Annotated in this window: 49 protein-coding genes and 1 riboswitch (2 of these 50 only partly in view); of the genes, 29 read left to right on the top strand and 20 right to left on the bottom strand. The window is 54.7% G+C overall.

The genetic code is table 11. The features are described from left to right. The 3 genes in view from SERS4_RS0113650 to SERS4_RS0113640 are tightly spaced (at most 33 nt apart) and all read right to left on the bottom strand, a layout consistent with a single transcriptional unit that may run on beyond the window. A protein-coding gene (locus SERS4_RS0113650) for an ABC transporter ATP-binding protein (protein WP_017892932.1) crosses the window boundary here: on the bottom strand, positions 1-1,009 show its 5' portion. Its footprint begins 29 nt before the window's first position; 1,009 of the gene's 1,038 nt are visible here — the first part of the coding sequence; its start codon is at positions 1,007-1,009; the stop codon falls past the left edge of the window. After that, on the bottom strand, positions 1,006-2,589 hold the full coding sequence (locus SERS4_RS0113645) for an iron ABC transporter permease (RefSeq protein ID WP_017892931.1): 1,584 nt from the start codon (positions 2,587-2,589) through the stop codon (positions 1,006-1,008). The genes SERS4_RS0113650 and SERS4_RS0113645 overlap by 4 nt, the downstream gene beginning before the upstream one ends. A 33-nt stretch (positions 2,590-2,622) precedes the next feature. Then, positions 2,623-3,639: an iron ABC transporter substrate-binding protein gene (locus SERS4_RS0113640; protein ID WP_012145262.1), complete on the bottom strand. Its 1,017-nt coding sequence runs from the start codon at positions 3,637-3,639 to the stop codon at positions 2,623-2,625. Between the two features lie 298 nt (positions 3,640-3,937). Here SERS4_RS0113640 and SERS4_RS0113635 point away from each other — a divergent pair, with 298 nt between their 5' ends. The 5 genes from SERS4_RS0113635 (at position 3,938) to SERS4_RS0113625 (ending at position 8,936) form a co-directional block, all read left to right on the top strand. Beyond that, positions 3,938-5,602: an ABC transporter substrate-binding protein gene (locus SERS4_RS0113635; RefSeq protein WP_026142390.1), complete on the top strand. Its 1,665-nt coding sequence runs from the start codon at positions 3,938-3,940 to the stop codon at positions 5,600-5,602. A gap of 130 nt (positions 5,603-5,732) precedes the next feature. Beyond that, positions 5,733-5,906: riboswitch (M-box (ykoK) riboswitch) on the top strand. Positions 5,907-5,981: 75 nt separating this feature from the next. Beyond that, a complete protein-coding gene (locus tag SERS4_RS0113630) occupies positions 5,982-7,001 on the top strand; it encodes a magnesium transporter (RefSeq protein ID WP_172641814.1) in 1,020 nt (339 codons plus the stop codon). A gap of 142 nt (positions 7,002-7,143) precedes the next feature. After that, entirely contained in the window at positions 7,144-7,236 is a 93-nt protein-coding gene (gene mgtS, locus SERS4_RS27000; RefSeq protein ID WP_013813036.1) for a protein MgtS, read from the top strand. Positions 7,237-7,346: 110 nt separating this feature from the next. After that, positions 7,347-7,526, top strand: coding sequence for a hypothetical protein (locus tag SERS4_RS27445; RefSeq protein ID WP_071593016.1), 180 nt, complete (start codon positions 7,347-7,349; stop codon positions 7,524-7,526). Positions 7,527-7,553: 27 nt separating this feature from the next. After that, positions 7,554-8,936 carry a cation diffusion facilitator family transporter gene (locus SERS4_RS0113625; protein ID WP_026142388.1) on the top strand — a complete coding sequence of 461 codons (1,383 nt, stop codon included), beginning with the start codon at positions 7,554-7,556 and terminating at the stop codon, positions 8,934-8,936. Between the two features lie 263 nt (positions 8,937-9,199). On the opposite strand, the gene SERS4_RS0113620 is transcribed toward SERS4_RS0113625, so the two are convergent. Then, positions 9,200-10,927, bottom strand: coding sequence for an ABC-F family ATP-binding cassette domain-containing protein (locus SERS4_RS0113620; protein WP_017892927.1), 1,728 nt, complete (start codon positions 10,925-10,927; stop codon positions 9,200-9,202). 643 nt (positions 10,928-11,570) lie between these two features. Here SERS4_RS0113620 and SERS4_RS0113615 point away from each other — a divergent pair. After that, positions 11,571-14,000, top strand: coding sequence for a DUF3772 domain-containing protein (locus tag SERS4_RS0113615; protein WP_026142387.1), 2,430 nt, complete (start codon positions 11,571-11,573; stop codon positions 13,998-14,000). Between the two features lie 132 nt (positions 14,001-14,132). Here SERS4_RS0113615 and SERS4_RS27165 read toward each other — a convergent pair whose 3' ends face one another. Further along, positions 14,133-14,306 (bottom strand): hypothetical protein, encoded by a 174-nt coding sequence (locus SERS4_RS27165; RefSeq protein WP_017892925.1) that lies wholly within the window; start codon positions 14,304-14,306, stop codon positions 14,133-14,135. 90 nt (positions 14,307-14,396) lie between these two features. Further along, entirely contained in the window at positions 14,397-15,329 is a 933-nt protein-coding gene (locus tag SERS4_RS0113605) for a LysR family transcriptional regulator (protein ID WP_017892924.1), read from the bottom strand. Between the two features lie 123 nt (positions 15,330-15,452). On the opposite strand from SERS4_RS0113605, the gene SERS4_RS0113600 reads away from it, so the two are divergent. The 12 genes from SERS4_RS0113600 to SERS4_RS0113540 all read left to right on the top strand — a co-directional run bounded on the left by SERS4_RS0113600 (position 15,453) and on the right by SERS4_RS0113540 (position 30,059). Continuing rightward, positions 15,453-16,718 (top strand): ABC transporter substrate-binding protein, encoded by a 1,266-nt coding sequence (locus tag SERS4_RS0113600; protein ID WP_026142386.1) that lies wholly within the window; start codon positions 15,453-15,455, stop codon positions 16,716-16,718. Between the two features lie 39 nt (positions 16,719-16,757). Beyond that, positions 16,758-17,750, top strand: coding sequence for a carbohydrate ABC transporter permease (locus tag SERS4_RS0113595; RefSeq protein WP_017892922.1), 993 nt, complete (start codon positions 16,758-16,760; stop codon positions 17,748-17,750). Continuing rightward, entirely contained in the window at positions 17,747-18,592 is an 846-nt protein-coding gene (locus SERS4_RS0113590) for a carbohydrate ABC transporter permease (protein WP_012145252.1), read from the top strand. The genes SERS4_RS0113595 and SERS4_RS0113590 overlap by 4 nt, the downstream gene beginning before the upstream one ends. Positions 18,593-18,623: 31 nt before the next feature. Beyond that, positions 18,624-19,985, top strand: coding sequence for an alpha-glucosidase (locus tag SERS4_RS0113585; RefSeq protein WP_012145251.1), 1,362 nt, complete (start codon positions 18,624-18,626; stop codon positions 19,983-19,985). Between the two features lie 65 nt (positions 19,986-20,050). Continuing rightward, positions 20,051-21,166: an ABC transporter ATP-binding protein gene (locus SERS4_RS0113580; protein ID WP_017892921.1), complete on the top strand. Its 1,116-nt coding sequence runs from the start codon at positions 20,051-20,053 to the stop codon at positions 21,164-21,166. Positions 21,167-21,187: 21 nt separating this feature from the next. Continuing rightward, complete coding sequence (locus SERS4_RS0113575) at positions 21,188-22,858, top strand: alpha-glucosidase (protein WP_017892920.1); 1,671 nt, start codon at positions 21,188-21,190, stop codon at positions 22,856-22,858. Positions 22,859-23,547: 689 nt separating this feature from the next. Further along, complete coding sequence (locus SERS4_RS0113570; RefSeq protein ID WP_012145248.1) at positions 23,548-24,825, top strand: lysine N(6)-hydroxylase/L-ornithine N(5)-oxygenase family protein; 1,278 nt, start codon at positions 23,548-23,550, stop codon at positions 24,823-24,825. Positions 24,826-24,903: 78 nt separating this feature from the next. Next, positions 24,904-25,782, top strand: a complete 879-nt coding sequence (locus SERS4_RS0113565) for an ATP-grasp fold amidoligase family protein (protein WP_017892919.1) — start codon at positions 24,904-24,906, stop codon at positions 25,780-25,782. A gap of 337 nt (positions 25,783-26,119) precedes the next feature. Continuing rightward, on the top strand, positions 26,120-27,562 hold the full coding sequence (locus SERS4_RS0113555) for a diguanylate cyclase (protein ID WP_026142385.1): 1,443 nt from the start codon (positions 26,120-26,122) through the stop codon (positions 27,560-27,562). Between the two features lie 113 nt (positions 27,563-27,675). After that, the gene (locus SERS4_RS0113550; RefSeq protein ID WP_017892916.1) at positions 27,676-28,029 is read left to right on the top strand and encodes a DUF1428 domain-containing protein; all 354 of its coding nucleotides are present in this window, start codon (positions 27,676-27,678) and stop codon (positions 28,027-28,029) included. A 12-nt stretch (positions 28,030-28,041) separates the two neighbouring features. Further along, positions 28,042-28,512 (top strand): VOC family protein, encoded by a 471-nt coding sequence (locus tag SERS4_RS0113545; RefSeq protein WP_017892915.1) that lies wholly within the window; start codon positions 28,042-28,044, stop codon positions 28,510-28,512. A 209-nt stretch (positions 28,513-28,721) separates the two neighbouring features. Further along, entirely contained in the window at positions 28,722-30,059 is a 1,338-nt protein-coding gene (locus SERS4_RS0113540) for a D-serine ammonia-lyase (protein ID WP_017892914.1), read from the top strand. Here the strand turns inward: SERS4_RS0113540 and SERS4_RS0113535 are convergent. Continuing rightward, complete coding sequence (locus SERS4_RS0113535; protein ID WP_017892913.1) at positions 30,056-30,889, bottom strand: IclR family transcriptional regulator C-terminal domain-containing protein; 834 nt, start codon at positions 30,887-30,889, stop codon at positions 30,056-30,058. The genes SERS4_RS0113540 and SERS4_RS0113535 overlap by 4 nt on opposite strands. A 23-nt stretch (positions 30,890-30,912) precedes the next feature. After that, positions 30,913-31,557, bottom strand: coding sequence for a TetR family transcriptional regulator (locus SERS4_RS0113530; RefSeq protein ID WP_017892912.1), 645 nt, complete (start codon positions 31,555-31,557; stop codon positions 30,913-30,915). A gap of 426 nt (positions 31,558-31,983) precedes the next feature. Between SERS4_RS0113530 and SERS4_RS0113520 the strand changes: the two genes are divergently transcribed. After that, positions 31,984-33,345, top strand: a complete 1,362-nt coding sequence (locus SERS4_RS0113520; protein ID WP_371257924.1) for an MFS transporter — start codon at positions 31,984-31,986, stop codon at positions 33,343-33,345. A 2-nt stretch (positions 33,346-33,347) separates the two neighbouring features. Here the strand turns inward: SERS4_RS0113520 and SERS4_RS0113515 are convergent, their stop codons facing one another. The 4 genes from SERS4_RS0113515 to SERS4_RS0113500 form a co-directional block, all read right to left on the bottom strand. Continuing rightward, entirely contained in the window at positions 33,348-34,466 is a 1,119-nt protein-coding gene (locus SERS4_RS0113515) for a DUF4056 domain-containing protein (RefSeq protein ID WP_017892909.1), read from the bottom strand. Further along, positions 34,466-35,596 carry a BamA/TamA family outer membrane protein gene (locus SERS4_RS0113510; protein WP_017892908.1) on the bottom strand — a complete coding sequence of 377 codons (1,131 nt, stop codon included), beginning with the start codon at positions 35,594-35,596 and terminating at the stop codon, positions 34,466-34,468. Before SERS4_RS0113510 ends, SERS4_RS0113515 begins: the two co-directional genes overlap by 1 nt. Then, on the bottom strand, positions 35,596-36,534 hold the full coding sequence (locus SERS4_RS0113505) for a hypothetical protein (RefSeq protein ID WP_017892907.1): 939 nt from the start codon (positions 36,532-36,534) through the stop codon (positions 35,596-35,598). The genes SERS4_RS0113510 and SERS4_RS0113505 overlap by 1 nt, the downstream gene beginning before the upstream one ends. 112 nt (positions 36,535-36,646) lie before the next feature. After that, positions 36,647-36,901 (bottom strand): hypothetical protein, encoded by a 255-nt coding sequence (locus tag SERS4_RS0113500; RefSeq protein WP_017892906.1) that lies wholly within the window; start codon positions 36,899-36,901, stop codon positions 36,647-36,649. A gap of 481 nt (positions 36,902-37,382) precedes the next feature. Here SERS4_RS0113500 and SERS4_RS0113495 point away from each other — a divergent pair, with 481 nt between their 5' ends. The 4 genes from SERS4_RS0113495 to pcaC all read left to right on the top strand — a co-directional run bounded on the left by SERS4_RS0113495 (position 37,383) and on the right by pcaC (position 41,807). Further along, positions 37,383-38,738 carry an MFS transporter gene (locus tag SERS4_RS0113495; RefSeq protein ID WP_017892905.1) on the top strand — a complete coding sequence of 452 codons (1,356 nt, stop codon included), beginning with the start codon at positions 37,383-37,385 and terminating at the stop codon, positions 38,736-38,738. Between the two features lie 10 nt (positions 38,739-38,748). Next, positions 38,749-39,927, top strand: coding sequence for a 4-hydroxybenzoate 3-monooxygenase (locus SERS4_RS0113490; protein ID WP_017892904.1), 1,179 nt, complete (start codon positions 38,749-38,751; stop codon positions 39,925-39,927). A 133-nt stretch (positions 39,928-40,060) separates the two neighbouring features. Continuing rightward, positions 40,061-41,425, top strand: coding sequence for a 3-carboxy-cis,cis-muconate cycloisomerase (locus tag SERS4_RS0113485; protein ID WP_017892903.1), 1,365 nt, complete (start codon positions 40,061-40,063; stop codon positions 41,423-41,425). Continuing rightward, a complete protein-coding gene (gene pcaC, locus SERS4_RS0113480; protein WP_012145232.1) occupies positions 41,418-41,807 on the top strand; it encodes a 4-carboxymuconolactone decarboxylase in 390 nt (129 codons plus the stop codon). The genes SERS4_RS0113485 and pcaC overlap by 8 nt, the downstream gene beginning before the upstream one ends. Here pcaC and SERS4_RS0113475 read toward each other — a convergent pair. From SERS4_RS0113475 to SERS4_RS0113440, 8 genes are all read right to left on the bottom strand, one after another. Continuing rightward, positions 41,804-42,739 (bottom strand): LysR substrate-binding domain-containing protein, encoded by a 936-nt coding sequence (locus SERS4_RS0113475; RefSeq protein ID WP_017892902.1) that lies wholly within the window; start codon positions 42,737-42,739, stop codon positions 41,804-41,806. The two genes, pcaC and SERS4_RS0113475, sit on opposite strands and share 4 nt — an antisense overlap. A 96-nt stretch (positions 42,740-42,835) precedes the next feature. Beyond that, complete coding sequence (pcaG, locus tag SERS4_RS0113470; RefSeq protein WP_026142383.1) at positions 42,836-43,459, bottom strand: protocatechuate 3,4-dioxygenase subunit alpha; 624 nt, start codon at positions 43,457-43,459, stop codon at positions 42,836-42,838. After that, positions 43,459-44,187, bottom strand: coding sequence for a protocatechuate 3,4-dioxygenase subunit beta (pcaH, locus tag SERS4_RS0113465; RefSeq protein ID WP_012145229.1), 729 nt, complete (start codon positions 44,185-44,187; stop codon positions 43,459-43,461). The genes pcaG and pcaH overlap by 1 nt, the downstream gene beginning before the upstream one ends. Positions 44,188-44,384: 197 nt before the next feature. Further along, a complete protein-coding gene (locus tag SERS4_RS0113460) occupies positions 44,385-45,281 on the bottom strand; it encodes a PhzF family phenazine biosynthesis protein (RefSeq protein WP_026142382.1) in 897 nt (298 codons plus the stop codon). Between the two features lie 196 nt (positions 45,282-45,477). Then, the gene (locus SERS4_RS0113455) at positions 45,478-46,914 is read right to left on the bottom strand and encodes a 6-phospho-beta-glucosidase (RefSeq protein ID WP_017892899.1); all 1,437 of its coding nucleotides are present in this window, start codon (positions 46,912-46,914) and stop codon (positions 45,478-45,480) included. A 123-nt stretch (positions 46,915-47,037) separates the two neighbouring features. Continuing rightward, on the bottom strand, positions 47,038-47,772 hold the full coding sequence (locus tag SERS4_RS0113450; RefSeq protein WP_012145227.1) for a MurR/RpiR family transcriptional regulator: 735 nt from the start codon (positions 47,770-47,772) through the stop codon (positions 47,038-47,040). 90 nt (positions 47,773-47,862) lie between these two features. Continuing rightward, positions 47,863-49,170, bottom strand: a complete 1,308-nt coding sequence (locus SERS4_RS0113445) for an MFS transporter (protein ID WP_017892898.1) — start codon at positions 49,168-49,170, stop codon at positions 47,863-47,865. A 94-nt stretch (positions 49,171-49,264) separates the two neighbouring features. After that, entirely contained in the window at positions 49,265-50,215 is a 951-nt protein-coding gene (locus tag SERS4_RS0113440) for a 2-hydroxyacid dehydrogenase (RefSeq protein WP_017892897.1), read from the bottom strand. 360 nt (positions 50,216-50,575) lie between these two features. On the opposite strand from SERS4_RS0113440, the gene SERS4_RS0113435 reads away from it, so the two are divergent. The 6 genes from SERS4_RS0113435 to SERS4_RS0113410 all read left to right on the top strand — a co-directional run. Continuing rightward, entirely contained in the window at positions 50,576-51,040 is a 465-nt protein-coding gene (locus SERS4_RS0113435; protein ID WP_012145224.1) for a rhodanese-like domain-containing protein, read from the top strand. 55 nt (positions 51,041-51,095) lie between these two features. Next, complete coding sequence (epsC, locus tag SERS4_RS0113430) at positions 51,096-52,055, top strand: serine O-acetyltransferase EpsC (protein WP_017892896.1); 960 nt, start codon at positions 51,096-51,098, stop codon at positions 52,053-52,055. 164 nt (positions 52,056-52,219) lie between these two features. Next, positions 52,220-53,152, top strand: coding sequence for a family 2A encapsulin nanocompartment shell protein (locus tag SERS4_RS0113425; protein WP_017892895.1), 933 nt, complete (start codon positions 52,220-52,222; stop codon positions 53,150-53,152). Further along, positions 53,127-54,944, top strand: a complete 1,818-nt coding sequence (locus SERS4_RS0113420; RefSeq protein ID WP_026142381.1) for a family 2A encapsulin nanocompartment cargo protein cysteine desulfurase — start codon at positions 53,127-53,129, stop codon at positions 54,942-54,944. The genes SERS4_RS0113425 and SERS4_RS0113420 overlap by 26 nt, the downstream gene beginning before the upstream one ends. Positions 54,945-55,277: 333 nt before the next feature. Next, the gene (locus SERS4_RS0113415; protein ID WP_017892893.1) at positions 55,278-55,751 is read left to right on the top strand and encodes a (2Fe-2S)-binding protein; all 474 of its coding nucleotides are present in this window, start codon (positions 55,278-55,280) and stop codon (positions 55,749-55,751) included. Continuing rightward, positions 55,748-57,671 carry the 5' portion of a molybdopterin cofactor-binding domain-containing protein gene (locus tag SERS4_RS0113410; RefSeq protein WP_017892892.1) on the top strand. 362 nt of this gene lie beyond the right edge of the window, so the window shows 1,924 of its 2,286 coding nt (coding positions 1-1,924); its start codon is at positions 55,748-55,750; the stop codon falls past the right edge of the window. Before SERS4_RS0113415 ends, SERS4_RS0113410 begins: the two co-directional genes overlap by 4 nt.

The following is a 57,671-nucleotide window of genomic DNA, read 5'->3' as shown; positions in this document are numbered from 1 at the left end:
TGATGTTCAGATTGACGTGAGAACCGGCACGGAGACCTTCGCGGCTGATGGTTTTAATCTCGATCGCGATATTACTGCCGGTCATGTGCAGGTTTAAGGTCGAGACAAAACCGGCAAAATCAATACCGGTGACCACCGCCTGGCTCTGTTGCTGTGGCTCGGACTGGCTAATCTGAACCTGCTCAGGACGGAGCATGATGCGAGCGGGGCCGCGGCGCTGACGATCGTCAACGGCAATCCGCCCTAACGCGCAATCCGCCCAGCCCTGGTCAAGCTCAGCGGAAAGCACCAGCGTTTCGCCTAAAAAAGTGGCGGTCGGTTCGTCCACCGGCCTTAAGTAAAGATCTTGCGGCGGCCCGACCTGCGCCAATCGACCATTGCGCATTACCGCCACCTGATCGGCAAACGACAAGGCTTCAGTTTGATCGTGGGTCACCAGAATCGACGCGACGTTGGCTTCGGCCAGCAGTTCCGCCACCGCTTTGCGGGTCGCGGCGCGCAGGCCGGTATCCAGCGCGGAGAAAGGTTCGTCCAACAACATCAACCTGGGTTGCTGAGACAGCGCACGGGCCAGCGCCACCCGTTGTTGCTGACCACCGGAAAGCTCATGCGGCCAAAGCGCCCCCAGCCGACGATCCAGCGCCACCATCTCCATCAGTGCATCAATACGCAGTTGCTTGTCACGCTTGCTGCCCTTCAGGCCGAAACCAATGTTGCCGGCAACGGTAAAGTGCGGAAATAACGCGCCGTCCTGGGGGACAAAACCAATGCCACGCAGGTGTGCCGGCACCCAGCCGCTGCCGTTGGCCATCGCTTGCCCTTGCAGCATCACCTGGCCGCTGTCCGGTATTTCAAAACCGGCGATAATACGCAACAGGGTGGTTTTCCCCGAGCCGGAAGGGCCGACAATCGCCGTACGGCTGCCCTGTGCCACGTTTAAATCAACATGCTCGAGCACCTTGACCGATTTATAGGATTTACCGATGCCTTGCAGTTCAAGCGTGCTCATAATCCCGCCGTACGTTTGGATTGAGAATAAAGAAGCCAGGTCAGTGGCAATGACAACACCACCATAATCAGGGCGTAGGGTGCGGCCGCCACATAGTCTATCTCGCTGGTCAGCGCCCAGAAGCCGGTGGCCAGCGTGCGGGTACCGTTGGGGGCCAGCAGCAGCGTGGCGGTCAGCTCATTGGTGATAGCCAAAAACACCAATGCGGCTCCGGCGGCGGCTCCGGGGGCCGCCAGACGCAGCGTGGTGCTCCATAACGCGGCCGCTGGCGAACGGCCGAGACTACGGGCCACGTTTTCCAGCTCGACCGGTGCCTGGGCAATCCCCGCGCGCAGGTTGATCAGCGCCCGTGGCATAAACATCAGCAGGTAGGCCAGCAGCAGGGTGATTTCAGTCTGATAAATCGGTCGAAAACTGTGAATGGTGATGGTCACCAGCGCCAGTGCCACCACAATGCCGGGCAGTGAACTGGTGATGTAATTACAGCCTTCCAATACCCGATACAGCCGTGCCGGGTAGCGTACCGACAGCCAGGCCATAGGGATAGCGCACAGCGTGATCAGCAGAGCACCACTGGCGGCCAGTGACAGTGTTTGCAGCAAGGCTGGCAGCAATTCGCTGTTGCGCCACACCTCAACGCCTCCCAAGGTCAACCAACGGGCCAAGGTGATAAAAGGCACGCCAAGCGCCAGCGCGGTGAGGCTCAGGGGCAGCAGCAGGCAGAACAGGGTGGTGATGGGCCCAAGGCGATAAGCCGTTTGACTGCGCGCACTGCCGGAACCGACGCGGGCATAACGCGCTCGCCCACGGCTGACGGCTTCCAGCATTAATAATCCCAGGCAGCACAGCACCAGCACCCCGGCCAGCATATTGGCTGCCGGGCCGTTAAAGGTCGACTGGAACTGATCGAAAATAGCGGTAGTGAAGGTGTCAAAGCGGATCATCGCATACAGGCCGTACTCGGCCAGCAGATGCAGCGCGATCAGCAGCGAACCACCCCAAACTGCCAGTTTTAGCTGTGGCAGCACCACGCGGAAAAACACCGCCAGCGGGCGCGTACCGAGCGAAGTGGCGACGTCTTCAATTCCGGGATCCAAGCGGCGTAATACCGCAGCGGTTGGCAGATAAATAAAGGGGAAGTAGGCGATGACCGAAATAAATACCCCGGCTCCCAACCCATGCATCGAAGGCACCAGGCTGATCCAGGCGTAGCTCTGTACGAATGCCGGCACCGCCAGCGGAGCGGTGGCCAATAACGACCAAATGCGACGGCCCGGCAGCGTAGTGCGTTCGGTTAGCCAGGCCAGCGCTACCCCCAGAATGGCGCAAATCGGCAGCGTGAACACCACCAACAGCAGCGTGTTGAGCAGCAGTTCGGCCACCCGGGGGCGCAATACCAGAGCTTTTACCGTTGGCCAACCGGTTTCAAACGCCACGCTAATGACAAACCCCAGCGGCAATAGCGCCAGCAGGGAGAGTAAAATGGCGACAGCCACGATAAACAACCCGGGCCGTTGATGGCGGCGGGCGGAAGTATACCGTGGCTTTGAGTCAGCGGCGTTGAAACCTGTATTCGACATAGGGCTAAAAACTCTCTGTACTAATCAACTGGCTTACATCAGCCCGGCTTGAGTCATCAGTTCGACCACTTTTTTACCGTTCAATGCAGAGGCGTCAACTTTTGGCGCATCCAGTTCTTTCAGCGGTACCAGTTTCGGATTAGAAGCCGCGTTGACGCCAACGGCATATTCGAAGGCGTTATTGGTACGCAGGATCTCCTGGCCGTTTTTACCAGTGATCCACTTAACGAATTCTTGCGCCTGTTTTTGGTGTTTGCTGGAAGCCAGCACGCCACCACCGGAGATGCTGACGAAAGCGCCCGGATCCTGATGTTTGAAGTAATACAGTTTGATATTTTTACTGTTCTCGCCGGTTTTGGCGCCGTCGACGAACGGATAATAATGGTAGATCACGCCGCTGTCGATTTGGCCGGCATTGACCGCTTTCATGACGGTACTGTTGCCTTTATAAGCGGTGAAGTTGGTTTTCATCGCCTTCAGCCATTCCAGCGTGGCTTTTTCGCCTTTCAGCTCCAGCAGTGCGCTGACAATGGCCTGGAAATCAGCCCCTGAAGGCGAGGCGGCCCAGCGGCCTTTCCATTCTGGCTTGGCCAGATCCAGCAGTGACTTGGGCAACTGTGCCTCGGTCAGTTTCGCCGGGTTATAGACGAACACCGTTGAGCGGGCGGCAATGCCAATCCAACGGCCGTGTTGCGGACGGTATTGAGGTTCAACCTGGGCCAGCGTCGCGGCATCCAGCGGGGCGAACAGCTTGGCGTTATCCACCAGTACCATCGACGGGGAATTTTCCGTTAAAAACACGTCGGCAGGGGATGCGCTGCCTTCTTGCACCAGTTGGTTGCCCAACTCGCTGTCGCCGCCGTTACGCAGGGTCACTTTAATGCCGGTGTCTTTGGTAAAACCGTCCACCCAGGACTTCACCAGGTTTTCGTGTTGGGCGTTATAAACAACAATGCCTTCATCCTGGGATGCCGCATTAGCCGAGAAGGCCAGCATCATGGACGATGCCAACAGGGCAATCGGGCCGAGAGAAGTGAAACGCAGCTTCATACAGTCATCCTTATTTAGAGAGTGCAGAGAGGAAATGCTAATTATGCCAAACGGACGTTGGGAGCCCTGATTGTATATAAGAACATTAATAATGATAGTGAAAACGATTCGTATTAATTTATTTTTAGTTTTAGCTCAATAATTATCTCGTCTTAAGGAAAAATTAAGCTTTTAGAATGTTATCCAGGCATGGTGGACGGCTATTTTATTGAATATGAAAGAAATTCACGTTGTTTGACGAGTGCTGTTTTGGTTATGAGTCATAGCGTTTAATCATTTAAGTTATTCAACTGCTTCAATGTATATATACGTCGACAAAACACCAACAAGGGATATCGACGTGAAGTATTCATTCAAACTTAAAGGATTGGCTGGTCTAATCATCTTGTCTTTTCAGGCGGGAGTAGTGGTTAACGCCGCCGAGGTACCGGCAGGAACGTCACTGGCGGCGACGCAGGAGCTGGTACGGGCCAATGGCTATGAGCCTGCAACGCTGGATCCGAATCTGGCGGAAAGCAACGTAGAGTTTTATATCTTCAATGACCTGTTTGAAGGGTTATTGCGGGTGGGTAAAAATGGCGAAGTAATCCCCGCGTTGGCGACAAAATGGGAGCATCAGGGCAATGTCTGGACCTTCCATCTGCGCCCGGACGCCAGGTGGTCCAACGGCGATCCGGTGACTGCCGGGGACTTTGTCTTTAGCTGGAGACGCCTGACTGACCCAAAAACCGCTTCTCCCTACGGCAGTTATCTGGCATCCGCCTACGTGCTAAATGCGGCGGAAATTAATGCCGGCAGTAAACCACCGACAGAACTGGGCGTGAAAGCGCTGGATGCACATACCCTACAGGTGACCTTGGCCGAGCCTAACTCTTATCTGCTCAAACAGTTGGTCCATTTCCCGGTGCTGCCGGTCAACCCGAAAGTGGTGGAGAAGTACGGTAAAAACTGGACGCAGCCGCAGAACTTTGTCGGTAATGGGCCATTCCGACTGGCGCAGTGGGTGGTCAATGAAAAGGTGGTGGTGGTGCGCAATACCCAGTATTGGGATAACGCCCATACGGTGCTTAACAAAGTGACTTTCCTGCCGCTGCAGGGGTTCCCGGAGGTGGCGCGCTTCCGGGCCGGAGAGATTGAGCTGGGTTACAGTGCGCCACCGGAACTGTACCAACAGTTAAAAAATAGCCTGGGTGATGAGCAATTAATCACTTACCCGCTGTTGTCGACCAGTTACTTTGCCTTTAACAACCGCCAGGCCCCGTTTAACGATGTGCGGGTGCGTCAGGCATTAAATCTGGCGCTGGATAAAACGGTTATTGCCACTAAAGTGCTGGGCTACGGTCAGCAACCGGCCTGGACTTTTACCCCAACCGGTGCCGGTGGCTTTAAACTGCAGGCCGGTGAGGCGGCGGGATGGTCACAAGAACAACGCATCACGCAGGCGAAAAAACTGCTGGCCGAGGCCGGGTTTACGGTGGAACGTCCTTTACGCTTTACCCTGCTGTACAGCAATGACGCGACCATTAAGAAGATTGTGATCGCCGCCAGCGCCATGTGGAAAAAGAACCTGGGTGTGGACGTCAGCCTGCAGAATCAGGAGCGCAAGGTGGTGCTGGACAATATCAATAACGGTCAGTACAGCGTGGCTTTCAGCCGCTGGCTGGCGGACTACAACGATCCCTCGACTTTCCTGAACGTTTTCCGCTCCACCAGCAGTGAGAACTCGGCCAAATACGCCAATCAAAATTACGATCGCTTATTGCATCAGGCCACTGCGGCCCAGACACCGCAGCAGGTACAACAGTATTTCCAACAGGCCGAAGATCTGCTGACGAAAGATACCCCGGTGGCTCCGGTTTATTACGAAGCCAACGCTACGCTGGTCAAACCCTATGTAAAGGGCATCGACTTTACCCGGCAGGGGCCGCTGTACGATAAAAATGTGTATATCATTGCGCATTGACGATTTAATAATGCGGATTGGGATGAATCTGGTCCGCTGTTAATCTTTTTTTCTAAATGTTTCATAAACGGTCAGCGAGATTTTTACCCGAAAATAAAAAACGCGCCTATACTGCCCCCGTAGTTTATATGCAGTATCTCGTTTGGCGAGGCTCCTATACAAACACAGGTTACTGATCTGACGACATCGAGAGATGCCCAAGGTTAAGACAGGCTTTATCGGATTAAGGTTCAGCCCAAGGTAACTTCTGATGAATACATCAGATACGTTGTATAGTGCTAAAACCTGGACGCGGAGATAGGCTTTCTGCACTCCCTCTGTGGTTAACGCCCCTATGCGATTCGCTGTTGAAGTTCAAACAGAAATAGGGACTAACATAATGAAGTCACATCACAACACACTATCCCCGGCGCTGGCCACAACTGAAACTCTTGATGAGTCTTCGGTGGCGGGCTATATGAACGCCGATTTCATTACCATCCCAGGTAATATGACGGTCAATAAGGCAAAGGAATATTTTCTTTCGCAACTTAAAACCGACGAAATTCCGACTCAACTGTTTGTTACCGCCGACGATTATCATTTGCGCGGTACACTTTCGGTTAAAAAATTACTGCAATGTGAAGATAGCGATAAAGCCGTTGGGGTCATGATCAACCACAGCTATTTTCAGGTTTCACCCGATGACGATCGTAATGATGTCGCGCATTTATTGGGTAAGGGCGGACTGGACGTGGTGCCGGTGGTGGTCAATAAAACCCTGGTGGGCGTGTTGGGTGAAAAAGAAATTGCCCGACTGATTGAAGACGAAAACACCGAAGATGCGCAGCGCCAGGGCGCCAGCCTGCCGCTGGATAAACCTTATCTGGAAACCAGCCCCTGGGCGTTATGGCGCAAGCGTTCGGTTTGGTTACTGATGTTGTTTGTCGCGGAAGCCTATACCGGGAATGTGCTCAAGGCATTTGAAGAACAGTTGGAAGCAGCGATTGCGCTGGCGTTCTTCATCCCGTTACTGATTGGTACCGGCGGTAACAGCGGCACCCAAATCACCTCCACTCTGGTTCGTGCCATGGCGCTTGGCGAAGTAAGCTTGCGTAACCTGGGTGCAGTGATCCGCAAAGAGGTGTCTACTTCGCTGCTGATAGCTGCCACCATTGGTATAGCCGCCTGGGCGCGCGCCTGGATCATGGGTGTGGGCATGGACGTAACGATGGTGGTCAGCCTGTCGCTGGTGGCGATCACCGTCTGGAGCGCCATTGTCTCCTCGATTATCCCAATGCTGCTCAAGCGGCTGGGGATTGACCCGGCGGTGGTGTCGGCGCCCTTTATCGCCACCTTTATTGATGGCACCGGCCTGATTATTTACTTCAAAATCGCCCAGTATATTCTGGGGATTTAAACCGACATCCGCTCCGTGTCGTAGCCGGGGCGGGTATTTTATCTCACTGAAAAGGAGGAACGTAAATACTCATGAGTAATGACAATCCCCGATTTTTAATTAAAGGGGCATCTATCGATAATAGTTAACCGAGGACAAGATAATGGGAAATATGACAATTTTTGTAGGATTCCTGAGCATTATCAGCTCACTGGGCCTGTTAGCCGCCTATATGAGCACTAAATGGGATGATTAATGAACGCTAAAGATCCGCCTGGATGCATCCTCCCTGAAGGTTTTATTTACTACGGGGAGGATGCGATTAAACTCTGACCGCCCAATGGGGGCTTTGGGAGTATAACCACCATGATCCTTCTTATTCTTGGCTTACTTTATGCCATTTTGATGATCTCTGTTGGTGTGAATGAGATTTATTTTTATTCAACCGGAAAATCAGAATTCCTGTCTAGTTTAATACTGACATTCTCGGGTACTATGCTGCTGGTTGCCTTTGTCTGGCAATGCTCTACTAAAATAAAAAAATGAATTGCCCATTTGAATGTGAGCCGTAATATGCAAAATGAAAAACAATCCGTTGCCAGAAATTCCATGATAGCCAGTGGGCTATTGGCAACCGGTAAATTTATTGCCGGTATTTTTACCGGCAGTATTGGTCTTATTTCCGAAGGGATCCACTCTTTCACCGATTTTATCGCCACCAGCATTACCTGGCTGGCGGTGCGTATCAGCGACAAACCGGCTGATGATGATCACCATTTTGGTCATGGCAAAGTCGAAAACCTGGCGGCGTTGTTTGAAGTGCTGCTGCTGTTGGGCGCGGCGGGGTGGATTGTTTATGAGGCCGGCAAAAGCCTGTTGGGGGAGGCCCATGAAATTGTCGCGGCTCCGGTGGTGATTGCCGTGCTGTTGATCTCGATTGTGGTCGACTTTTTCCGCGTCAGGGCGCTCAATCGCGTGGCGAAGGCTACCGACAGTGCGGCGCTGGAAGCCGACGCACTGCATTTCTTCTCCGATATGCTTGCCTCCGCCGTGGTGCTGTTAGGTATGGTCTTTGTGATGCTGGGCTTCACCCGCGCAGATGCCATCGCCGCGCTGATCGTCGCTTGTTTTATCGTAGTGGCAGCGGTGAAATTGGGTAAGCGTTCGTTTGATTCGCTGATGGACACGGCACCGGCCGGTGCCAAGGAGGAGATCGGTGCTTTGCTGGAGTCCTTCCCGGCGATACTGGCCACGGAAAATATTCGCATTCGCAACGCCGGCGCCATCTTGTTTATTGAGGTTACCGTCGCTGTCTGTCGCACTTTACCGCTGGAACGCATCAACGCGTTGAAGCAATCAATTGCCGAACGGCTGGAGCAACAATATGCTCATGCCGAAGCCACGGTTATAGCTAATCCACAAACCCGCAGTGATGAAGACATGGCGACGCGCATCCGGGTGATCGCCGCCAACCACGGCGCGGTAGTGCAAAATCTGGCGTTGCAGCAACTGCCGGAACGCATGTCGATCAGCATGGATCTGGCCGTGCCGGCCAGTGCCAACGTGGCGCAGGCGCATGAAATTGCCAGTGAGATTGAAACGCTGTTACGGCAGGCGATTGGTGAAGATACGGAGATCGAAACTCATCTGGAACCCCAGACGAATCACTGGATCGCCAGCGAAGATGTAGCGCCGGAGCAACTGGCGAGCATTCGCCAGATATTGGAAACCGCGGTGGAAAAAGGCGATATGGTGCAGGACGTTCATAACATCCGCGCACGTAAAACCGCTGGCGGCATTATCGTCAATTTCCATTGTCGGGTTTCCCCGGCGGCTTCCATTGCGTCGGCGCATGCGGCGGTAGACAGCATAGAGCGCCAGTTACGTGCGCTTTACCCGAGCATCTCGCGGGCGGTAGGGCATGTGGAACCGATAAAGCCCAAATCGGTCGTCTGAGTCCGGCAGCGGAGCCTTGTGGAAAGGCCGCCCGTGGGCGGCCTGAGAAGTTGTCTTTGAATCCGAGATACCCGGGCCTAGCGCACCGAGGGGCCATTATGGGACACATCCATGTGTCCCACCCTACGGGCCGACTGGAAGTCGTTCCAATTTGCTCCCGGCAAATTGGTCGGCGGGCAAGCCGCTACGACCCCTTCGGCACGCTCTCCCTAATAACGGGCTTTGTCAGTAGTCTGAGGCCGCCCGCGGGCGGCCTGTAAAGGTTACTCCAGATTCAGTCGTGCGGTGAGGGTGGAAATCTCACTGCGCCATTGTTGCTGCAAGTGCGTTTTTTGATGTTTTGGCTTGCGCGCCAAATCCTCCTGTAGTTTGCTTTCCAGTTCAAACAGCGCCGCCAACAACCGTTCCTCGTCATCGTGCTGCAACAGATGATTGACGGCATCCTGGTTTGGGATAGTCATAGTGACGGTGTCACGTTCTTCTGCCAGGCGGGCGTAAACCGGCTCCAGATCCTGCCACTCTTCCAGCCGCTGATGGTCAATCAACCAGAAACGGTTGCAGCTATTTTCGATCAGCATTCGGTCATGAGTGACCAATATGACTGCGCCGTCAAACTGGCGCAAAGTCTCCGCCAGCTCCTCCTTGCCTTCCATATCCAGATGGTTGGTGGGTTCATCGAGCAACAACAGCGAATGGTTGGCCAGCGTCAGGCCGACAAACAGCAGGCGTGAACGCTCGCCACCGCTCAGGGTACTGATGCGTTGTTGATGACGCAGATAGGGGAAACCGGCACCAATCAACGCCATCTTGCGCTGATCTTCGGTCAACGCCGCAAAGTGGGTTAATGCTTCACTCAGCGTGTCATCATCGTGCAGTTGCTGCAGGCTTTGATCGTAATACCCGATGCGAACCCGGGGATGGAAAACCGTTTCCCGCAGGGTCGCATCCTGATACTCACGCCACAGATGATGTAGCAGAGAAGATTTCCCACAGCCATTGCGTCCGACGATGGCGATGCGGTCACCGCTTTTGACCCGCAAAGGGTCGAGGCGAAACAGCACCGGCGCGTCGATTGCCGGGCGAACTTCCATTGGTGGCAGGGCCAGCAGGCGATCGGCATCCAGCGCCTCTCCCTTCAGCCTGAGCCGCCATTGGCTGCCCGCGCTCAGCGTGGTTTGCTCCTCTTTCAGCCGGTCAACGCGTTTCTCCATTTGCTTGGCCTTGCGGGCCAGATCTTCGTTGTCGTAAACCTTGCCCCAAATGGCCAGCCGATGGGCGCTTTTCGCCACCCGGTCGATCTCTTTTTGCTCCGCCTGACGGCGATGGGCATCCGCCGCATCCTGTTCCTCCAGCGCCTTGCGCGCAGCCGTGCAGGGTAAGCGGAAGAATTGCAGGGTCTTGTCGCGCAAAATCCAGGTGCAGTTAGTGACCTGATCCAGCAGATAGCGATCGTGAGACACCAGCACAAAGCTGCCGGACCAGCTTTGCAGGAACCGCTCCAGCCACAGCAAAGTAGGAAGATCCAGATGGTTGCTGGGCTCATCGAGCAGTAGCAAGTCCGGTTGGCGGATTAATGCTCGTGCCAGCAGCAGACGCGTGTGCTGGCCGCCACTCAGGGTACCGGCGGTCAGCGTCCATGACGGTGGCGCAAAACCCAGGCTGGTCAGAAGAACCTCAGCCTGCCAACTTTCACTGATGCGCTGATTTTCAGGCAGCCGGGCCAGTACCGCATCCAGCAGGGTACAGTCGTGCAGGGCTTCAGGCAGATGCTGTTCTACCCGCGCCATCAGACACTGGTGGGAAGGGGTGACGCTGCCGGTACCGGCAGGCAGATCGCCGCTGAGGATTTTAAGCAGGGTGCTTTTGCCACAGCCGTTGTGGCCGATTAAACCGATGCGGTCACCTTTCTTCAGGCTGAAGGAAACCTCAACCAGCAGAGGGCCGAAATTATTGTCGTAACCGACAGATTGTGCAGATAGTAATGTGGTCATTGCTTACTCAAGAGTTACAGGCATGCAGATGCCTATCGTCAAACATCGCTGACGACAACCCGGTAAGCCGGAGGGAAGGAACTTCAGATTTTAATCAGCTTCGCTCAAGCCTGGGTTATCGCAGCACGATACCGGTAATGCTTGAGCAGCAGCGATTACTATAGAAGTGTGAGTAAAAAAACAATTCACACATCGGCATAGTAATCCTCCTTTTATTTCGTTGGTTAATGAGTGAGCTGAGTATAGGGCGCTTTGGCCGCTTACGCCACTGTGAATTACTCTAGTTATCAGTGCCGTAAGCGGAAAAATCTGGCGGGATTATGCAGACAGGGGCGGCGGTGCGGATAATCGTGCTGAATGGGAGTAATACTGATATTTAAGCGCAGATTAAGCAGTTATCATAATCACAGTTTATGATTAGCCAAACGGGTCGGTGAATACTGGCCCGTTAGACGCTGACAAAGTCCTCTATGGTTAAAACCCTCGGACTGAGGGCCAGTAAAAACAAAGGATTATGTCTTCTGAATTTACCCCAAACATCCGAAAACCACGCTTTTCGGGTGTTTGTTACAACCTTGCGGGACGGTAAATACCGGCCCGCTTGTTTCGTCTGTCTATCATGCAAATGCTGAGCACCGAATTTATGTTAAAGCCCCGTCAAATTATTCTTTTCCTGTTCCTGCTGCTTGGCTTGCAGTTGGCGCCGCTGACCAGCGTCGCCGCACAGGATGATGATGTTCCTGTTGTTGAAGCCCCGGTAGACCCTGCGGTTGCGCTGAAGAACTACCAAAAGCAGTTGGACAGTATCAAACAGCAGGTCTCCAAGGCCGACAACGATAACCAACTCAGCAAGCTGAAGCTGGCTACCGACGATCTGGCCGCCGGGTTGGATAAACTGGCAACCGATCTACAACCGGCGCAGGAGAAACTGCAGGGGCAACTTGATGTGTTAGGCCCACAGCCGGCCGCCGGTTCGATGGCCGAAACCGCCGCCGTGGTGCAGCAGCGTAATACATTGAATAACAGTAAAAAACAACTGGATGATGCGGTGAAACGCGCCCAGGCCATGCGGGCCGGTGCGATTGATCTGGGCCAGCAAATCAGTGATTTGCGTCGGGTGGCGTTCAAAACCCAATTGGCATTGAATACCGGTAGCGTGCTGGGCAGCAAGTTTTGGTCGCCGGTGGTGCAACCTGCCGCCAGTGACATGCAGCGCTTGGACGAGTTCAATACGGCCATGAAACAGGCCTGGGACACCAGCTGGCAGGAAGAGTGGCGCTACGGCACCCTCACTTTTTTGGTATTGGCGGTGATTATCTGGTCATGGGGGCGTTATTTTTCCGAGCGTTTTCTGGCCTGGGTGAGTATTCGTTTTCTGCCGGATGGCCGTTTACGCCGCAGCTTTATGGCGATAATGACCGTCACCGTTACGGTTATCACTACCAGTATTGCGCTGAATCTGCTGTATCTCACTTTTACCCGCGTGCAGCCGTTGCCGGGGATGCTGGAAGATTTTGCCGAAGGCTTTTATCGGTTGGGGATCTTCTGCGCACTGATTGCCGGTCTGGGCCGGGCGACGCTGTCTCTTAACCGTCCGTCATGGCGTCTGGGTGCCATGGATGACGCGGTGGCCGCCGGTTTACGCTATTTCTCGCCGCTGCTGGCCGGGTTAGCCTTGGCATTTGGCTCAATTGAGCTTATCAACAATGTGGTGAGTGCCAGTCTGGGCACCACCATTTTCGGCAACGGCCTGGTTGCCGGATTAATCGGTATGGTGCTGTTGGCGATGCCGCTGCGTTCCCAGCGCATTCGCCGCCAACTGGAGCAGCAGGGTGAGCACGTAGAGAAGCGCTCTACTCTCAGTGGCTTGCTGCACATGAGCACCCTGGTGTGTTCGGTGATAATCCTGTTTTCACTGTTGGTGGGGTATATCGCCTTCGCCCGCTTCCTGACCTATCAGGTGATCTGGGTCGCTCTGGTACTGATGGCGTTTTATTTTCTGCTGATGTTCGCCACCGATCTGTGCGGTGCGATATTTTCTTCGCAGACCGCCAGCGGCAAGATGCTTAAAAAGTCCTTCAACTTCAAAGACCGTCATCTGGAGCAAATGGCGATTATCTTCACCGCCATTGCCAAGTGTTCTCTGCTGTTATTAATGATTGTCTCGCTGTTTAACGGCTCGTTCGGCACCACCACGCCCAACTCGTTGCTGGACAAGATCATTGCCATTCTGAGCGGCGAAGGGCTGCAACGGCTGAATATTGTGCCGGGCAACCTGATTAACGCGGTTATTTGTCTGGCGATCGGTATCTATATTCTGCGGGTGACCCAGCGCTGGCTGAGTCAGGAACTGTTGCCGAAAACCATTTCAGACATCGGTATTCGTGCATCACTGGTCACGCTGTTCAGCAATGTGGGTTACGTGCTGCTGATCCTGATCACCCTGGCGGCGCTGGGCATCCAGTGGAACAATCTGGCGTGGATCGTCAGTGCGTTGTCGGTGGGTATCGGTTTTGGTCTGCAGGAGATAGTGAAGAACTTCATTTCCGGCCTGATCCTGCTGACCGAACGGCCGGTAAAAGTGGGCGATATGATCGGTATTGGCGGTGTAGAAGGGGATGTGCGTCGTATTAACGTGCGCGCCACCGAGATCCAACTCAGTGACCGTTCGACCATGATCGTACCCAACTCGCAGCTAATTTCGCAAAACGTGCGTAATGCCACCATGGGCAATGCGCAGGGCGTGGTGACCATCGCGCTGACCTTCCCGACGGATATCGATCCAGAGCAGGTACGTAATATCTTGCTGAGTGCTTACCAGGAGTATGAAGCCATTCAGGAAACGCCCGCGCCTTATGTTCGTTTTAGTCAGCTTGGCCCGGACGGCATTATTCTTAGCGTGACCGGTTATGTAGCCAGCCCACGCATGGTGGGTGCCACCAAAAGTGAACTGCTGTTCAATATCCTCAAACTGCTGCGCGCGGAGCGGGTCAATATGTCCAGCCCGCAGGAAGTGGTGTTTATGAAACAGCAGGCGAAAAACCTGGCCAACGACGAAGAGCAGTCTTCGTAATAATACCCTCTCCCTTGGGAGAGGATTAGGGTGAGGGGGAACATGCATATGCCCTCACCCCGGCCCTCTCCCACAGGAGAGGGGGCGTTCACGGAAGTGCATAAATTAACGACACTGAGGTGCAGAGCAAACTCAGTGCATCGCCGGTACCACGGACTGCGAGCAATCGCTGTTGGCACTGGCGGACGTGTTATTACAGGTTTGTGGATCGTTATGTACGGGCGGTGGCGGGACATCCTGTGGGCCGCCTCTGCCCATACAGCCGGAAAGCATCAGCATCAACAGCACAGGGATCATTGTTTTCATCGCAGTTACCTCCATCCTGAACACTCTGTTAAGTATATGCCCAGAAAGGTACCGGGGCCGCCCAATGATGCGTTATCGACTGGATGACAATTACAACAGAGGGCGGATCGGTTCCAGGTGCTGCTGCATTAACCTTTGCATCTGCACCAGGTGAGGGGCATCCGCTTTTTCGCGCATCAGATAAATGCCGACGGTACAGCGTTGGCCTGGCTGAGTCAGTTGCAGTGGCTCGATCCCGTAATCGGCAAAATAGCCCGCCATGCAGGCAGGATAGGCCAGCAGCACCGCGTCGGAATCGTTGATCATATCCACTGCCGACATCATCGAGTTAGTCGAACAGATCACCCGTTCTGCCAGGTGCAGGCGGTTGCGCGCCAGCTTTTTCGGCTGCATGTCCTCCACCATATGATGATAACGGCTTTCATCCGGCGTCAGTTCGACACAGGGATAGTCCAGTAATGCGTCCGGCGCTACCGGTTGGCCCAGTAATGGATGCCCGCTTCGTACGAACATGGTGTCGCTGGTGCCGAACAGCGGCAGAAAACTGATGCCTGCCTTGGGGTTCAACCCCTGAATTTCATGACCGATAAACAAATCGATATCGCCGCCCAACAGTAAATCCATCAGGCGAAGATGGTTACCCAAATCGATATGGATATTCACCGACGGGTGCAGCTTGCGGTAGGCGTTGAAACTGTCGCGCACAAACATATACCACCAGGCATGACCGGTGCCCATGCGCAAGCTCTGCTCCTGACGCGCCTTGATAAATGCCAGTTTGATCAGTGTATTGTCGTAAATTCGCTGCATCATCTGTGCCTGCTCCAGCAGCAGGTCACCGTATTCGGTGGTTTTCACTCCGGTTGAGGTACGCTCAAGCAGTTGCACCCCCAGATTTTCTTCCAGTTTCTTCATGTTGTGGGTCAGCGTTGGCTGGCTCAGGCAAAGCTTGTTTGCTGCATGACTCACATTTTTGAACATCGCTACTTCGATAAACTGCCGCAGAATTTTGTCCACGATCATATTTTCCACTGGTGGTATAGAAAGTTTCTATATCGTAGCGATGAAAAACGATTTCCGCCAATGACCCGCCTTCGATAGCTTGCTCCCATGCCGGTATTCCCAGCCGCCACCCCAGAGGATGCAATGAGAAGATTGATACCGAGTATGGTTGCTGCCGCACTGGCGTTGTCAGCGGGTCAGGCGCAGGCCGACACGCTGCGCATGCAGTGCGCACCCAGCAAAGAGGGGCGTCAGTACTGCAATGAGATCAAGCAGCGCTTCGAGGCCCAGACTGGCCATAGCCTGGAGTTTATCGATCTGCCTCCTGCTTCTGATGAAAAACTGTCGCTGTTCCAGCAACTGTTTGCGGCCAAAGACGCCAGCGCCATCGATCTGTTCCAGGCCGATACCGTGTGGATCGGCGTACTGAACAAGCACCTGCTGGATTTGACTGACAGCGTGAACGACATCCAACCGGATTTTTTCCCTGCCGCCTGGCAAAACAACGTGGTCAACGGCCGGGTTAAAGCGGTACCGGCCTATCTGGACAGCGGCGCGCTCTACTACCGTAAGGATCTGCTGGAAAAATACGGCGAACAGCCGCCGGTAACCTGGGCCGATCTGACCCGCATCGCCACCCGCATTCAGCAGGGTGAACGTGCCGCCGGTCATAAGAACTTCTGGGGACTGGTGTTCCAGGGGAAATCTTATGAAGGACTGACCTGCAACGCACTTGAATGGGTGGCTTCACAGAACGGCGGCAGTTTTATCAACGCCGAGGGCAATATCACCATCAACAACTCACAGGCGGCGCAGGCGCTGGATATGGCCGCCGGCTGGATCGGCAAGATTACCCCCAGGGGAACGCTTGGCTACATGGAGGAGGAGTCGCGGGCGGTATTCCAGAACGGTGATGCCATGTTTATGCGCAACTGGCCATACGCCTATGTGCTGGCACAGGACAACAGCAGTGCGATCCGCGGCAAGGTGGGCGTGATGCCGCTGCCGAAAGGCGCCGATGGCCGTTCAGTCAGTGCATTGGGCGGTTGGCAGTGGGCGATCAACGGTTATACCAAAAACCCTCAGGCGGCGATCGCGCTGCTGAAAATCGTCAGCGATGCCGAATCGCAAAAAAGGGCGCTGGCGCTGCTGGGCCAGGCACCTTCCCGCACGGCGCTATACGACGATCCGCAGGTACTGGCACAGGCGCCTTATCTGGCGGACTTCAAGGGCATTTTCGCCCAGGCGATGCCGCGCCCGGCAACCCAAACCAAAAGGCAGTATGCGCAGGTCTCTCGGGCTATCTACAACGCCACCTTTAACGTGCTGCGCGGTGATAGTGACGGTGTCACGGCAGTGGCGGATCTACAGCAAAGACTGGAACGGATTAAAGCCAGAGGATGGCGTTGAAAGCAGGGTAACTATCCATTAACCGCCGGAGTCTGATGCATGAAACGCGATACTCACGCTTTATCCCTGACGGCCACGCCAGCCCCTGCCCAAGCGCGGTCGGTCAGGCGCAGCAAGCTTAATCACCAACAGCGTCGCAGCCGTATCGCCTGGCTGCTGGTGGCACCGGCCATGCTGTTGCTGGCGGCGGTGGCGGGTTGGCCACTGCTGCGCACCCTGTTTTACAGCTTCACCGACGCCATGCTGGACGCGCCGGACGACTATCGCTTTGTTGGCTTCGCCAACTACCTTGACCTGACTACGGACGGCCACCATTACGGCGTGCTGGCGGATCCGCTGTGGTGGCTGGCGGTGGGCAATACGCTGCGCTTTAGCCTGTTATCCGTCTCGCTGGAGCTGGTGTTTGGCATGCTGCTGGCGTTGCTGATGAATCAGAAATTCCGTGGGCAGGGGCTGGTCCGCACCGCCATTCTGGTGCCCTGGGCTATCCCGACCATTGTTTCCGCCAAAATGTGGGGCTGGATGTTTCATGACCAGTATGGAGTGGTCAACGACCTGCTGCTCAAAAGCGGCATCATCGCCACGCCGTTGGCCTGGGTGGCAGAGCCGGGGCTGTCGATGTGGGCAGTGGTGATTGCCGACGTCTGGAAAACCACGCCATTTATGGCCTTGATGTTGCTGGCTGCGCTGCAACTGATCCCTGGCGATTTGTATGAGGCCGCGCGGGTCGATGGTGCCAACGCCTGGCAGCGCTTTCGCCGTATTACCTTGCCGTTGATTATGCCGGCGATGATTGTTGCGCTGATTTTCCGGGTGATGGATGCGTTGCGGGTGTTTGATCTGATTTATGTGCTGACCTCGAATAGCGAGGCCACGGTGTCGGTATCCGGTTATGCCCGCGACCGCATGGTCAGCTATCAGGAGATGGGCTCTGGCTCGGCCGCTTCGGTGCTGGTGTTTATGATGGTGGCAGGTATCGCCGCCTGTTTCCTCACGCTGGGTCGCCTGAATGATAAGGAGAAACGCGCATGAAACTGAGTCGCCAACAGCAAAAGTACGGCCACAAGGCGCTGATATTTGCCGCCGCCGCGTTGGCCAGCCTGATCTGCCTGTTTCCATTCTATTACGCGCTGATCACCTCATTGCGTTCGGGGCAGGATTTGTTCCAGGTCGCCTATCTGCCGAGCAACCTGCACTGGGGCAATTACCTGACGGCTTTGCTGGAAAACGGCATCGCCCGCAGCCTGCTCAATTCCATCGCCGTGGCGACGTTAACGGTGGGCATCTGCTTGCTGGTATCAATTACCGCCGCATTCGCCCTGGCGCGTATCCGTTTTCGCGGCCGCAAGTATCTGCTGTTCACCATTCTTTGCGTGTCGATGTTTCCGCAGGTGGCAGTGCTGTCCGGCATGTTCGAACTGGTGCGCTTTATGGGGCTGTATGACTCTCTGGGCGCGCTGGTGCTGTCCTATACCACCTTTTCACTGCCGTTTACCGTCTGGGTGCTGACCACCTTTATGAAGGCGATCCCGGCGGAACTGGAGGAGGCGGCGATCGTCGACGGTGCCGGTACCTGGACCATCATCAGCCGTATTTTTGCGCCGATTATGGGCCCGTCGCTGGTGACTACCGGGCTGCTGGCATTTATTGGTGCCTGGAATGAATTCATGTTCGCGCTGACCTTTGTCATCTCCAGCGGCAAACGCACCGTGCCGGTAGCGATTGGCATGCTGCAGGGCGCCTCTCAGTTCGAACTTCCCTGGGGCGCCATCATGGCGGCCTCGGTCATCGTCACACTGCCGATCATCGCACTGGTTCTGATTTTCCAGCGCCGTATCGTCAGCGGATTAACCAACGGCGCAGTAAAAGGCTGATTTTCGATTAACCCTAAGCAGGAGCAAACCAATGGCTACAAAAATCGTTTTAGTGGGTGCGGGCAGCGCGCAATTCGGCTACGGCACGCTGGGGGATATCTTCCAGAGCAAAACGTTGTACGGCAGCGAAATTGTGCTGCATGACATCAACCCGGCCGCTCTGGCGGTGACCGAGAAAACCGCCAGGGAATTTTTGGCGGCGGAAGATTTACCCTTTACCGTCAGTGCCACCACCGATCGTAAAACCGCGCTGCGCGGGGCGGAGTTTGTGATTATCTCCATTGAGGTGGGCGACCGCTTTGCGCTGTGGGATCTGGACTGGCAAATCCCGCAGCAATACGGCATTGGGCAGGTGTATGGCGAAAACGGTGGCCCCGGCGGGCTGTTCCACTCGCTGCGGATTATTCCGCCGATCCTCGACATCTGCGCCGACGTCGCCGACATCTGCCCAAATGCCTGGATATTTAACTATTCCAACCCGATGAGCCGCATTTGCACCACCGTGCATCGTCGCTTCCCGCAGCTCAATTTTGTCGGCATGTGCCACGAAATTGCCTCGCTGGAGCGCTATCTGCCGGAAATGCTCGGCACTTCGTTTGAAAACCTCAACCTGCGGGCCGCCGGGCTTAACCACTTTAGCGTACTGCTGGAAGCCAGCTACAAAGACAGCGGTAAAGACGCTTATGCCGATGTGCGTGCCAAGGCACCGGATTATTTTTCCCGCCTGCCGGGCTACAGCGACATTCTGGCTTACACCCGTACCCACGGCAAACTGGTACAGACCGAGGGCAGCACCGAGCGCGATGCGCTGGGCGGCAAAGACAGTGCCTATCCCTGGGCCGACCGCACGCTGTTTAAAGAAATTCTGGAAAAATTCCACCACTTGCCGATCACCGGCGACAGTCATTTTGGCGAATACATCCGCTGGGCCAGTGAGGTCAGCGATCATCGCGGCATCCTCGATTTCTACACCTTCTATCGCAATTACCTCGGCCATGTGCAGCCGAAAATAGAATTGAAGCTGAAGGAGCGCGTGGTGCCGATCATGGAAGGGATCCTGACCGATTCCGGCTATGAAGAGTCGGCGGTCAATATCCCTAACCTGGGGTTTATCAAACAATTACCGGAATTTATTGCGGTTGAGGTGCCGGCCATTATCGATCGCAAGGGCGTGCATGGCATCAAGGTCAATATGCCGGCCGGCATCGGTGGCTTGCTCAGCAATCAGATTGCCATTCACGATCTGACCGCCGACGCGGTCATTGAAGGCTCGCGTGACCTGGTGATCCAGGCGCTGTTGGTCGATTCGGTCAACGACAAGTGCCGGGCGATCCCCGAACTGGTGGACGTGATGATTTCGCGCCAGGGGCCGTGGCTCGATTACCTTAAATAAGCCGGATGGCGGGGCGCTGGTCGGCGTCCCGCCAAATGCCAATTGGGTGTGAGAACGGGAGGAATATGGCGCAATTAACGCTGGAAAAACTGCAAAAACGCTACGGGGCGAACGCCGAGGTGATCAAATCGCTGGATCTGCAGATCAATAGCGGAGAGTTTGTGGTGATCGTCGGGCCTTCCGGCTGTGGCAAATCTACCCTGTTGCGGATGATTGCCGGGCTGGAGGAGATCAGCAGCGGTGGCATGTATATCGATGGCAACTATGTCAATGACGATACGCCCGCCGAACGTGGCATCGGCATGGTGTTTCAGTCTTACGCACTTTACCCGCACATGAGCGTGTATAAAAACATGGCGTTTGCGCTGGAGTTGGCGGGGCATTCGGCGGCGGAAATCGACAATCGGGTGCGTGAGAGTGCGCGTATCTTGCAGCTTGAGCCATTGCTGGAACGTCGGCCGAAGGATCTTTCCGGTGGTCAGCGGCAACGGGTGGCGATTGGCCGCGCCATCGTGCGCGAACCCAAGCTGTTTCTGTTCGATGAACCACTTTCCAACCTCGACGCGTCGTTGCGGGTGCAGATGCGTATGGAGGTGGCATCGCTGCATAAGCGGCTGAAGTCGACCATTATTTATGTCACCCACGATCAGGTGGAAGCCATGACGCTGGCCGACCGCATTGTGGTGCTCAATCAGGGGCAGGTTGAACAGGTGGGGACGCCGCTGGAACTGTATGACCAGCCGGCCAATGAATTTGTCGCGCAGTTCATCGGTTCGCCAAAAATGAACCTGATCCCGGCAATTTTACGGCGTGCCGGTGAACGCCAAAGCGTGGTGGAACTGGACAACGGTAAGGCGCTGGTACTGCCGATCGCCACGCCAGCCGGAGCGGAAGGCCAGAGCGTTAACGTCGGCATTCGGCCGGAGCATATTCGCGGCGGTGAACTGGCCCAGTGCGAGTTTCAGGGAGAAGTGATGTTCGTTGAGCACATGGGCAATGAAACCTATCTCTATCTGGATAATGGCAACGCTTGCGAGCCCTGGGTACTGCGTAATCCCGAGCGTTCGACCATTCAGGCCGGTGATACGGTGGGTGTGCGTCTGCCGGTGGAGTGCTGTTATTTGTTTGACTCTCAGGGCCAGGCATTCCAGCGCATTCTGGCGTCGGAACAGGCGCATTAATCAATTAAAGGAAGTCGGGACATGAGCAGTGGGCAAACCGTGCGTTGGTGGAAACAGGCGGTGGTTTATCAGATCTATCCGCGCAGCTTTATGGATTCTAACGGCGATGGTATTGGCGATCTGAATGGCATCACCGACAAGCTGGACTATTTGCAGTGGCTGGGCATTGACGTGATTTGGATCTGCCCGATGTATCGCTCGCCGAACGACGACAATGGTTACGATATCAGTGATTATCAGGCCATTATGACGGAGTTCGGCACCATGGCGGACTTTGACCGTTTGTTGGCCGAAGTGCATGCCCGCGGCATGCGTTTGATACTGGATTTGGTGGTCAACCACACTTCGGATGAGCATCCATGGTTTATTGAATCCCGGTCATCTCAATCGAGTGCCAAACGCGACTGGTATATCTGGCGAGACGGCAAAAACGGCGCGGAACCCAACAACTGGGAAAGCATCTTCAACGGTTCCGCCTGGAAATATGACCCCGGCAGCGAACAATACTTTCTGCACCTGTTCTCTGAACGTCAACCGGATCTGAACTGGGAAAACCCACAGGTGCGTGCGGCGCTGTATGACATGATGCGCTGGTGGCTGGACAAGGGCATTGACGGCTTCCGCATCGACGCTATCTGCCATATGAAAAAACAGCCGGGGCTGACCGATATGCCCAACCCGCAGGGACTGCGTTATGTGCCGTCGTTCGAACGGCATCTTAACTACGACGGCCTGCTGGACTATGTCGATGACCTGTGCGAGCAGGTATTTAACCGCTACGACATCATGACGGTGGGCGAAATGAACGGGGCCTCGGCACAGCAGGGCGAGGACTGGGTGGGGGAACAGCACGACCGTCTGAATATGATCTTCCAGTTTGAACACGTCAAACTGTGGGAAACCAGCCATCAGCAGTCACCGGACGCTGGACTCGATGTGATGGGTCTGAAAGAGATCTTTACCCGCTGGCAGACATTGCTGGAAGGGAAAGGCTGGAACGCGTTGTACGTCGAAAATCATGATATTCCGCGCGTGGTTTCTAAATGGGGTGACGACAGGCAGTATTGGCGTGAAAGTGCTACCGCCATCGCCGCCATGTATTTCCTGATGCAGGGAACACCGTTTATTTATCAGGGCCAGGAACTGGGGATGACCAATACCCGCTTCACGAGTCTGGCGGATTTTAACGATATTGCCGCCAGAAACCGCTTTGCCAAACTGCAGGAGCAGGGCATGGATGAAGCTCAGATCCTGGCGTTTCTCGGTCGTAGTGGGCGCGATAATTCACGAACCCCAATGCAGTGGGACAACGGGCCTCATGCTGGCTTCAGTACCGTTACGCCGTGGTTCGCATTGAATGCCAACTTTGAACAGATTAACGTGGCGCGTCAGCGTAACGAGCCGGATTCGGTGCTGAGTTTTTACCGGGCCTTGATCCGCCTACGCAAGCAGGATCCGATGTGGGTCTATGGCCGCTACCAATTACAACTGGCGGCGCATCCCCATATTTACGCCTACAGCCGTAGCCTGGATCAACGGCAAGGGTGGGTATTGTGCAACCTGAGTGGTGAAACACAACAAATTGACTCTCAACTCTTGCCATTGGCAAAAAGATCATTGTTGTTGAGTAATTATTCCCACCAGGGGGAACGACAAATACTTCGTCCTTATGAGGCACGAATCTATCAATAGGGGAAATACGGCAATAGATTGAGCCAGGCCCTAAATTAATTCCTATGGGGAAGTTATTTTAAATCGCTAACTTTCCCAGTCAATGACTTCCCAGAAGAATGGCAAAATACCGTTTGACCCACGTTAAGGCGTATGGGATGACTTAAATCACCAGAAACCTTACAGACTTTTGTTTGATTCCTCCCTTTGCAGCCATAAAACCAATCAATTTGTTGATATTTAATCCATTTTTCTTTTTAGGGGGAGCATTTCACTGGCTGTTCCCCAGCCGAAACACGGCCTAAACCAAGGTGAAATTTTATGATTTTTTACGATTTCACTTTTAATTTCACATTAACAACTCATGTGTTAGCCCTAATGTTATTTTTTTTCACATGTCAACGTGCAACTTTAGCGCTACTCTGAACAGGCTGTGTCTAATTAAGGATGATGCCATGTGGAATATGCAAACTAACATAGGGATATGTTATGAATTCCTCTGTTGTCCCATTGAATTTCATTTCCTCGAAATTCTTTCCAAAAGCACACCTTTTTCATGACTCCGCGATAACACTAATGGCGCAGGGTTAATTTGTCTTCAATTGTCAGGATGGCAATAATAATATCATGTTGTGATTATTATTTAATTGTTCTTTTTACAACCGGATAAATTTCTCGGCCAGTCTATTTATTCACTCAGGAGCACACTAATGAACCCGTGTTTGGACTTTATCGGTATTGGCATCGGTCCGTCCAACCTCAGTATTGCTGCCCTTGGCAGCGAAATCGAAGGTTTTAATTGCAAATTCCTCGAGCGCAAATCGCAGTTTTCCTGGCATCCAGGCATGATCCTGGCGGAATGCAGTATGCAGACCAGTTTTTTGAAGGATTTGGTGACCGCCGTCTCGCCAACCAACCCTTTTAGCTTCCTCAACTATCTGGTGAAAAGGAAAAAATTCTACCGTTTCCTGACAACGGAACAACGCACGGTGTCACGTGAAGAGTTTGCCGATTATCTCAACTGGGCTGCCACGGGGCTGGATTCGCTGGTTTTCAACCAGGACGTTCAGCGCGTGGAGTTTGATAGCCAACAGCGGCAGTATGTTGTCACCACCCAGAATCAGGTGTTTTACGCTAAACATGTCTGCGTGGGCATTGGCAAGAAAGTCAAACTGCCGGACTGCGTGACCGAACAAAATGCTCAATGTTTTCACGCCAGCGAAATGATGTTTCGCCAGCCAAACCTTAGCGGGAAACGCGTGGCCATTGTGGGCGGGGGTCAAAGCGGAGCCGATCTGTTCCTTAATATTTTTCAGGGCGAGTGGGGCCAGCCAGAGCAACTGAGTTGGATCTCCCGGCGTAACAACTACAACGCTCTTGATGAAGCGGCATTTGCTAACGAGTATTTTACGCCCGATTATGTCGACGACTTCTACACGCTCAGCAACACCGCCAAACAGCAGATGCTGCGTGAACAAAAAATGACCTCCGATGGCATCACCAGCGAGTCTCTCTTAGCTATTTATCGCGCCATGTATCACCGTTTCGATGTTCTGCAAGAAAAACGCTGGGTACGCCTGCTACCCAGCCGCTCAGTGACGGCCCTTAATGCCCAGGATAATTTTTATCGGTTGGAGACGCAGCATCATCTTGACCAGGGGCGCGAGACCCTGGATGCCGATGTGGTTATCTTTGCTACCGGTTATGAACAGGCTCAACCGGCTTTTCTTGCCTCCCTGGCGGACCGGATGTTAACCGATGCCGATGGGCAATATCGTATTGCCTCTGATTTTACTCTGGAGCGCGAGGGGGAGCATGAGAATGCTCTGTTTGCCGTCAATGCCAGCATGCACCACCACGGGATTGCCGATCCTCAGCTCAGTCTGGTGGCCTGGCGATCGGCCCGTATCCTCAATCGGGTGCTGGGCGAGAATAAATTTGATCTGAGTACCGCCCCGGCGATGATTCAATGGCGTAGTGAGCAATAACAGCCAATAGCAACAAATCTCCTTTGGTTCCTTTCAGGAGCCGTTTTAATACTTTGTTCAAGTTATGAGACAGGTTGTATGAAAAAGAATATTAATAAATTTATCATGAACCAATTGGCTACATTCACACCGACTTTTAAAACCAAATTAATATATAAAAAAGCATTCGGGAAGAGGTTAAATCTTAACCCGCCTGTGACCTGGAACGAAAAGATAAACTATCTAAAACTTAACGATTACAGCAACAATGCACTGGTTACGCAATGTGCTGATAAATACGCAGTCAGGGAGTATTTGAAGGCGAAAGAGTGTGAAGAAATTCTCAATGAGCTTTACTTCGTTTGCGATTCAGTCGATGAGATCCCTTGGGCTTCCTTGCCTGATAAGTTTGTGATTAAGGGCAATCATGGTTCAGGTTACAACCTGATTTGTCAGGATAAAAAGTCGCTGGACGTTACCAGGGCCGCTAAAACCATTGATAACTGGATGAAAGAGGACTACTGGAAGGTCTATGCAGAGCTGAACTATAAGCAAATCAATAAAAAGATAATAGGTGAGAAATTTATAGAGTCATCCAGTGGTCATGGCCCTGATGATTATAAAATATACTGTTTCCATGGTGTTCCTTACTGCACATTACTTTGTGTTGGCAGAGAAACCGGCATGCCGAAATATTACTTTTTTGACAAAGACTTCAAGTTTCTTTGCTACAGCCAGGATTGCCTGGCGCTTAGTCAGCAGGAGATAGATGCCTTTGTTAAACCCGCGGGATATGACGAGCTATTCGAGTACGCCAGAAAATTATCTGCGCCCTTTGAGTTTGTCCGTGTCGATTTTTATATTGCCAACGGCAAACCGGTTTTTGGCGAATTGACCTTTACGCCCTCCGCAGGTATTGATACGGACATGCTCGAATCAACCGATATTTTGCTCGGGAAGATGCTCCGGTTGAAATAACCTCAACACTGACTGCTGCCGGCGTAGTTCTGCAACATAAGACATCCCGACGCCCTGTTAACGCCGCAGGGCGCTTTTTATCTGCAAGAGGTTTCGCCTGCGGGCGTCTCCTTACTAGTTCAAGCAGTGAGAAGTCGCTGGACGTCTGCCGCTATGGTTTGAAACATAATACTATTTTTATATTTTCAATAAACGGATGCCAGACCCGCGAAAACTGGCAATAATGTCAGTCTGGCTGTTCACCAAACAGGCATTGCCAGACAGGGTGAGCAGGCTAATGGCCGCCATCATGCAGGTCGAATTTTATCCGTATTCTTCGCAAGCTTCTGGAAGCAAGATGCACACCACTGAGTTACCCGACGCCACTAAATTGCGCCTCGCGCTAATCGTCTTTTTGCTGGTGTTCTGCACCTGCATTTTGGGTATTGAAAGTCGTCCCATCGGTCTGTTAGCGCTATTTTGGCCAACCAATGCGGTACTTTTGGCCGTGCTGGTACGCTACCCGGCCATGGGCAGTCCTGTTGGCTGGTTGATGGCGATGTCAGGCTATTTGGCGGCGGATCTGATCACCGGCAGCCCGCTGGGCAAAGCCATATTGCTCAATGGTGCCAATATTGCCGGCGTGGCGGTCGGGTTTTATCTGTTTATGCGTTTATCGCCGCAGGTCAGAACCCTGGAACGCACCTCATCGAGCATTTATCTGTTCGCTATCTGTCTGGCGAGCGCGACAGCTACGGCGTTACTTGGTGCCGGGGCTTCGGTGCTGCTGTTTGGCCGCCAGTATCTGCCTTCATTGGCGTTGTGGCTGTCTTCGGAATTTACCAACTACATCACGCTGATGCCGTTTATTCTGGCTTTTCCGCGGGACTGGAAAGGTTATTTGCGCAGCATTTTCCAGGCCGTGGCCCTACGCAGCCAGTGGCCCAATACCGTCAGAAAAATCGCGGTGTTACTTCTGCTGCTGTTGGCCTGCTTCGGTAGCATCCTGATTGGTGGCCCCGGAGCGGTGATTTTCCCGATGCCTATCCTGCTATGGTTGGCGATGTCGTTCTCGCTGTTCAGCACAATGATCGCGGTATTGGTTTATGTGTTGTGGTGCCACCTGGCGATAGATCTGGGCCTGATTACCACTAACCTTGATATGAAAATGCTGCAAAACACGGTGTCGATGCGACTTGGCGTGGCGTTACTGGCGCTGGGACCTATTGCCGTGGCCAGTATGAATTTTGCTCGCAATGCGCTGCTGCAAAGGCTTGAGCACGTGGCGAATCATGATGCTCTGACCCATGTATTGACCCGCAGCGCTTTTATGCAGCGCGGAACGCGGCTGGTTAGCCAAAAGGGCGAGCGGATCTGCATCATGATGCTGGATATCGACTACTTTAAATCGATCAATGACCGCTTTGGGCACGCCGGCGGCGATGCGGCGCTGCTGTCCTTTACCCGCGCCATTACTGGCGATCTGCGCGATAACGATTTGTTTGGCCGCATGGGGGGTGAAGAATTTGCGATCGTCGCACCCATTGCGCAACAGCAGGATGCGCTATCGCTGGCCGAACGTCTGCGTCACCGAGTTGAAATTGAATCCATCAACATGCCCGCAGGCGCTGCTTTACAGATCACCGTCAGCATCGGTATGGTCACCTGCATCGGCGGTTCCGGACAAAATCTGGACAACCTGCTGAAAATCGCCGATCTGGCGGTCTATAAAGCCAAAAATAGCGGCCGTAACCGGGTCGCCACGCCAGAATTCCTGCCGCACCATTCCACCGAGATCTAAAGCCCGGCCGCCCTCGTCATGGTTGACCCCGCTAATGGGGTCTAAAATGGAAGAGGGCGCAGGCAGTTCCGCCGGCGCCATCCCGACTGTCTAATCGACAAGAGGACACTCCGATGAAATATGTTGATGGTTTTGTAGTGGCGGTGCCGGCCGCCAATAAGGAGGCGTATCAAAAACTGGCCGCCGCGGCTGCACCGCTGTTTAAAGAGTTTGGGGCTACGAGGGTCGTCGAATGCTGGGGCAATGATGTTCCCGACGGAAAACTCACTGACTTTCGCGGTGCGGTTAAGGCCGAGGCCGACGAAGTGGTGGTGTTCAGTTGGATCGAATATCCGTCAAAACAAGTTCGTGATGACGCCAACCAGAAGATGATGGCCGATCCGCGCATGAAAGCGCTCGGCGATCAAATGCCGTTTGACGGTAAACGTATGATCTTCGGCGGCTTCGAACCTATCCTGGACCAGTAGCGGAGGGGTATCGTGAAAATTACCCAACACCTGTGGTTTGAGAAGGATATGGAAGCGGCACTGCGTTGCTATATCGCTTTGATCCCCGGCTCTTCCCTGACCTGGCAATCCACCTTGCCGGCCGATACTCCCAGCGGCCCGGCCGGCAGCGTAAAACTGGCGTCTTTTACCCTTGGCGATCAGTGCTATGCAGCGATTGAGGCCGGCCCGTTGGATGCTTTCAATCACAGTTTTTCCATTATGGTCGAATGTGCCGATCAGGCAGAAGTCGATCGACTCTGGCAAGCGCTGAGTGACGGTGGCAAGGTTGAGCAGTGCGGTTGGCTGCGCGATCGCTGGGGGCTGAGCTGGCAGATAGTTCCCAAGCGGTTGGCCGAACTGATGAGTGACTCCGACAGTGCGAAGGTACGCAGGGTCACCGAAGCGATGCTGCAGATGGTCAAACTGGATATCGCCGGATTGGAGGCGGCGGCGCGCGGATAAGATTACGCGGGTTGATGCCCCGTAGCATCCAGCGTTACGGGGCATTTAAGGTGATTCAGCATCACTCAAACCGTCAGTACGGCTGATAAATTGACGGATATCATCTTTTTGCGTCAATCCTGCTCACGCAAGGCTCGAATTTTATCATTTGTCAGGCTGGGGAAATCGCTGCACCCTAGAGCTAACCTTATGCAGCGCAGAGAACAACCATGGAAAAGACACAGATTCAGCAACTGGTTACGCAATTCCCGCTGGTGCAGGAACTGATCGAACTAAACCCGGTGACCTGGTTCAACCCACGAGCGACCACTTTGCAGGCCGGACTGCCGTTCGTTGGGCTGGATGCCGCAGACGTGGCCGACGCAGAACAACGTCTGGCGCGTTTCGCCCCTTATCTGAGTGCCGCCTTCCCGGAAACCCGAGCCGCAAATGGCGTGATTGAATCCGAAGTGGTGGCGCTTCCTGCAATGCAAACTGCGCTCGACCAACGTTATGGCTTGTCGCTAGCCGGCCGGTTGCTGTTGAAAAAGGACAGCCATCTGCCAATTTCCGGTTCGATCAAGGCGCGCGGCGGTATCTACGAGGTGCTGGCGCATGCGGAAAAACTGGCGCTGGCAGCGGGGCTGCTGCAACTGACGGACGACTACGCCAAGCTGTTCTCGGCGGAGTTTCGCGAATTCTTTGGCGGTTACCGCATTGCCGTGGGTTCGACCGGCAATCTGGGGATGTCGATCGGTATTATCAGCGCCCGGCTGGGGTTTAGCGTGAGCGTGCATATGTCGGCAGACGCTCGCGAATGGAAAAAACAGAAGCTGCGTGACAATGGCGTCAACGTGGTGGAGTACGAACAGGATTATGGAGTTGCCGTTGAACAGGGCCGTTTGCAGGCGTCGAGCGATCCGCGCTGCTTCTTTATCGATGACGAGAATTCACAGACGCTGTTTCTGGGCTATGCCGTGGCCGGTGGCCGCCTGAGACGTCAGTTTGCCGAAAGTGGCGTCCAGGTTGATGCTCAGCACCCGTTGTTTGTTTATTTGCCTTGCGGCGTTGGCGGCGGGCCAGGCGGGGTGGCCTTTGGGCTGAAACTGGCCTTTGGCGACCATGTACACTGCATCTTTGCCGAACCGACGCATTCACCTTGCATGCTGCTTGGTGTGCATACCGGCCTGCACGATGGTATCGCGGTACAGGATCTGGGCATTGATAACCAGACCGCGGCGGACGGGCTGGCGGTAGGGCGCGCATCCGGCTTTGTCGGCCGGGCTATGGAGCGCCTGCTCTCCGGCTTCTACACCCTCAGCGACCGCGAGATGTTTGCACTGCTGGGGTTATTGGACAGCCATGAGCATATTCAGCTAGAACCTTCGGCATTGGCGGGGATGCCGGGGCCGTGGCGCGTGACGGCTGACACTGAGTGGTTGGCGGCTCAGGGCTTGAATGAGCAACAAATGAAAAATGCCACCCACCTGGTGTGGGCGACCGGTGGCGGCATGGTGCCTGAAGCGGAAATGGCCAAGTACCTGGCCAACGCGCACCAGTCGATTTAGTGATTTAGTAGCGAAAGTTCCTGTGAGCCTTCGAGCAGGATCGGCAGGATACGTTCGGTCAGTTCGCTCAGCGGGACATGGCCGGCCTGCACCCCAACGTTTAACGCGGCAGTGACGCCGCCGTTGACCGAGGTAATCGGTACCGCGATGGATCGCAGACCGATTTCCAACTCCTGATCGTTAATCGCGTAACCCTGAGCGCGAACCTTATCCAGTTCTTCACGCAGTTTATCAATCGAACTCAGGGTGTATTGCGTGTAGCGCGTCAGGGTGATGCGTTGCAGGTAATCCTCACGCTTATCAATCGGCAAATGGCTCAACAGCACCCGGCCCATCGAGGTGGCGAAGGCCGGCAGGCGGCTGCCGATGTTCAGATCTATGGTCATGATGCGTTCGGCAGAGGCACGGGCGATATACAAAATATTGTCGCCGTCCAGCGTGGCGATAGAACAGGACTCATTCAACAGCTGGCTAATGTGTTTCAGCACCGGCTGGGTGGCTTTCGCCAGCGGCGTGGCACCGAGATAGGCATGGGCCAGCGTCAGGATCCGTGGGCGCAGCTCAAAGTTTTTGCCGTCCTGCGCGTAAACAAACCCCAGCTTGTTCAGGGTATACAGGCAACGACGCACCGCAGCGCGTGGAATGCCGGTTTTCTGGCTGATTTGCGAAATCGACATCAGACGACGCTGCGGAGTAAAAGCCTGGATCACCTCAAGGCCGCGGGCCAGCGAGGCCATAAAATTGGGGTCGCCCTTAAAGGGATCGCCGCTGGCGGCGGACACTAAACTATCAGGCGCGGTGATTTCTTCGCCGTCGGTGTTTTTGGTCATCACAATCTCCCAGGGAGCAGTGCTTACAGCGCCAGATAGCGCAGGGTGGCCACTACGGCCAACTGACGGATATGACGAACCTGATCTGCCGGCGGTTGATGGCTTTCAAACAGGGCATTAAAGGTGTACTGGTTGGCAACGTAGTGGAAACAAAGGCTGCTGATCAAGCGATGCACGTCGGCTGCGCTGGCGTCCGGCGTGAACAGTTTTTCTTGCTTGCCGCGCTGCAAGATATCTTCCAGCAGGGTCAATGCACTTTGGTTTAACGCCTTAATGCGTGAAGACTGGCGTATATACTGGCCGCGCATCATGTTTTCCATACAGATAACTCGGATAAAATCGGGGTGTTCAGCATGGTAATTAAAGCTTTCTTCGACCAAACGAGTCATGGCTGCTACCGGGGCTAATGCTTGCAGATCCAGCCCGGTTTCATGTGCGCGAATATGCTGATACACGTGTTCCAGCACCTCCAGGTACAGTGATTCCTTGGTCTTGAAATGATAAACCACCATGCGTTTGGTGGTAGCCGCGTGCTCGGCAATGTTTTCCATGCGGGCACCTTTCAGACCGGCCTCGGCGAACTCGGCCAGCGCCGCAGCGAAAATACGCTGTTTCAGCCCGACAGGGTCATTTTTGCGTTTAGTCGCGGGGAGATCATCATTGTTCAAAACATCAGTCACTTATCTTGGAGGAACACCGGTTAAGAGTAACTGGGGTGACCCGGTAATACAATCCGCTGCCGCTGCGCTTTTGTGAACGACGTCATATTGCTCACACGTAAACCATAGCGACGATAACCGCAGGGTTGGGAAGATCCCTCTCACAATTTGACAACATTATTTTCCACGTGCCCAGGGTGTGTTTCCGGTCAGCAAAGGGCATTTATGGATCAATCCCAGCGTATTGTCTTGCCAGTGAAAGCCGCCGTGGTTTTTTTGATGGTGAGCGAACGTACCATTGGGTTCAATGAGCGCCAGGTTATTAATAATCTCCGTTGCCGAGCTGCACGGGAGTTCTTACAGTAGACGCCAGAATCTTTAATCTCGGTTCGATTATCGAACATTTGCATTTATTGGCGTCTGTACCAAGGAAAAATTGTGGCTTCAAACGAAATTGATGTTCGAACGCTGATCAACGATCGTCCGATATGCGGTTATCAAAAACTGATTATTCTGCTGGGTTTTATCGTTATTGCGCTGGATGGCTTCGATATTACCCTGATGGGGTTTATTGCCCCTGAGCTGAAAAGCCAGTGGGGCGTCAGCAATCAGCAACTTGGCATGGTGATTAGCGCCGCGCTGGTTGGCCTGACGATCGGTGCGCTGCTGGCCGGCCCGCTGGCCGACTGGCTGGGACGTAAAGTGATCATTATCAACAGCGTGTTCTTTTTTGGCCTCTGGACGCTGGTCACTGCGTTTTCGCACAATATCGATCAAATGATATTTTTCCGTTTTATGACCGGGTTGGGGCTGGGGGCGGCAATGCCGAACGTCGGCACTTTAATCTCCGAATATGCGCCGGAAAAGAAACGTTCCTTCATTATCACCGTGGTGTTTTGCGGCTTTACCTTCGGTGCCGCGCTGGGCGGGTTCGCGGCGTCATGGGTTATTCCACAAATGGGGTGGCATGCGCTGCTGTTGCTCGGTGGCCTATTGCCGCTGCTGAGCGTTCCGCTGTTGATAGCCAGGTTGCCTGAGTCGGTGAGGTTTTTGGTTACCCGGCGAGCCAGCAATCAACGCATTGGCAAAATTGTGGAAAAGCTGGCGCCGGGCAGTACCAATGCCGAAACCCGTTATACGCTGCCGCCACTGGTGGCACCTGGCAAGGGAGCCATGCAGATTGTGATCTCGCGGCAGTATCGCCTTGGCAGCCTGATGCTGTGGCTGGGTTATTTCATGGCGCTGTTTCTGGTTTATCTGCTGGGCAGTTGGTTACCGACGCTGGTAAAAGGCATCGGCATGAGCGTGGCGCAGGCGGCGGTGATTACCGCGCTGTACCAGGCCGGCGGTACCTTAGGCTCGCTGTTTGCCGGCTGGCTGATGGATAGGGTGGATCCACACCGGGCGCTGGGCATGATTTACCTGCTGGGGGCTGGGCTGACATTGTCGATTGGCCTGGCGTCACACAGCAGCCTGATGCTCGGTGTGTTGGCACTGGCCTGTGGTTTTTGCCTGAACGGTGCCAATACCGGCATGAACGCGCTATCGGCGCATTATTACCCAACCGAGGCGCGCGCCACCGGGTCTAGCTGGATGCACGGCGTTGGGCGTATTGGTGCCATCCTGAGCGCCTTTGCCGGTGCGGAAATGCTGGCGTCAGGCTGGGGGTTCGACCGCATTTTTGCCATTATCGCCATTCCGGCGTTGATCACCGCCTGTGCCATCTTTATCAAAGGTGCCAGAGGGTATAACCGTCAGGCGCAGTTGGTCAGCCGGGAAACCGCCAAAGGCCTTTGAGCTTACCGGTGGAGCCGTTGCAATTGGATTTGATCGGCCTGCCGCGCCTGCTCTGCCAGTGAGGAGAACTGTGCCGGACGATAGAATGTTTTGGGCACCGGCAGGCGGCGCATATCGCTGCCTTTATGAATTTGCAGTTCGCCCAGATGGCTTAAGGTGAACCCGGCTATTTTCACCGGCATGGTCAAGCGATACGGCGGTGCCTTTTCGAAAGGCACTGCGGTAGGAGTTCGGTTTTCGCCAAGCGAGTAATTGCGTTTCAGGACTAAAAATTTATCGGGCACCCGGCGTTTGCTGTTCCACCAATCGCCATCGACCTCACGGAATTGGCGTTCTGTTTCAGCCTCATTGACTGCCTCAAGGCCGATTAAAGCTTGTGAAAGCGCCTTATCCATCGCCAGATTATAGTTCTCCACAGAGCCGGCATGCCCCTGCAAAATCACGTTTACCGCCAGCCTCGCTCCCAGCAAATTTGCGTAAAGGTCTTCCGGTGAAAAAGCAGAAATTTCCTCAGAAAATCCGGCGACAGACTGGAAGCCGTACCACTGGGCGATTTCATGCCACTGTGCCAGTTGAAACGCCACATGCCCGGCCAGCCAGGCCGCCAGATTATATCTGTCGGTCATCGATGCCGGAGGGGTAAACGCGTAAAACTGAGCGCGTCTGAGCCCTAATTCCTCACTGTAAAACAGGCGCCATTCGCGGCCCAGTTTCGGATACAGACGAGTGAACAGATAAAAGGTGTTATCGGCGGTATCGCGAACATGGGCGATATCAATAAACCCGCCGCGTCGCGTATAGATAAGCCCGTTGGCTTCGTCGCTCAGACCAACGATATTTTTCACCGCGCCCAGCGCACTGTCATTGTAATGATGGTGGCCTAGCGTACTGAGTGAGAGCAGGTTGCCAATTTGATAAACGGGAATCGGGATACCGGCCGCGCGCACCTGAAGGTTATAGCCAAATGCACAGCAAGGGCGAAGCGATTCCGGTGGCGAAAGGTTTTGCGCGACGGGCCAAATGCGTCTTGCCTGCTCAAAGGGTAAAATGTCGGTCTTGCCCGGTTGCGCCTGTGCCAAACTGGCGACAGTCAACGACAGGGCGAGAAAAAAAACACGCATTAAAAGGCCTCCGCGACCTGAAAATAAAATCCTGCACTCTCGCGTCCCACGCCGAGATCGAGTCGCAGATTCATATTAGGTTTGATTTCAAAACGATACCCCGCACCCAGGGTCGGCAGAATAGGGTGTTGTCCCATTTTATCCAGGCTGCCACCCAGCGAGCCGGCGCCCAGCCAGAGTACGTAGCCGTGCCGCCAGTTTAATTTTTTGCGGTATTCGATTTGGCTGCTCACGACATCTTTGTCACGGTAACGCCCCTGATAATAACCGCGTAATCGGCGGTCATCACCGGCCTGTGAAAGGCGATCCCATGGCACATCTCCGCGGGCAAAACGTCCCCAGGCATCGAATGCCAGCACGTCATTGTCGTTAAGCGGAAAATAGTAATTGTATTGCAACTGCAGGGCAGTGAAATGGCTATCCGAGCCCAGTGATGGATCAAACAGGCTGTAGCTGGCACTGGCATACTGCCCTTTTTTCGGCTGCGTGATGGCGTCGCGGGTGTCGTAATTGAGGGCGAAAGTGGCGCCAGAACTCAGCGGCGTGGTGGAGTCCGTATAGCGAGAGAAGGTATCGCCAGGCTGCGGATCATCAACTTTGGCATTCAGCGTGGAAAAATCCCAGCCCACACCGGCATAAAGATTATCGACCAGCCGATAAAAAACCTGCGGATGAACGCTAAACGAATCCTGAGTATATTTCTGGCTCGAGCCCTGCGCCGCATCGTAGCCCACGCCCCAGAATTCTGTCGGGATCTTGGCAACCGAACCTACCACAAAGAGACGCCACTGATCATCGCTAAAGAACGTGTAATTGTTCAGACCCAACCCCAGGGCGCCACTGGTGCTGACAAAACCGGTAAATGAGATAGATGAGTTTTGCGTGACCTGATCGTGTGGATCGACCCGATAAAGCCCGGCCGCTGCTGCCCCCAAGCCCAGTTTTAACTCAGGGGTATAAAAAGGACCGGGTAACACCGTCCAGTTCACGCCTTTAGCCTGGTTGTATTGGTCGTCGGCCCCCATGGTGCCGAGAAACGCATCAATGGACTCACGCGTAAGCAGCTCCGCATGAATCGGGGCAACCAACAGGCTCAGTAGTCCACTCAGTAACCGCACGGGTATCTTCATTAGAATCGATATTCACCCGCCAGGAAAAAACTGTTTCGCTCATTAAAACCGACTTCGGCCAGGACGTTGAAGTTCTGTGTGAGCTCATACTGCGCCCCAATCAGCGTATTCCACGGCGAGGAGAGATGCTGTTTGACATCAAAGCGCCCGGCGTTGTCCTTATTCACGGCCTCAATCAGTGGCTGAAGTTCTGCCGGCATATGCAGATCTGAAATATTGCCCTTAAACTCCTGGTCCACATCCTGATACATGCTGCCAACCCACAGGCTCAGGTGGGAAGGGCCAGAGATGGCAGGCATATCAAAGCGATAGCCCACGCGTGGTGAAACCGTAATGGCTGAAATTTTGCCATCCAGAATGTCAAATTCGGTGCGGGTATAATTGGTGTCAACCAGTGCAAACCATTTCTCATAGCCCCCTGCCAGGGTAAACCCGGTGCCCCAGGTGGTACCTTTAAAGTCGAGAGCAAAATCAATATCCTGGAGATCGCCACTTTGATTAAGGCGATGTACCGCAGAGGCGATAATACGGTCGATGCCGGTGTATTTCGACGGATCGGCATCGACAGAAACCTGGGATAAAGATGACCCTCTGGTGTGCCCGACCAAACCATAAATGTTTAAAAACGGGAAGACCCACATATCCAACCGAAGGTTCTCACTTTTGCTGCGCTGGCGTGTCTTTCCGACATCAATATTGAACAGATCGCTGGGGATCGGGTGATCGCCGAGTTTCAGACCGGAAAACGTAATGCTATCGACATCAATATTCTGACGTATATTCATGTAACTGAGATTGACGCCAAACGGTAGCGGAATGTTATAGCCGCGAGCGCGGGCCTCATCCCCCCAGATAGGAAAGGTGCTGTCGCTTTGGTCCGGGGCATGGGTTGCCGCACCAAAGGCGGCACCCGACCATAGCAACAGGGGGAGAATCATTCGTTTTGCATACTGGAGCGGGAGATGATTGCCGCTATTTTGGCAATGCCACGGTATTGTCATTATTTGACTCTCCACGTCAGGCAAGGAACCAGCAGGGCGCTCAATTTTGTCATGAGGGTTTATCCGGTTTCACGGCCGGCGCGGTGTACCAGTGATCCTGACTGACCATCACCGCATTTTCGGGCTGAAGCACGAAGTTAGGCGACATAATCTGGACGTTAAATTCATTGAACACATCCTGAATGTGGCTACGTATGCGGGCTTTTTCTTGTTCGGTGGCGAGTTGGCGCGGTTCAGCGCCAAAACACAGGGAAGAAATCAGAAATAACAGACAGCAAACAACGCCATTCACTTTCTTGCTCATGGTTACCTGCCCAGTCAGTAATTTATTTTTATTATTTTGTGCTCTTCAATTTCAGCTTAGCCCAGACGCTTGTGCTTTCAAGTCGCTCAATCAAGCTCGGTTTTTGCGACGTGCAATTAAAACAGCCGGTCGAAGCAGACTGAATCCCAAAGCCAGACAACGGCTGAGTAAATGGCCATGGAACAGGATCAGGAATGGTTTCATCAATGTTAATTGGCTCACAGAACCCATACGCCATATTTTTCCGTAAAAACATGGCATCCAATTGATAATAATACTCTTCCTGTAAAACAGTCCTTTTCTCGTTCGGTTATCGCACGTTAATTAATTTAACAATATTGAAACTTATTGTTGGCGATGCTTTTATGGGAAGGCGATTAACGAACCAAGTTTCGATAATCGCACAAATGCGACTTTGCCAGGGATAGGCCTGGCCGTTACCGCCGGGGCTATTTAGCCTGGCCAACCCAGGAAGCGCACTATGTCCCAGTCAAATACCATAGAAATTCAATCATTTATTAATAACAACCCGTTCTCCCGCTACCAGTGGCTGATCCTCATTTTGTGTTTTCTTACCGTGGCGCTGGACGGCTTCGACACTGCGATCATCGGTTTTATCGCCACCTCGTTGGTACAGGACTGGGGAATAGAGAAAACCTCGCTGGGGCCGGTGATGAGTGCGGCGTTGGTCGGGTTGGCCGTGGGGGCGCTCACCGCCGGGCCGTTGGCGGATCGCATCGGTCGCAAGAAGGTGTTGGTGCTGTCGCTGGTGCTGTTCGGCGGTTTCAGCCTGTTGACGGCGTTCGCCACCACCTTGCCAATGCTGACATTATTGCGCTTCTTAACCGGGCTGGGACTGGGTGCGGCAATGCCAAACGCGGCAACCCTGATGTCGGAATATGCGCCGGAGCGCAAGCGTGCGCTGCTGGTCAACCTGATGTTCTGCGGCTTTCCGCTCGGGTCATCGATGGGCGGTTTCGTTTCCGCCTGGCTGATCCCGCACTTCGGTTGGCAGAGCGTGATGGTGCTGGGCGGCGTGATGCCGCTGCTGTTGGCGGTGGTGCTGATTGTCGCGCTGCCGGAGTCCGCCCGTTTTATGGTGGTGCGTGGCTACCCGGCACAGCGAATTGCCGCGGTGCTTAAGCGCATTGCACCGCTTAATTTAACCGAACTGCCGCGCTTTAGCCTGGTTGAAGAGGGCCAGGTGAAAGCCAAATCGGCACTGGGGGTGATTTTCTCTCCGCGCTATCTGTTGGGCACCCTGATGCTGTGCCTGACCTACTTTATGGGCCTGATGATCTTCTATCTGCTGACCAGTTGGTTACCGCTGCTGATCCGTGAAACCGGCGCGTCCATTCGCCAGGCATCATTGATTACCGCGCTGTTTCCTTTGGGCGGTGGCATTGGCGTGCTGATCATCGGTTGGCTGATGGATCGCATGAATCCGCACAAGGTGGTGGCGGTGGGCTATCTGTTGACCGCGCTGTTTGTCTGCGCCATTGGCTACGTTTATACCGATCCCATATTGATGGCGGTGACGGTGTTTATCGCCGGTACCTGCATGAACGGCGCACAGTCCTCAATGCCGGCGCTGGCCGCCGGTTTTTACCCAACGCAGGGACGGGCAACGGGTGTCGCCTGGATGCTGGGGCTGGGGCGTTTCGGGGGCATTCTTGGCGCGATGAGCGGCGGGGTGCTGATGCAAATGCAGCTGTCATTCAGCACCATTTTCACCCTGCTGGCGATCCCGGCGCTGGTGGCAGCACTGGCGCTGATAGTCAAACATTTTGCTACCAGGGCAACGGCATTGGCCGGCTCGCTCAATAAGGCTTTATAAGGAGATAACCATGCGTACACAAATAGCAATTATTGGTGCCGGCCCGGCCGGATTGATGTTGTCGCATCTGCTGCATTTGCAGGGCATTGAGTCAGTGGTATTGGAAACTCGCGGCCAGCAGGCGGTGGAATCCACCATTCGCGCTGGGGTGCTGGAGCAGGGAACGGTTGATTTACTCAATCAAACCGGGCTGGGTGAGCGTATGCGCGCAGAAGGGGCGCAGCACCATGGCATCCGGCTGGCATTTGGCGGTCAACAGCACCGGATCGATCTGACCGAACTGACCGATCGGGCAATCACCGTCTACGCCCAGCATGAAGTGTTGAAAGATTTGATTGCTGCGCGGCAGGCGGCAAACGGACAGCTCCATTTTGAAGTGGAACAGGTGGAACTCAAGGCGCTGGACAGCGAGCGACCACAGGTGCATTACCGGCATCAGGGCGAGCAACGGCGAATTGACTGTGATTTTGTCATTGGCTGCGACGGTTTTCACGGCATTAGCCGGGCCGCGATGCCCGGCGGACTGCGACAGGACTATACCCGGATTTATCCCTTCGGCTGGTTCGGTATTCTGGTGGAGGCCCCTCCGTCCAGCGATGAGCTAATCTATGCCCGACATTCACGAGGATTTGCGCTGATCAGCACCCGTTCGCCTGGCGTTCAGCGGATGTATTTCCAGTGCGACCCGACGGAAAACGTCGACCAATGGTCAGACGATCGCATCTGGAACGAACTGGAGAGCCGGCTGGAGAATCACGATGGCTGGTCGCTGAAAAAGGGCCGTATATTCCAGAAAAACGTGGTCGGCATGCGCAGCTTCGTCACCGAGCCGATGCGATGTAAACGCCTGCTGTTGGCGGGGGACTCGGCGCATATTGTACCGCCGACCGGGGCCAAGGGGCTGAATCTGGCGATGGCGGACGTTTGTCTGCTATCGCAGGCACTGGAGACGTTCTATCGCCACAAAAGCTGGCGGCGGCTGGACAGCTACAGCGACGATGCTTTGCAACGCGTCTGGCGTGCGGAACATTTCTCCTGGTGGATGACCAACATGTTGCACACCCGCAGTGACGACAGTGCGTTCCAGCAACGCTTACAATTATCGGAGCTGCAATATACCGTGAAGTCGCGCAGCGCCATGACGGTGCTGGCGGAAAACTACGTCGGCTCACCGTTTCAGATGATGTGACCCGACAAATATCACAAAAACCAATAAATTCGCTCAATGTACCGATAATCGCCCAGCGTCGCGTTTAGCGGTCTTGACGCTGCTGACCACGCCGCGCCATCATCGGATACTCGCCTTTTTGCCTGGAGGAACTATGGAGTTACTGACGCCGCTGCTGCGGTCTTCGGCGGTGACCCCTTGCTTTAGCGATACCGCTACGTTGCAGGGAATGCTGGATTTCGAAGCAGCGCTGGCCAATGCACAGGCCGGGTTGGGCATTATTCCTGCCGAAGCTGCGCAGCACATTAGCGAGGCTTGCCACAGCCATTTATTCGATGCGGCCGATCTGGCACAGACGGCCGCGCAGGCAGGCAATCTGGCGATCCCGTTGGTTAAGCAATTAACCCGCCAGGTGGCACAGCAAAATGCCGAGGCTGCACGTTTCGTTCATTGGGGGGCAACCAGCCAGGACGCCATTGATACCGGGTTGATACTGCAATTGCGGCAAGCCATCGAACTGACGCACAGCGATCTGAACCGGCTGATTGCGGCGTTGGTATCACAAATGACTCGCCATCAGGATTGCGTACTGGTCGGCCGCACCTGGATGCAACACGCTTTACCCACCACCTTGGGGTTAAAGCTGGCGGGCACGCTGGATGCCTTGTTGCGCTATCGACAGCGGCTGGATGAAATGCGGCCCCGCGTGTTGGCACTGCAATTGGGGGGCGCCGCCGGCACCCTGGCTTCTTTGGGTGAGCAGGGAAGTTTCCTGGTGACGGCGTTAGCCAGCAGGCTACAACTGACCGCCGCAAATACTCCCTGGCACAGTCAACGCGATCGCCTGCTGGAGGTTGCCGGTTGGTATGCCGGGTTATGTGGCTCGCTGGGCAAACTGGCGCGTGATATTTCGTTACTGACACAGACCGAAGTAGCGGAAGTTGCTGAACCGGTGGCGGCTGGGCGCGGCGGCTCTTCGACCATGCCGCACAAGCGGAATCCGGTGGCCTGCGCGGTGATCCTCGCCGCGGCCAATCGGGTACCTGCGCTGGTTGGCGGGTTATATGCCGCCATGGTGCAGGAGCATGAACGCGGCCTGGGCGGTTGGCACGCCGAATGGGAAAGCCTGCCGGAGTTGGTGATGTTAACGGCGGGGGCGCTGCACACCGCCGGGGACCTGATTGACGGGCTGCAGGTGTTTCCGCAACAGATGGAACATAACCTGAAGTTAACCCACGGCCTGATCATGGCCGAGGCGGTCACCATGGCGTTGGGTGAAGCGATTGGCCGCCAGCAAACGCATCAGCATATCGAAAAACAGTGTCATCTGGCGCTGGCACAGCAGCTCACGCTGCTAGAGGTGTTACTGGACGACCCACTGGTTATGGCGCATTTATCTGCCCAGCGGCTGGCCGAGCTGTTGGATCCCCAGCAGTACCTCGGCAGTGCAAAAGTCTTTACTCAGCGGGTGCTGGAACAGACCGCGGCCGCAACTTCAGGAGCAAATCAACATGAATGATCAACAACGTTATCAGCAAGGTATTGAGGTGCGCAGAGCGGTACTGGGGGATGCACATGTGGATCGTACCCTCAGCCAGCTCACCCCGTTAAATGAAGAGTTCCAGGATTTTATCAGTCGCTATGCCTGGGGGGAGATCTGGACCCGACCGGGGCTGGCTCGTCATACCCGCAGCCTGATCACCATAGCGATGCTGATCGCCCTTAACCGCGAAGCCGAACTGCGCATGCACCTGAAAGCGGCGGTGAACAATGGAGTGACTCGCGAGGAGATTAAAGAAGTGCTGATGCAAAGTGCGCTGTACTGCGGCCTGCCGGCGGCCAACTCGGCGTTTCATCTGGCGGCAGAAGTGTTTGCCGAACAGGACCGGGAAGCCGATTAAGCAGAACGCACTGCGCCAGCGATACCACGCACGGTGGAGATAAATGCCAGTACGGCCTCGCTTAATTCACCGTCGTTACGGGTCAGAATGCCTACCGCTTCTTCCATCCCCTGAGTCGGCAGTGGCAGCGGGATCAACTGACCGGCGGCAATATCGGCTTTCACCGCGCTGGAAGGCACAAACCACAGATAGTCAAATTGCAGCGTCATCTGACGGGCCAGCGAAGCGGACAGCGTTTCTATGTATTGGCTGGGCAGACTGAAGCCCTGGGTTGAAAGCAGACTCTCGGTGTTGTGGCGCGGCACCGTGCCCTTCGGCGAGATAATGGCAGGATAATGCAGCGCGCGCTCCAGAGTGATGGTCTCGCTTAACAGCGGGTGCCCCGGACGCGTCACCATCAGCAGTGACTCCAACAGCAACAGCTCGAAAGCCAGCCCGCTCATCATTTCCGGATCGGCCATGCGGCCAATCGCCACGTCAATCTCACCCGCTTTGAGCTGTGCCAGCAACTCGGCATTTTTGCCGGTAATCACCTGAATGCGTGAATGTGGGTGGGCCTGCTGATACTGGCCGATGGACTGCGGCAGCATGCCCAGTGCGGTGGTCGGCAGCGCACCGATACGTAATACCCGTGCAGGTGCATCGTCGAGCCGGTCAAGCGCGTGCCCGGCGGCGGTCAGCGCCTCCAGCACCCGCGTGGCATAGCCGAGGAACTGCTCCCCCTGTTCGGTCAGCAGGGTTCCCTGGCGGTTACGCACCAGCAGGCGGTTGCCGGTTAGCGCTTCCAGTTCGCTCAGCGTCTTTGAAAGTGCGGGTTGGCTCAGGTTCAGCTTATCGGCTGCGCGGCTCAGCGAGCGTTCCTGCGCCACGGCAACAAAGCCGTTGATGTGGCGTAAACGCATGCGTTGGATGAATAAATTGGCTTTTTTCATCCCCCAGTGTAGGGAGTTTTTCCCATCGCTAACAAGTGACGGCGGCCGCATTTTTGCACAGACGTACGATTTTTTGCGGCCGCAGACTGGCGGCGTTTACAGGTCGAAGAACACCGTTTCGCCTTCGCCCTGGATCACGATATCAAAACGATAGACCAACTCTTCACCCCGGCGTTCTGGCTGGGCAATTAGCGTTTTTCGCCGTACCTCGAGTTCGATCAGATTCAGTACCGGATCCTGCTGATTAGCGGCATCCTCATCGGCAAAATACAGCCGGGTGTGCAGGCCAATATTGATACCGCGCGCGACGATCCACAGGTTAATGTGCGGTGCCATCATCCGGCCGTCCCGGCCACAGACGGCACCCGGCTTGATGGTTTCAAAGCGGTAGAGACCGGTTTCAAAGTCGCTGCAGCTGCGCCCCCAGCCCCGAAACGCGGCATCCAGCGGTTTGTTTTGTTGCTGGTCGCCGGGGTGGTTATAGCGGCCGTGACTATTGGCCTGCCAGACTTCCAACAACACATCGCGGATAAGGCTGCCGCTGCCGTCAAACACTCGGCCTTCCAGGGTAATGCGCTGGCCCTGAGTTTCCGGCTGGGTCAGTACCTGGCCGAAGTTATTCTCAAAAATCTCAAAACCCGCGGCCAGAGGAGCGAGGCCAATGTGCACATAAGGCCCGGCGGTTTGTGACGGGGTTTCCAGTAGGTAGTTTTGCGGCATCATGCTTTCCCCTGCAGACGGTTTTCAAACAAGGTGGCGCGGTGGCCGCGTAACACCAGATCGAAACGATAGGCCAGGCTGTCCAACTGTACCGCGGCGGTTTTGTCCAGTCCGGCGATCAGTGAGCGCACCGCATCGTCATTTTTGATGGCGCGCACGATGGGGCAACTGGCAATCAACGGGTCGCCCTCAAAGTACATTTGAGTGATCAGCCGTTGGGCGAAAGCGCTGCCGGAAAGCGAGAAGTGAATATGCGCAGGGCGCCAGTCATTGACCCGGTTGCGCCAGGGATAAGGGCCGGGTTTGATAGTGCGAAAAAAGTAATAGCCGTTTTCATCGGTCAATACCCGGCCGCAGCCGCCAAAATTGGGATCTATCGGTGCCAGATACTGATCCTTCTTGTGGCGGTAACGCCCACCGGCATTGGCTTGCCATACTTCGACCAGCGCATTGCGCATCGGTAAGCCGTTTTCATCACGAACGTAGCCGTGCACGATAATCCGCTCGCCGATCGGCAAGCCTTGTTTGGCGTAGTTGAGGATCAGGTCGTTATCCAGTGCGCCGAGTTCGTGTTGGCCAAATACCGGCCCGGTGATCTCGGACAGTGAGTTTTGCAGGGATATCAGCGCATTTTTAGGTGAGCGCAGCACGCTGGTTTTATATTCTGGTGCCAGCACCGGCGGATGGCGATCGTAGTTACGTTGGTAGAGTTCATCTATCTGGCTCATGCGGAAATCCTCATGGCGTAGGCAGGGTGCAGAGGGCTGATCTGTTTTGGTTTAATGTCAGCACGAAGGGAAGAATAGCTTTCCCTATCCCGAGTCTCGCAAGCCAGAGTGTTACAAGAAAGTGAAATTTAGCGGTGTTTTGCATAACCTGGGGTTATGCAATGTGTCGGGTTCGCTTCTTTGCCAACCCCGAGAGTTTAGAGGAATGGATGTTTAACCGTCTTTATGCCGACCATGATTGCTTGCCCGCCGACCCTAACACGACTAATCCTCTGCTCTTGTGTATCAATCGTCACCTGGATCAGGGAAGAACATCCCATGGCCCGTCCTTGTTCTAACAGGAAGTGCGTTTTGCCGGGCAGGAGATGATTGACCAGATAGCACCCCAAAGCGCCACTGGCACTGCCGGTTGCGGATTCTTCATCTATACCGTACAGCGGTGCAAAATTTCGACAGTGAGCGGTGATGGATGTTTGGTGACTCAATTCAAATACGTGGAAGCCAATGGCGTCGAATTTACGACTCAGGTTTGCGATCGCTTCATAATCGGGTTGCAGCAGGTCTAGCTGGCCGGGTTGTACGGGGATAAGGATATCCGGTAATCCCGTTGAGACCACCGCAATGGGCAAGCCGGTCCCCGTAATGGCCTCAGGGGGGACTCCGAGGGCAACGGCAACATCATCGATATCAGGCCCTTGCCGCGTGACAGGCAGAGCCTGATCCATGACGACACTGTGGGGGCTGACGGCCACACTCAGAATTCCGGCTTTGGTTTCTTGCGTGTAATGGCCCGGCGCAAGCCGATCGAGCGAAGCCAGGGTGAAAAAAACAGCCACGGTCGCGTGCCCGCAAAAATCAACTTCCCCTTCAGGGGTAAAAAAATCCACCTTGAAATCTGTATCTTCACCGACGTAGACAAATGCGGTCTCGGAAAAACCCACCTGCCGCGCGATTGCTATTTTTTGCGCGACGCTCAGCTCGGGGGGATTGAGAATGACACCCGCGGGATTGCCGCCAGAATTATCTCTGGTAAATGAGTTTACAAGGTGCACCTGGACGTCGTGCTCAACCGAGCGAGTTACCTCTCTTTGCATCTGTGGCTCCTGCGTAATGGCTTGGTGAACCCTTTCATTCATCGAGGCTCCCTTTCTTTTAACTTTAGAAATTCTTTCTACCATCTTTAGGGACTGAAAACCGATAAGATATTTGAACGAGCATATGCTTTGTGACGATAGCACCATAAAAATGAGCCACAGGGACGTGGCTCATAATGGATTATTGGGCAGATGACTAAAGCTGTTCGCCGTTGCTGGCGATCACGGTGCGGTACCAGTCGAAGCTCTTCTTGCGCGATCGCTCCAGCGTGCCGGTGCCGTCGTCGTGCTTATCGACGTAGATAAAGCCGTAGCGCTTGCCGTATTCACCGGTGGTGAAGGAAACGCAGTCAATACAGCCCCACGGGGTGTAACCAATCAGATCCACGCCGTCTTCGATCACCGCTTTTTTCATCTGTTCGATATGCGCACTCAGATAATCGATGCGGTAGTCATCGTTGATTTGACCGTCGGTCTCGACCTTGTCGAAGGCACCAAAGCCATTTTCAACGATAAACAGCGGCTTCTGATAGCGCTCGTAGAGCACGTTCAACGAATAACGCAGGCCAACCGGGTCAATCTGCCAGCCCCAGTCGGAGGCTTTAACATGCGGGTTAGGCACATTACCGGGGAAACCGAACATCGGGTCGCTGCTGCTCACCGCATCGGCCTGCAGGGCGTTGCTCATGTAGTAGCTGAAACCGATGTAATCCGCGCAGCCTTCACGCAGGGTTTGTTCGTCCTGTGGCTGCATTTCTATCTGGAAACCTTTGCGCTGCCAGTCACGCAGCAGGTACGACGGATAGTAACCGCGCACCTGAACGTCGGTGAACAAATAACGCTGGTGCATGGCTTCGACGCTGTACATCACGTCATCCGGCTTGCAGGAGAACGGGTAGAAGGGCACGCAGGCCAGCATACAGCCGATTTTGAAGTCAGGGTTAATCTGGTGGCCCAGTTTCACCACCTGGGCGCTGGCAACGAACTGATGGTGCAACACCTGATACAGCGTTTGCTCCGGGTTCTGTTCTTCACTGTAGACCACGCCGGAGCAGCAGTAACCGAACAGCGGATACTGGTAGTTGCTCTGGTTGTTGATCTCGTTAAAGGTCATCCAGTATTTGACTTTGTGCTGATAACGGCGCAGTACCACTTCACTGAAACGTACAAAGAAATCAACTACCTGACGGTTTTTCCAGCCGCCATACTCTTTGACCAGATGATAGGGCATTTCAAAGTGGGACAGGGTGATCACCGGCTGGATATTGTATTTGAGCAGCTCATCAAACAGATCGTCATAGAATTGCAGACCGGCTTCGTTCGGCTCCAGTTCGTCACCCTTGGGGAAAATACGCGTCCAGGCGATTGAGGTGCGAAAGCATTTGAAACCCATCTCGGCGAATAGCGCAATATCCTGCTTGTAGCGGCCGTAGAAATCCACTGCCTCATGGTTAGGATAACGATAACCTTCCAGTACGCCATCGGTCATTACGCGATCCACGCCGTGCGCGCCACCTGACAGTACGTCAGCAATGCTTGGGCCTTTACCGCCCTGATCCCAACCACCTTCAACCTGGTGTGCGGCGACCGCGCCACCCCACAGAAAATCTTTCGGTAACTGTTGCTGTTTCATCGTTGGTTTCTCATTCGCTTATTAATGAAAGGTAATAAGAAGATACTAGCAAGCTGGAATGGAATGTCACGATATAACAAAATAGCGTTCGGGTAACTTGTCACATTAAAAAAACAGGCTGTTTTATTTGGCGGCGTTAATATGGCCCAGCCGCTTGCCGATGGTTTCGATAATGTAAATGACCGGGATCTGGGTGGTGATGTTATGTTGCCCGGCGATCAGCTGTTGGGGAACATGATAGGAGAGGTTGAAGTCCGCCATACGCGCCAGCGACGAGGTTTCGTTGTTGGTGATGCTGACGATTTTGCAGTGGTGCAGACTAAACTGGCTGGCCAGGCGCAGGATCTCTTCGGTTTCACCAGAGACGGAAAGCATAATCGCTACCGCGCTTTTATACATGTCGCTATTGACCGGATAATAAGGGTCATCAATATGGGTGCTGAATTTCCCCACGTTGGAAAAGAAACGAGCACCATATTTCCCCAATGCCCCCGAGGTACTTACCCCGACGAAAATAATGCGCTCGGCGGCGGCAATATGTTGCACCGCCTGGTCAATCAGCTGATTAAATTCGTCGTTGTTAATGCTCTTAAAGAAACTGATTATTTCGCTGGTGCCAAAGTCTACCGGCGGCGCTTCGTTTTGCTCAAGATATAACTTAAAGCGAATACGGAATTCGGAATAACCCGCGCAGCCCATTTTCTTGCAAAAACGCAGCACGGTGGTGGTGGACACCCCGGCGGCCTCGGCCAGCTCGCGGATGGTCATATACATCACCGCGTTTTTGTTTTTGATGACGTAGTTATAAATCATCAACTCCAGCGTATTGAGTTCGGCAATGGCTTTATGGGTAAACATAGACCTATCCGGCGAGTAACAACAGACCTTAATCAGAGCGGGCTAACATAGCAAATTTTACCGTTGCCCGCTCGTGGTTTTCTTTGTTATTCAGGCGCGTTTGGCCTTATCCAACAGTGGGTCATGCGCCGGCTCGCTGCTGGTCAGGTCACATTCTCTCGGCAAGCGCCAGGCGATAATACCGGCGATGATCAGCGATACCGCCAACGCGCAAACCGCGACGTTTTGTCCGTACAGGTAGATCATCACACCGACCAGATAAGGCCCGCAGAACCCCCCCAGATTGCCCAGACCGTTAATCACACCGCGCGCGCCACCGGCGACCTCCGCCGAAGCGATACGCCCTGGCATCGACCAGAACGGGCTGGTTGCCGCCTTCAGGAAGAAGCCGCAAACCACTAATGCGATATAGGCTGCCACCACGTTATGGCGCAACACCACCGAAGCCAACAGCGCGGCGGCAAAGCAGAACAGGGAAACCATCACCCACAGGCGGCGCTTGCCGGTTTTATCGGTCAGCACCGAAATCAGGTAAATCCCCAGCAGGGTGGCGACGAACGGCAAAATGGCCAGGAAACCCACCGAGGCCATATTGCCACCGGTCAGGTTTTTCAGAATGGTCGGTAACCACAACGTATAGCCATAGTCGCCGGTCTGGTAGAAGAAGTTCAGCAATACCAGTTTCATCAGCCCCTTATTGCGGAACACGTCCTTCAACGGTGCGTTACTGACCGGCTGGGTTCTGCTGCGGGCCTGACGTTCGCGCGTCAGCTCGGTGATCAGATATTCGCGCTCACGGGCCGGTAACCAGCGCGCCTCCTGCGGCCGATCGCTGATCAACAGCCACCAAACGGCCAGCACCACCAGTGACAGCAAACCTTCGAGGATAAACAGCCAGCGCCAGTCGAGCTGGTTAATGATGGCGCCAGAAATGGGGGCGGTGAGCATGCCACCCAGCGGGGCGAACATCATGACGAAGGCGTTGGCTCGGCCCAGTTCTTTTTCCGGGAACCAGTTGCTGATCATGGTCAGCACCACCGGCAACATACCCCCTTCGGAAATACCCAACACAAAGCGCAAGATCAGCAATTGATAGTGATTAGTGACAAACCCGGTAGCCACCGAAACCACCGCCCAGGCGCACAGTGACCAGGCAATAAAACGTTTGCCGCTGCCGTTAACCGCAATGCGCCCACCGGGAACCTGCAAAAACAGATAACCGATAAAGAAGATACCGCTGGCCAAACCGGCCATCTGGCTGGTGATGCCCAAATCACTTTCCATACCGCCGGGCAGGGCAAAACTGATATTGACCCGGTCCATAAAGGAAATAATGCAGGCGATCAGGATCGGGGCAATAACCCGCAGCCAGCGGGTGTTGGGTATTTTATTATCCATGGCGATATCTCTTTATAAGGCGCAGGGAGAACCTCTCAATTCAATAAAGAGGTTCTGTGGTACGGCGATAATAAATTCGAAAGAAACGGCTTAATTATTCAATGGCGTGGGGTAACGGTGCCTGATTGAAAAAGGCTTCAACGTTGGTAAATACGATGTCGCTCATTTTTTGCCGGGTTTCCTGCGTGGCACTGGCAATATGCGGCTGCAACACGACATTATCCATGGCGATCAGCTCGGCAGGCACCTGTGGCTCGTGGGCATAAACATCCAGCCCGGCACCGGCAATGTCACCGTTTTGCAACGCGGCGATCAGGTCCTTTTCGTTGACAATGCTGCCACGGGCAATGTTGATCACCAGCGCATGCGCCGGCAACGCATCAAATACGGTTTTGTCCACCAGGCCTGCGCTGTCCTTGCCACCGGAGATGGCGATCACCAGAAAATCGCTTTCCCTCGCCAGCGCCAGCAAGTCCGGGTAATAAGCATAGGGCAGCGTGGTGTCCTGCCGATGGCTGGCATATTGGATACGCATGTTGAAACCGGCTGCGCGTTGGGCGATGGCGCGGCCGATGTTGCCCATACCAAAAATCCCCAGTCGTTTACCACTGACCTGCACCGATAAGCCCGGTGCCTCCTGCAGCCAGCGGCCTTCACGGACAAAACGGTCGTTATGGCAGAGCTGACGGGCGGTGGCCAACAGCAGCCCCAGCGCCATATCTGCCACGTCTTCGGTCAATGCACCGGAGGTGATGGTTACCGCGATGTCGCGCTGACGGGTGTAGTTCAGGTCAATGGCGTCGGTACCGACGCCGAACACTGCAATCAGCCCCAGTTGCGGTAGCTGCTCGAGCACCGGCGTGGTGACACCGATATCGCCACGGGTGACGACCGCGCGGAAGGTCTCACCTTTGACGGCCAGAAAAGCGACCGGGTCAGCTTGCTCATACAGCCGGTGCACCACAAAGGTTGCCTCAAGACGGGCCTGCAGGTTTTCCATCACTGGGGCAATTAACAGCACTTCATTGGGGGTAGCGGTCGTCATGGTTTCACCTGTTTAAAATAGCGTTGATACGTTATGGCTATCAAAGCGGTTTTCCGCAGGCGGTTTTGCGACAGATATCACGCTGAAGGATGTTAAAAAAGGGTGTTACCCGGAATGTGATCAACGGGGAAAAAGTGGTAACAGCAATCCGTAACATGTCGGCAGTAACGCCAAAATAAGGTTATTCCCGATAGTCGCATAATGATTTTCATTAGCCGTATTTTAGCTAAGTCCGGCTAGATGTTTTTACTATAAACCCTAATTAAAAGTTATTTATTCCTGCTCTGAAAAGGGTAATAGATTGGAATTAATCAAAGGGAATAAGCTGATTGAAAAATAGAGAAGACGCCGGAGGTTAATATGCCCGTAACATTAAATTACGCGACTGCACAACAGGTTAAGAACCATCCCAAGGTCAATGTTGATAGCCCGTACCCTGATCATCAAAGCACGCCAAACACCCCGATTTTCGAACGCGATCTGACGCCGGAGGCGAGCTGGCAATTAGTGAAGCTTGGAGCGGCAGTGTTGGTGGATATTCGCACCCCGGAAGAGCGCAAGACCTTCGGTTACGTTGAGCCTTCCTCGCGGGTTCCCTGGTTAACCGGATCGAATAAAATCCGCAATCCCCGTTTTTTCATTGAGTTAAGCAAGGTTGTCGATAAACAGCAGCCGATCATTTTGCTGTGCCAAACCGGTAAACGTTCCACGGATGCCCGACTTGCCGCCCTTAAGGCCGGTTACACCCAGGTCTATGGCGTGCTGGGCGGGGTTGAGGCAGCACGCCATTTGCCGTGGTTTACCGACGATAATCGGCACCCCTGAAGCAGGTTTGCCAGCAGGAATTTCGGCCATTTGAAGCGATGTAATAAGGGAAAATATGACTAACTTGTTCCAGATAAAAGAGCAGGCCCACTGGCAACTGGCCGACATTGTGAACGAACTGCGCACCACGCGGCTGCTCTGGCGTGAGCGCAGCGGCCAGTCTTCGCGCTCCGGGCACAAGGAACTGCCTTCCAGAGCGGTCGTCAACCAGATTGCCGAATCCCTGCGGGCCATACTCTTCCCGATGCGGCTGGGGCCGGACGATTTACGTCATGAAAGCGAAGATTACTATGTCGGCCATACGCTGGATGCGGTACTGAATGCCTTATTGGCTCAGGTGCGTCTGGCCCTGAGTTTCAGCCGTTCGGACGAGCAGGCCGCGACGCCCGGCGACGACGAAGCCATCAATCTGAAAGCGGTGGCGCTGGTTCGCCAGTTCGCCAGCGTGCTGCCGACAATCCGCAGTCGCCTGGATAGCGACGTTCTGGCGGCCTACCATGGCGACCCTTCGGCACGCAGCGTTGACGAGGTTTTACTGTGTTTCCCCGGCGTTAACGCCATTATCCATCATCGGTTGGCACACTATTTCTATCAGGTGGGCGTGCCGCTGTTGGCACGGATTATCGCGGAGAAGGCGCATGGTGAAACCGGTATCGATATTCATCCCGGCGCGCAAATTGACGACGGATTCTTTATTGACCACGGTACCGGCGTGGTGATTGGCGAAACCGCCGTTATCGGCAAGCGAGTGCGGCTCTATCAGGCAGTGACGCTGGGTGCCAAGCGGTTTGTGACCGAAGAGTCCGGCATCTTGCAGAAAGGGCAACCACGCCACCCGATTATCGAGGACGACGTGGTTATCTATGCCGGGGCCACCTTGTTGGGCCGGATCACCATCGGCAAAGGTTCTTCTATTGGCGGCAATGTGTGGCTGACGCGCAGCGTAAAACCCGGCAGCAATATCCGCCAGGCCAATATCCAGAGTGACAGCCAGGAGTTTGGTTCCGGGATTTGATGCTAATGGTTCGCTATTATTAATTATTCCACAGGGGGTGACGCTATTCGCTAATAGTAGGTTTGTTGCTATTTAATGATATTAACGCGCTATTTGATTGGCAGTTCTTAATTATTTATTCGCCATTATTTATTCGCCACCTATTTTTTCAGGAGAATCACCCGATGTCACAACAAAATGAAGCCCGGCTTGCATTAGGGGATAATGCTGCGCGGCAATTGGCCAACGCAACAAAAACCGCCCCGCAATTATCTATTCTGACGCCGCGCTGGCTGGTGCATCTGCTGCAATGGACGCCGGTAGAAGCGGGTATATTCCGGCTTAACAAGGTAAAAAATCCGCTCAATGTGCAGGTTGCCTGCTCGCAGCGAGATGAAGGATTATTACCGCAAACCTATGTTGATTACGAAGAGTCGCCGCGCGAGTATTTTCTTAATGCCGTGACCACCATTCTGGATGTGCATACCCGGGTATCCGATTTATACAGTAGCCCGCACGATCAAATTCGCGAACAGCTGCGTCTGACGATTGAAACCATTAAAGAGCGCCAGGAGAATGAGCTGATCAATAACCCTGAGTACGGGTTGTTGGCCAGCGTTGATGAGTCGCAACGTATTTCTACCCTGACCGGCGCGCCGACGCCCGACGATCTGGACGAATTGATCACCAAAGTATGGAAGGAACCGGGTTTCTTCCTGGCCCATCCTCTGGCCATTGCAGCCTTTGGCCGTGAGTGCACTCGCCGTGGCGTGCCACCGCCGACCGTCAGCCTGTTTGGTTCGCAGTTCCTCACCTGGCGCGGTCTGCCGCTGATCCCATCCGATAAGTTACCGATCGATGACGAGGGTAAAACCAAGATTATCCTGTTGCGTACCGGCGAAAAACGTCAGGGTGTGATCGGTCTGTATCAGCCGGGCGTCGCCGGTGAACAGAGTCCGGGGTTGTCGGTGCGCTTTATGGGGATTAACCGCAATGCGATCGCCTCCTACCTGATCTCACTTTATTGCTCATTGGCGGTTCTGACCGAAGATGCCGTTGCCGTTTTAGACGATGTTGATGTGAGCAAATATCATGACTATCCAGACAGTTACAAGTAGTTCATTGCCCCACCAGGCGCAGCCTCCAGCCGGTTTGCCGGACGTCAACGCCTTGGCCAATTTGGCCAATCAGATCTTCAGTGCCTTGCCTGGACGCGAGATTGGCGCGACGTTGCCGCAGGCTGCCGAGGGTGAACAGGCTGCGACGGTACTGCCGCAGTCCTATGCTCCGGCGCTGGAGCCGACACTGGCCACCGAGGTGCCTGAAGCGCCAACGTTGTCTGGTCGCCAGCAGGGCGTGCAGCGACAGGCTTTTCTGGCACCGCCCACGCTGCCTCAACCGCAGGGGCCGGTGGCGAGCGCCGGCTTCTATTTTTTGAAAGAAAACCAGCGTCAGCCGTCGGAGGCGGGGTTAGACAGCCTGGCGAACCAGGCGCTCACCGGTCAAGACTCGCTTAGCGATCAACCTTTTGCGGGGGCGATTAATGGCGGGCTGGAGGCGGTGATTGGCTCGCTGTTTCCGGCTGTCTCGCTACCCGTTCATGGTGTTGCACAGGATAATGCCAGCGGAAACTACTATTTTCTGGAACAGGGGCGGCCCGGGCGCGAAGCAACGCCGCAACAGCAACCGCGCAGCAGTTTTGATGTCCACGCAGTACGTCGCGATTTCCCCATCCTTGCGGAGCGGGTCAATGGCAAACCCCTGGTGTGGCTGGATAACGCGGCGACAACTCATAAGCCGCAGGTGGTGATCGATCGGCTGGCGTATTTTTATGCGCATGAGAACTCGAATATCCACCGTGCGGCGCATGAACTGGCTGCCAGGGCTACTGATGCCTATGAGGGGGCCAGAAACAGCGTAGCCCGCTTTCTCGGGGCCAAGTCGGCGGCGGAAATCATCTTTACCCGTGGCGCGACGGAGGCCATCAATCTGATTGCCAATACCTTTGGTCGTCAGCACATTGGCGAAGGCGATGAGATCGTGGTTTCCCAGTTGGAACACCACGCCAACATCGTGCCCTGGCAGCAGCTCGCCGCCAGCGTGGGAGCGAAAATTCGGGTGATCCCGGTGGACGATAGCGGGCAAATTCTGTTGGCAGAATACCGCAAACTGTTGTCATCGCGTACCCGTCTGGTTTCCATTACCCAGGTGTCCAACGCGTTGGGCACGGTGACCCCGGTGGAGGAGGTGATTGCGTTGGCGCATCAGGTCGGCGCGCGGGTGCTGGTCGATGGGGCGCAGGCGGTCTCGCACCTGAAGGTCAATGTGCAGGCGCTGGACGCGGATTTTTACGTATTCTCAGGCCACAAGGTGTTTGGCCCAACGGGTATTGGTGCGGTGTACGGTAAGGCAGAGCTGCTTGACACTCTGCCACCGTGGCAGGGGGGCGGAAATATGATTGCCGACGTCACCTTTGAAAAAACGCTGTATCAGCCGGCACCGGCTCGGTTTGAGGCGGGAACCGGTAACATCGCCGATGCGGTGGGGCTGGGGGCGGCGCTGGACTATGTCGAACGTCTGGGGCTGGACAATATCAATCGTTACGAGCATGAGTTACTGCAGTATGCCACCGATCGGTTGGTTCGTATTCCCGGCCTGCGTCTGATTGGCACCGCAGCCAATAAGGCCAGCGTGCTGTCGTTCGTGCTGAGCGGTTATCGTACCGAGGAGGTGGGGAATGCGCTAAACCATGAAGGCATTGCGGTGCGCTCCGGTCATCACTGTGCGCAGCCGATCCTGCGGCGCTTTGGCGTTGAGGCCACGGTGCGGCCTTCACTGGCGTTTTACAATACTTACGAAGAAGTGGATCTGCTGGCAGCGACCTTGCACAAGCTGGCCAAAGGGCGCTAACAGTTCCCCGAGGCTAATGACAAGGCTGCCTTTGATTCCGAGATACCCGGGCCTGGCGCACCGAGGGGCGCTCATGGGCTTTCTCGGCAGTCTGAGCGCTAACGGCGTCTGCTGATGTTCGACCCGGCATGGATCCTTCTGCGCCGGTTTTTTTCTGCCTGTCGGACTTAAAAGTACGGAAATTCATAATAAATACCCACTTTTCGGTAAAGCAATTCACGCTACATACCCTTAACATCACTAAGTGTTCTAATGATTATAATTAGCAGGCTGTGAATCATTCACCGCAGTGATATTACGGAGAAATCCGTTTAGTTAAGGATATATTTCACCATGGAAATCAAAATAAACGGCCGGATGGTCGCGCTTGACGACGTCTCGCCCGAGACGCCTTTACTCTACGTGTTACGCAACGATCTTGGCCTAAACGGCCCCAAATACGGCTGTGGTTTGGGGGAGTGCGGTGCCTGTACGGTGCTGGTCGATGGCGTTGCTGTTCGTTCTTGTTCCATCCCTCTGAGCGGTGCGCTTAATAAATCCATTACCACGCTGGAAGGCCTCGGTGAAGCGGGGCAATTGCATCCGGTGCAACAGGGTTTTATCGATGAGCAGGCCGCACAGTGCGGTTATTGCACCAACGGCATGATCATGACCCTGGTGGCACTGTTTGAACGCAACCCACAGGCCGATGAGCAACAAATCAAAAACGAACTGGCCTATAACCTGTGTCGTTGCGGCACCCATATCGAAATCCTGCGCGCCGCCGCCAAAGCCCGGCAGCTGTTGGCTGAAAGGGGGCAGGCATGAGCCGCCTGGAAATAACCCGCCGCCGCCTGTTACAGGCCGGTGGCGTGGTGATGGTTAGCAGCCTGTTGCCAGTTTCGCTTAATACCCTTGCCGCCGAGCCTGCCACCCTGGGCAGTTTGCCGCTGGATCGCGTGGACAGTTTTATCGGTCTGACCGCCGACGGCCGGGTCACCGCCTTTAACGGCCATGTGGATCTCGGTACCGGCATTCGCACGGCATTGGCGCAAATTGTTGCCGATGAAATCTGCGTCCCTTTTGATCAGGTTACGGTCATTCTGGGGGATACCCAGCGCACGCCGGATCAGGGGCCGACCATCGCCAGTGCCACCATTCAGGTGACTTCAATACCGCTGCGTCAGGCGGCGGCACAGGTGCGGCAATTGCTGTTGGGGCTGGCCGCTCGCGCTTTCGCGTTGCCGGTAGACAGGCTGCGTGCAGAAAATGGCCGGATATTTGCAGCGGATAAACCCCACGTCAGCCTGAGTTATGGCGATCTGGCCAGCGGGCAAAACTTACAGGTGGCACTGGATAAGACGGTCATATTGAAGAGCGTGACGGAGAGTCGTTACGTCGGCAAGGCGGTGCCTCGGGTGGATATCCCGGCCAAGGTCACCGGCCAACTGACCTATGTGCACGATCTTCGCCTGCCGGGCATGTTGCACGGCAGAGTGGTGCGGCCGCCTTATACCGGGGCTGACAGCAGTGCCCCGCTGGGCAGTGGGCTGCTGTCGGTGGACAGAGCTTCCATTGCTCATTTGCCCGGTATCGTAAAGTTGGTGGTGATTAACGATTTTATCGGCATCGTCGCCGAGCGTGAAGAGCAGGCGATCGACGCCATGCGCCAATTGAAAACCGTGTGGCGCCCGTGGTCCGGGCTACCGGATCTCTCGGGGGATGGGCTGCATGCGGCGTTGGTGGCTAACCCGAAAACCGACCGCGTACTGCGTGATGATGCGGGGATCGATGCCGCGCTGGGGTCGTTACATACCGAGGTTAATGCCGATTACGTCTGGCCCTATCATCAACATGCTTCCATCGGGCCTTCCTGTGCGGTGGCCGACGTCAGCAGTGACCATGCAGAAATTTGGTCCGGGACGCAAAACCCTCACGATCTGCGTAAAGACATTGCCCATTTGCTCGACTGGCAGCCGGAGCAGGTGCACATCAACCGTATGGAGGCCTCAGGTTGTTATGGCCGCAACTGCGCCGATGACGTATCGGCAGATGCCGCGCTGTTATCACAGGCGACCGGTAAACCGGTCAGGGTGCAGTTGATGCGCGAGCAAGAGTCGGGTTGGGAGCCCAAGGGCACCGGGCAGTTGATCCGGGTGCGCGGTGGGCTGGATCAGCACCGGCAGGTGGCGGCCTATGAGTTGAAAACCAGTTATCCCTCCAATAATGCCGTGACGTTGTCACTGGTGTTGGCCGGCAAGGTGGCCAATCGGGCCGACGTACAGCAGATGGGCGACAGAACCGCGATTCCACAGTATGAATATCCGAACATGCGAGTAATTTGCCAGGACGCTGCGCCAATCGTTCGGGCTTCCTGGATGCGCGGGGTGTCGGCGCTGCCCAACGTGTTCGCCCATGAGTCGTGGATTGATGAACTGGCATGGCATGCCGGGCAGGATCCGATCGTTTTCCGTCTGCAATATCTGAAAGACCCGCGTGCGGTCGCGTTGATCAATGCGCTGAAGAAACAGGCTAACTGGCAGCAGGGGCCGTCGCATCGCAACCCGGCACCGGATACGCAAGCGTGGGTCACTGGACGTGGCTTTGCCTATGCGCGTTACTTCCACAGCAAATTCCCCGGTTTCGGCGCCGCCTGGGCTGCCTGGGTGTGTGACCTTAGCGTCAATCGCCACAGCGGCCAGATCAAGCTCGATAAAATCTTTGTTGCCCATGACTGCGGACGCATCA

The organism is Serratia sp. S4, from assembly GCF_000347995.1.
Lineage (GTDB): Bacteria > Pseudomonadota > Gammaproteobacteria > Enterobacterales > Enterobacteriaceae > Serratia > Serratia quinivorans.
This window is presented reverse-complemented; position numbering and strand designations above follow the sequence as displayed.

Bases quoted from the DNA above. Each gene is read 5' to 3' on its own strand.
- SERS4_RS0113645 (WP_017892931.1), bottom strand. From the start codon at position 2,589: ATGTCGAATACAGGTTTCAACGCCGCTGACTCAAAGCCACGGTATACT.
- SERS4_RS0113640 (WP_012145262.1), bottom strand. From the start codon at position 3,639: ATGAAGCTGCGTTTCACTTCTCTCGGCCCGATTGCCCTGTTGGCATCG.
- SERS4_RS0113635 (WP_026142390.1), top strand. From the start codon at position 3,938: ATGTATATATACGTCGACAAAACACCAACAAGGGATATCGACGTGAAG.
- SERS4_RS0113630 (WP_172641814.1), top strand. From the start codon at position 5,982: ATGAAGTCACATCACAACACACTATCCCCGGCGCTGGCCACAACTGAA.
- mgtS (WP_013813036.1), top strand. From the start codon at position 7,144: ATGGGAAATATGACAATTTTTGTAGGATTCCTGAGCATTATCAGCTCA.
- SERS4_RS27445 (WP_071593016.1), top strand. From the start codon at position 7,347: ATGATCCTTCTTATTCTTGGCTTACTTTATGCCATTTTGATGATCTCT.
- SERS4_RS0113625 (WP_026142388.1), top strand. From the start codon at position 7,554: ATGCAAAATGAAAAACAATCCGTTGCCAGAAATTCCATGATAGCCAGT.
- SERS4_RS0113620 (WP_017892927.1), bottom strand. From the start codon at position 10,927: ATGACCACATTACTATCTGCACAATCTGTCGGTTACGACAATAATTTC.
- SERS4_RS0113615 (WP_026142387.1), top strand. From the start codon at position 11,571: ATGTTAAAGCCCCGTCAAATTATTCTTTTCCTGTTCCTGCTGCTTGGC.
- SERS4_RS27165 (WP_017892925.1), bottom strand. From the start codon at position 14,306: ATGAAAACAATGATCCCTGTGCTGTTGATGCTGATGCTTTCCGGCTGT.
- SERS4_RS0113605 (WP_017892924.1), bottom strand. From the start codon at position 15,329: ATGATCGTGGACAAAATTCTGCGGCAGTTTATCGAAGTAGCGATGTTC.
- SERS4_RS0113600 (WP_026142386.1), top strand. From the start codon at position 15,453: ATGAGAAGATTGATACCGAGTATGGTTGCTGCCGCACTGGCGTTGTCA.
- SERS4_RS0113595 (WP_017892922.1), top strand. From the start codon at position 16,758: ATGAAACGCGATACTCACGCTTTATCCCTGACGGCCACGCCAGCCCCT.
- SERS4_RS0113590 (WP_012145252.1), top strand. From the start codon at position 17,747: ATGAAACTGAGTCGCCAACAGCAAAAGTACGGCCACAAGGCGCTGATA.
- SERS4_RS0113585 (WP_012145251.1), top strand. From the start codon at position 18,624: ATGGCTACAAAAATCGTTTTAGTGGGTGCGGGCAGCGCGCAATTCGGC.
- SERS4_RS0113580 (WP_017892921.1), top strand. From the start codon at position 20,051: ATGGCGCAATTAACGCTGGAAAAACTGCAAAAACGCTACGGGGCGAAC.
- SERS4_RS0113575 (WP_017892920.1), top strand. From the start codon at position 21,188: ATGAGCAGTGGGCAAACCGTGCGTTGGTGGAAACAGGCGGTGGTTTAT.
- SERS4_RS0113570 (WP_012145248.1), top strand. From the start codon at position 23,548: ATGAACCCGTGTTTGGACTTTATCGGTATTGGCATCGGTCCGTCCAAC.
- SERS4_RS0113565 (WP_017892919.1), top strand. From the start codon at position 24,904: ATGAAAAAGAATATTAATAAATTTATCATGAACCAATTGGCTACATTC.
- SERS4_RS0113555 (WP_026142385.1), top strand. From the start codon at position 26,120: ATGCACACCACTGAGTTACCCGACGCCACTAAATTGCGCCTCGCGCTA.
- SERS4_RS0113550 (WP_017892916.1), top strand. From the start codon at position 27,676: ATGAAATATGTTGATGGTTTTGTAGTGGCGGTGCCGGCCGCCAATAAG.
- SERS4_RS0113540 (WP_017892914.1), top strand. From the start codon at position 28,722: ATGGAAAAGACACAGATTCAGCAACTGGTTACGCAATTCCCGCTGGTG.
- SERS4_RS0113535 (WP_017892913.1), bottom strand. From the start codon at position 30,889: ATGACCAAAAACACCGACGGCGAAGAAATCACCGCGCCTGATAGTTTA.
- SERS4_RS0113515 (WP_017892909.1), bottom strand. From the start codon at position 34,466: ATGCGTGTTTTTTTTCTCGCCCTGTCGTTGACTGTCGCCAGTTTGGCA.
- SERS4_RS0113510 (WP_017892908.1), bottom strand. From the start codon at position 35,596: ATGAAGATACCCGTGCGGTTACTGAGTGGACTACTGAGCCTGTTGGTT.
- SERS4_RS0113505 (WP_017892907.1), bottom strand. From the start codon at position 36,534: ATGATTCTCCCCCTGTTGCTATGGTCGGGTGCCGCCTTTGGTGCGGCA.
- SERS4_RS0113500 (WP_017892906.1), bottom strand. From the start codon at position 36,901: ATGAGCAAGAAAGTGAATGGCGTTGTTTGCTGTCTGTTATTTCTGATT.
- SERS4_RS0113495 (WP_017892905.1), top strand. From the start codon at position 37,383: ATGTCCCAGTCAAATACCATAGAAATTCAATCATTTATTAATAACAAC.
- SERS4_RS0113490 (WP_017892904.1), top strand. From the start codon at position 38,749: ATGCGTACACAAATAGCAATTATTGGTGCCGGCCCGGCCGGATTGATG.
- SERS4_RS0113485 (WP_017892903.1), top strand. From the start codon at position 40,061: ATGGAGTTACTGACGCCGCTGCTGCGGTCTTCGGCGGTGACCCCTTGC.
- pcaC (WP_012145232.1), top strand. From the start codon at position 41,418: ATGAATGATCAACAACGTTATCAGCAAGGTATTGAGGTGCGCAGAGCG.
- SERS4_RS0113475 (WP_017892902.1), bottom strand. From the start codon at position 42,739: ATGAAAAAAGCCAATTTATTCATCCAACGCATGCGTTTACGCCACATC.
- pcaG (WP_026142383.1), bottom strand. From the start codon at position 43,459: ATGCCGCAAAACTACCTACTGGAAACCCCGTCACAAACCGCCGGGCCT.
- pcaH (WP_012145229.1), bottom strand. From the start codon at position 44,187: ATGAGCCAGATAGATGAACTCTACCAACGTAACTACGATCGCCATCCG.
- SERS4_RS0113460 (WP_026142382.1), bottom strand. From the start codon at position 45,281: ATGCAAAGAGAGGTAACTCGCTCGGTTGAGCACGACGTCCAGGTGCAC.
- SERS4_RS0113455 (WP_017892899.1), bottom strand. From the start codon at position 46,914: ATGAAACAGCAACAGTTACCGAAAGATTTTCTGTGGGGTGGCGCGGTC.
- SERS4_RS0113450 (WP_012145227.1), bottom strand. From the start codon at position 47,772: ATGTTTACCCATAAAGCCATTGCCGAACTCAATACGCTGGAGTTGATG.
- SERS4_RS0113445 (WP_017892898.1), bottom strand. From the start codon at position 49,170: ATGGATAATAAAATACCCAACACCCGCTGGCTGCGGGTTATTGCCCCG.
- SERS4_RS0113440 (WP_017892897.1), bottom strand. From the start codon at position 50,215: ATGACGACCGCTACCCCCAATGAAGTGCTGTTAATTGCCCCAGTGATG.
- SERS4_RS0113435 (WP_012145224.1), top strand. From the start codon at position 50,576: ATGCCCGTAACATTAAATTACGCGACTGCACAACAGGTTAAGAACCAT.
- epsC (WP_017892896.1), top strand. From the start codon at position 51,096: ATGACTAACTTGTTCCAGATAAAAGAGCAGGCCCACTGGCAACTGGCC.
- SERS4_RS0113425 (WP_017892895.1), top strand. From the start codon at position 52,220: ATGTCACAACAAAATGAAGCCCGGCTTGCATTAGGGGATAATGCTGCG.
- SERS4_RS0113420 (WP_026142381.1), top strand. From the start codon at position 53,127: ATGACTATCCAGACAGTTACAAGTAGTTCATTGCCCCACCAGGCGCAG.
- SERS4_RS0113415 (WP_017892893.1), top strand. From the start codon at position 55,278: ATGGAAATCAAAATAAACGGCCGGATGGTCGCGCTTGACGACGTCTCG.